A 57671-nucleotide genomic window follows, 5' to 3' on the forward strand; every position below is an offset into this window, starting at 1 on the left:
TTGGTGGGAAAATTTCTGCATCAGTTTTTCAGCGGTGATAAAGCTCAGCACTTCTTCTTTCGTGAACATAATAGGCGGAAGTTTATAGCCGTCCATCAGGGAATATCCGTTCCCGGCCTCTCCAATAATGGGAATTCCTGCATTCTCAAGCGTTTTCACATCACGGTAAATCGTCCGGATACTGACATCAAATTTAGCAGCAAGGTCCTGTGCCCTTACCGTAGGTTTCGACTGCAATTGAGTGAGAATAGCCGTTACTCTGTCCAGTTTTTTAAGATAGTGATCGTTCATATTGATACAGCAAATCTATCAATCTTTTTTCGTCTGGAAAATATAAATTAGCCTGCTTTTATGATATTTATCTTTTATAAATAGTATTTGGTTGGAATAAAACAGACTGATTGTGAGAAAAGTCGTTTAAATAGATAAGACTTGAAGTTGGAGTCACGCAAGGACGCAATTTTTTTAACAAATTCGAATGCTTTAAGGCGCAATGATTTTATCTCCGATAAAATTGAATACAGCTGTCATTGCGAGGAGTACAGCGACGAAGCAATCTAATCATCACCCTATAGCTGAAAATCTCTGATTTTCTTACGCCTTAAAATATTCTCATTTTTAATCACGCCTTGCGCCCTAGCGTTTAAAACCTTACCAAAAAGTAAATCAATTATCCTTAAAAGAATTCACCAGTTTATCCAGATTTAAACTTCTGGCAGAAGCATCAAAAATTTCACGGTAAGTTCCATTAAGCTGAACCAGATCATCATGAGTTCCGCTTTCCACTACCCTTCCTTTTTTCATCACGTAAATCGTATCCGAATCCAGAATCTGTGACAGCGAGTGGGAAATAATAACCACAGTACGGCCTTCTTTAATGGCATCCAGTGAATTTTTGATCTGCTCAGTAGCAATGGCGTCCAGACTGGCGGTTGGTTCATCAAGGAAAATAATCGGTGGATTTTTCAAGAATAATCTGGCAATGGCAATTCTCTGCTGCTGTCCTCCCGAAAGTTGAGTCGCATCGTGTTGATAACCATCCGGAAGATCCAGAATCTGATCGTGCAGATAAGCTTTTCTTGAAGCTTCCTGAATTTCTTCAAAACTGGCATTCATATCGCCGTAGCGGATATTGTCTTCAATGCTTCCCTGGAAAATATGGTTTCTCTGTAGTACCAAACCGAGATCGTTTCTCAGAAAAGTATTATTAAATTCATTTAAATTGACTCCATCCAACAGAATGTCTCCGGAATTTGGAAGATAGAATTTACAAAGCAGATTGATCACCGTTGATTTTCCAGCTCCGCTCAGTCCGACCAATGCTGTCGTTTTTCCGTTTTCAATCTTCATGGAAACATCGTGTAAGGCTTTTGTTCCGTTCGGATAACTGAAGTCTACGTTTTTTAATTCGAAATTTCCTTTGATCTGCTTTTCTACATAGTTTCCGTTCTGTTCTTTTTCATCATCAGCATTCAGGATCTCAAAATAGCCTTCTGCATAGATCATGGCATCATTCATATCATCATAAATTCTGTGAAGTTGGCGAATAGGCGCTGAAATATTATTGAACAGCATAATGTGAAGCATGATTGCCCCGATAGTCATCTGCTGGTCCAGTACCAAATACACCGTTAAAAGAATGATTAAAACCACTCCAAACTGCTCGATGAATGTTTTTAAACCATCATAAATAAAGTTGGTTTTTCTCGTGAACATCTGACTTTCCATCAACTCCATCTGCAGGTCATACTGTTTTTTACCTTCAAATTTTTCACGGACAAAACTCTTGATCACCATAATAGAATTGATCAGGTTCAATAGTCCGGAAGTTTTTCTCTCCCTTTGATTTCTGAGCTGACGGCGTACTCCACCAAGTTTTTTTGCCTGTAGCGAACTTATATAAAAATAAATCGGAACAATAATCGTGGAGACCATTCCGACATATACATTCTGCATATACATGATGATCAGGGCAATGATAGCATTGGAAAAAAGAGGTAGTATATCGATAAAGAAGTTTTGTACCAACTTGGTCAGGCTTTCAATACCACGGTCTATTCTGATTTGCAGCTTTCCCGACTCATGGTTCTCATCATTGAAATAAGCTACTCTGTACGATAGGATCTTGTCGATAGCAGATTGGGCCAGGACAGAACTTACGTTGATCCTTATTTTTTCTCCATAAAACTTCTGTCCGAAATTGATAAAAATATTGAGCAATTCTTTCCCGAGTAAAATAATCGAGATCACCACCAGGATATGAATCCCTTCTGACATCGGATGCGGAAGATGAGTAAGCGTAGTCACCTCATCCACCGTATATTTTAATACAAGGGGGTTAACCTGCGCAGCAAGGGCGCCTAAAAAAGTAAGAAACAGCGTCCCGTAAATCATTAAACGGTAAGGTCTGATAAATGGAACCAGCTGTTTATAGACTCCAAATAAAGTGACTGTTCTGTTAAAAGGTTTTGCCATGAGAATTCGTTAATCAAAATTTATGCATTTTTTGGGAGAAATGGCAGCCTTTTTCAAATAAATGTTTAAAATCATATTGTTGTATTTAAAATACAACAATTAAAAATCTTTTTGTAGTTTTGTCTCATTATTAAACAAAACGAGATGAATTCAAACCAAAAAAAATTAGTCACATCGACGGTGCCTGTTTTAAAAACGAATGGTACAGATCTTACCAAACACTTTTATGCAAGAATGTTTAAGCATCATCCTGAGCTGAAAAACATTTTCAACATGAGTCATCAGGCCAGTGGAAAACAGCAGCACGCTTTGGCTGGTGCCGTCCTAGCCTATGCAGAACACATTGAAAATCCGGAGGTTCTTATTAATGTTTTAAAGCCTATCGGCAATAAACATGTAAGTCTTAATATCAGCCCGGATCAGTACGATATCGTTGGACATCATTTAATTTCTTCCATTAAAGAAGTTCTGGGAGAAGCCGCCACCGATGAATTGATAGAAGCTTGGACACAGGCTTATAACGAACTTGCCCAGATTATGATTTCTATTGAAGATGACCTTTATCGGTCTACTCTTAAAAAAGAAGGAGGTTGGAAAGGCTGGAGAACCTTTGTGATTGAGGAAATCGTTGAGGAAAGCAGTGAGGTTAAATCTTTCTATTTAAAACCAAAAGATCAGGGCTCCATCGCAGATTATCTTCCCGGACAGTATCTTTCTGTGAAATTATTCATCCCCGGGCTGGGTCATGAACAGGTCAGACAGTACAGTCTTTCATCCGCTTTTAACCCGAAATACTACAGAATATCTGTAAAAAAAGAGGTTAACCCAAACGCTCCGGAAGGTGCAGTTTCCAATGTACTGCATCAGAAAAATACAGGTGATGAAATATGGGTAAGTGCTCCTTCAGGAGTATTCCATGCAGGTGTTGATGGTAATCAGCCATTGGTATTAATCAGTGGTGGTATCGGCGTAACTCCCCTTCTGAGCATGCTTGAAACCAATAAAAACAAGCTTCAGGAAAATACAACGGTATGGCTTCACAGCTGCCGGAATGAAAAAGCTCACGCCTTCAAGGATCAGATTGATCTTCTGAATCAGGACAGCGAGTGGTTAACTACCCATATTTTTTATGAAACGGTTTCAAAAAATGAAAATAATGCTATAAAAGAAGGAAGAATTGATTTAGCGGAACTCAAAGACGAGGTACTGATTGATGATGCAAAGTATTATATTTGTGGTCCGGAAGTCTTTATCAAAGTACAGTATAATTCCCTCATCAAACTTGGAATTGCACAAGAAAATATTTTATTTGAAGAGTTTGGACCTCAATTACTTCATTTTAATTAATTATCAATGAAACTGAACCACTTTACCGATTACAGCCTGCGTGTCTTAATCTATCTAAACAAAAAGGACAAAACCGCTTCATCTTCTTTGGATGAGCTGTCCGGGGAGTTGGATATATTGCGTAATCACCTCATTAAGGTGGTTCAGTTTTTATCTAAAGAGGAACTGGTTATTACGAAAAGAGGGAAAAATGGAGGCATTGTAATATCTGAAAAAGCCCTCAATACAGGACTCGGCACCTTAATTCATCTATTGGAACAGGATGATTCTCCTGTCATCAACTGCCACTCCAAACCGTGTGTTTTTATGCCTTTCAGCTGTCAACTGAAATTCTTTCTGGATACCGCTTATCAGGCGTTTATAGACAGTATGAACCAGCACAGACTGTCTGATATTGTTTTTAATAACTGGGAAAGTATCTTTGCGGGCCGTCAAAATGTTTGATTTTAGATATCAGATTTCAGACATCAGACGTGAGACATTAGGTTAAGAGATGTCAATGGTCAATTTGCTACGCAAGTGAAATGTGAATGCTGGCTTTGAGAAACAAGGGCCTACACTTTAGGTGTCAGATATTACTACTGGTAGCTTCGAGGGCCTCAGCTACCAGATATTTGTCGTTTATTCAACGGCACTCAAACCCGAATCTCGCACCTCGAAACTAGAATTCCGAAACTCTCAAACCCTAAAACTCTCCGACTCTCAAACGCCCTTACTCTCAAACTCACAAACCCGAATCTCGCACCTCGAAACTAGAATTCCGAAACTCTCAAACCCTAAAACTCTCAAACCCTAAAACTCTCCGACTCTCAAACCCTCTTACTCTCAAACTCGAATCCCGCACCATAAAACTCTCCGACTCTCAAACCCGAATTATCCTTCGTAGAAATAGGTTGTAAGGTAATGCAGTTCCGGTCTGCTGGCTGCTTTAGATTCTGCTTCTGCCTGCTCAAGTGTGTACTGAGAGGTCAGTTCTTTTCTTTGAAACACGAAAGAATTATTCGCATTTTTATCTACCACTTCATTGAAGATATGCTCAATTTCAGAATTGGCAAGTGATGCAAAACTGGCGTCCTCAAAACCGTACATCAGTCTCAGATCATCAAACTGCCCGAAGTTTTCATCTACAAATCCCTGAAGCTGTGATTTTGAATCAAAATTGCCTGCCCAGATGTTATAGATATATTTCTTCTTTTTCGGTTTGTCTAAAATACTCTGATACACAAAGTTTTCACCCAGATAAGCCTCTCTTACCTGCGGATCATTGGCAAGATCTTCCGGAAGTCCTTCTTTCAGGATCTTTCCTTCAAACATGATGTATGTTTTATTGGTAATCGCTAAAGTTTGTTGTACGTTGTGGTCGGTGATCAGGATCCCAATGTTTTTGTCTACCAAACTTCTTACAATCTTCTGGATATCTTCTACCGCAATCGGGTCTACTCCTGCGAAAGGCTCATCGAGAAGGATAAAGTTCGGGCTGGTAGCAAGACATCGTGCAATTTCGGTTCTACGTCTTTCTCCACCGGAAAGAAGATCCCCTCGGTTTTTACGAACATGCTGCAATGAAAATTCTTCAATAAGTTCATCACATTTGATCTGCTGCTCACGTCTTGAAAGCTTGGTCAACTGTAAAACACCCATGATGTTTTCTTCTACAGACAGCTTTCTGAAAATCGAAGCTTCCTGCGCCAGATAACCGATTCCTTTCTGAGCCCGGCGGTACATCGCATCCGTAGTGATTTCCTGTTTATCGAGGAAGATTTTTCCTGAAGTAGGCTTAACCAATCCTACAATCATATAAAACGAAGTGGTCTTTCCTGCTCCGTTAGGACCAAGCAAACCAACAATTTCTCCCTGTTGAACCTGTACAGAAACGCCTTTTACTACTTTTTTAGGACCGTATTCTTTGATTAAGTTTTCTCCTCGTAAAATCATAGGAGCAAAGATAAAGTTTTTTTGAATTCAAATTTTAGATTATAGACCGTATCCCCGGTTTTTTGATGGATTGGTTTTAATTTCATTGATCATTCGGGTCAAATCTAATGGAGTAAAATGTTGAGCACCTTAAAAAACTAAAGTATTTAGCTCACTTATTTAAAATTTTTGTTGGAAAAGCGCAAAGGGACGCAAGTTTTTTTTCTAATTCGAATGCTTTAAGGCGCGAGGATTTTATCTTCGATAAAATTGTAGACCGTTCAATAGACCAATTAAAAGTTTAAACAAATGTAACTCTCTCGATTTTTCTTCGACGTATTGGGAAATTATTTTATTCATCACCAAAAAAATTAACAATGGAAAATTACGGTTATACCAAAACAGACGGCACACAAAACCAGCAGCAAAGTAATGTTCCTTACCGCTCGGAAAAGAAAATTCCTGCAGCGATCTTAGGGATTCTTGTAGGCTGGCTGGCTTTAAATAAATTTTATCTGGGCTATACCAAAGAAGGCGTGATTCAGCTTGTTCTGAATATTGTCACTTTAGGGGCAGCTTCCATCATTCCTTTTATTGAGGGGATCTTATACCTGTTCATGAGCGATAAACAGTTTGATGATACTTATGTTCATGGGAAGAAAGGATGGCTTTAATGATTTGACGATTTGATGATGTGGTGATTTGACGATGAGATGATTCATTTTTGTTTTATTTCCTTATTTTTATACCACCAAATCAAGAATTAATTTACTATGGAAAATAATCAAGACCTGACAGATCTGCTTGCGCTGGACCTGGGTGTCAATATTGTAAACAGAAGGCCTTACGCCAAGGAAGTTTTCAAATGGCAGGATATGGACCTTCTTCCCCACTCATCGGCAGACACTTTGCTGTGCGAAATCTTTGAATGGAACGGAAGAAACTGGAGAACGACGGAAAACAACCTTATCGGGTTTCTTTTTTCAGGGGATGTTCTTAGTACGGTAAAAGAACAGCTGATCAATACACCGAAACATCCTGCTCTGATCCCGGATTTTGAATTCACGAAAGACAGCATGGTCGAATATGGTCTCTCGCTGCCTTCGCTTTTCAATATCGGAGTGAATGGAAATATAAAAAATGCGACCAGCTTTTCAGTGCGTGTCAACGGAGTGACCAAATCAAGGGTGACCAATATCGATTCTCCCGGAATTGAAATTCTGAAAAACTACTCCCAGTTTACCCAGGACAAATCCAAAACGTACCGAAAGAATATTAAGTTCAATTATCTGAGTACTTCCCTGTTTTATGCGGAAAGTGTAGAAATTTTTCTTGAAAAAGAATCAGGTGTGGGACTGGATGTCAGCTTCCAAACGACAGATGTGGAAGTGGATGCCAAAATAGATACCGATACGAAGAAACATTTTGTTTTAAAATATTCAGGAAATCAGGCTCCATTCGCGGCTAAATTTACGAAAGGGAAAGATTTTAACATCATGTGATCAATTTTTATTATCCTTATTATTAAAAAACATATTTTGTAAAAACAAAAAACACCTCAAATAAGAATGAGGTGTTTTTCCTTTATCATGATTGATTATTATTTATTTAAAATCATCGCTGCTTCTTTAGCAAAATAGGTAAAAATCAGATCCGCTCCGGCTCTCTTGAAACACGTAAGACTTTCAATGATCGTTTTATCATTATCCAGCCATCCGTTCTGTGCTGCCGCTTTTACCATCGCATATTCTCCGCTTACGTTGTAAACTGCTATCGGAAGATCAATGGCTTCACGTACTTTAGAAACGATGTCCAGATAAGGAAGTCCCGGTTTGATCATGATGATATCCGCGCCTTCATCAATATCTTTAAATACTTCGTTCAAAGCTTCGCGGGAATTATGATAATCCATCTGATAGGTCTTTTTATCTTTTGGAATTTCCATATTGTCTTTCGGTGCGCTGTCCAGAGCACTTCTGAAAGGTCCGTAGAAAGAACTTGCATATTTTGCGGAGTAGCTCAGAATGCCTACATCGGTAAATCCGCTTTCCTCCAACGCTTCACGAATCGCGAGAACTCTTCCGTCCATCATATCGCTTGGTGCCACAATGTCAGCTCCTGCTTCAGCGTGTGATACAGACATTCTTGCCAGTGCATCATTAGTCGCATCATTCACGATTTTTCCATTTTCAATAATTCCGTCGTGTCCGTAGATCGAATAAGGATCCAAAGCTACATCCGGCATTATGATCATTCCCGGAACAGCATCTTTGATCGCTTTGATTGTCTGCTGCATCAGTCCGTCTTTGTTCCATGCTTCTTTTCCGGTATTGTCTTTAAGATGTTCTGACACCTTCATGTACAGATTGACAGATTTTACTCCCAAAGAAAATAATTCCTTACATTCCTTTACGGTTAAATCTATGCTCCTCCTGAAAATTCCCGGCATCGACGGGATTGCTTCCTGCTTGTTTTCGCCCTCCATTACGAAGATAGGCATTACAAAATCATCAGTCGTAAGGATGTTTTCTCTTACTAAACTTCTGATAGATTCATTAACTCTAAGTCTTCTATTTCTTGAATGTATCATTTTGGAATACTTTTTGAATAAGTTTCTACAAATTTACTACAACTTATATAAAAAACTATTGTATAGAATTGTAGAATTGTTTATTTTTGTTTCAATACATTCGAGAAATTATAATTTGATGAAAAAACTTTTACTTTTATTTATATTTATAGGCGCTTTCGTTGGGTTTTCCAACAATATGCAAGCACAGCTGAGAGAGCCGGGTTCCCCTACACAGAAGTCTGATGACGGTGTATTGGTAGCTTACCCAAATCCTGCGAAAGATTTCCTTCTGATCAAAGCAAAAGATTCTGCTTTAAAGATCAAAAGTGTTACTTTCTATTCAATTTTGGGGACGCAGGTAGCCAATTATTCTGTCAACATGAATTCGGGAGAGATCAATATTGAAAAATTAAAACCCGGAAAATACTTGATTCGCTATATTTTAAGCGATAATACACAAAAGGTTACTCAAATCGTAAAACAATAAAAATTAAATCCTGATAATCATCAGGATTTTTTCTTTTACATCCATTCTCCCCTAATATTTCCGTAAATTTAGGGACTTTTTTATACTCATTATAAAAACAATTGAATGCTTAAAGCTGAACATATCAGAAAGACCTATAGTGCCGGGAAGAAAGTAGCATTGGATGATTTCAGCATCCATGTACCCCAGGGCAGTATTTACGGTCTTTTAGGCCCGAACGGAGCCGGAAAAACTTCTTTTATCCGTATCATCAACCAGATTACCCAGGCAGATTCCGGAGACGTATTCATCAACGGTAATAAGCTTAATCCAACGCACATCAGAGATATCGGCTATATGCCTGAAGAAAGAGGCTTGTACAAAAATATGAGCGTGGGCGATCAGATCCTTTATTTCGGGGAACTGAAAGGAATGACTAAAAATGATGCTTTGAATGAAGCCAAAAAATGGTTTGAGAAACTGAACATCGATCAATGGTGGAAAAAGAAACTGTCTGAGCTTTCAAAGGGGATGGCACAGAAGATCCAGTTCGTGGTAACTGTTCTTCACCGTCCGCACCTGCTGATCCTTGATGAACCTTTTTCAGGTTTTGACCCGGTAAACGCCAATTTAATTAAAGACCAGATCATCGATCTTAAAAATAACGGAACTACGATTATCCTTTCTACCCACAGAATGGAAAGTGTCGAGGAAATGTGTGATTATGTTGCACTGATCAACAATTCCAAAAAGATTATTGACGGGAGAGTTTTTGACGTAAGAGAAAAATTTAAGAAGAATATTTTCGGAGTTACTCTTTCTGAGGTGGATGAAACTCAGTTTAACAGTTTCAAAGGCAACCATGAGATTTTTAATTTCACCAATGAAAATAACCTTATTTCTTTTGATCTGAAAAATGAAAGCGGGCAGAACGATATCCTTCTGGATCTTGTGAACATAGGAAAAGTAAGATCATTCGACGAAAGAATTCCGAGCATGAATGAAGTGTTTATTAATGCTGTAAGTAACCATTCTTAATTTTATGAACAATATTTATTTAATTACAAAAAGGGAATTTCTTACGCAGGTTAAGAAAAAATCCTTCATTATATTAACGCTGCTGGCTCCTCTTTTACTGGTTGGTTTTGGAGCGGTAATCGGACTGATGTTTAAAGCCAATGAATCTCACAGCATCATTGAAGTTGTGGATAAAAGCGGACTTTTTAAAGATCAGCTGAAATCGAATGACAAACTGAATTATGTATTTGTTTCCGCAGCAGACGAGAAAGCAAAAATCAATAATCTTAAAGACAATGAATCTCTGGATGGTATTCTGATCCTTCCCGAACTTAAAGGTCAAGATTACACCAGCCTTGAAAACAGCACAAGACTTATTGTCAATGCCAAGATGGGCTTTGATACAAAACAGAAAATCGTTTCGGATATCACAGATGTCATCAAAAAGGAAAAGATCAAACAGCTTGGTATTGAAGAATCCCAACTGAACAGCCTTGATAAAAGCTTTACTCTAAAAACGATTAATGTTTCCGATAACAATAAGGAAGACTCCGACCTGGCTTTCGGCGTAAAGAGCGGCCTGAGCATCCTTCTGATGTATGTGACGTTTATGTTCATCATCATTTACGGAGTAAGGGTAATGAGAAGTGTTCTTGAAGAGAAAAACAACCGTGTAGTGGAGATTATTATTTCATCCGTTAAACCTTTTGAACTGATGATGGGGAAAATATTAGGGGTAACTCTGGTAGCTCTGACTCAGTTTTTGATCTGGATCTCAATGTCTGTAGTTGGTGCTTTGGTACTGAATACCGGATTTGCTTCTTTCCAGAAAAATATTCCCGGAGGTAATGAAGCACTGGCAAGCAAGCTGGACATTGCAAAGATTGCAACACAGATTTCGCACAGTCTTTTAGAACTGAATTTCCCGCTGATCATTTTTGTATTCATTGTATTCTTCCTTTTGGGGTATATTTTCTACAGCTCAATCTATGCAGCTATCGGGTCTGCAGTGGATAATGAAACAGAGACGCAGCAATTCACCTTATTTGCAATTTTACCGCTTACTTTAGGGATGTACGGGAGTTTTTCCCTGATGAACAATCCTGACGGTCCTTTGGGATTCTGGCTGTCCATCATTCCGTTTACTTCACCGGTGGCTATGATTGCGAGAATACCTTTCGGAGTTCCGGCATGGCAGATTGCTTTGTCTATTACCTTACTGCTGGGAACGACTATTTTCATGATATTCTTAGCCGGAAAGATCTACCGTGTAGGGATTTTGATGTATGGGAATAAGGCCACATTGAAGGAGATCTGGAAATGGATCAGAGGATAAATTTAAAAGTTCTTTTGCCTTGAAACAAAATGAACCAAAAGTTCAAGGCTGGAATCTTCCGCTAAAAATTAAAACTTGCTCCTAAAATTCCCAAAACTCGTGCGGATTTACTATTGCTTTTTCAGCTCAGTATTGTGCCCGCACTCAGACAGTGGTAATTTTTTAACGGATCAAGATTTAATTTTTTTAACGCTACAGCTTCCTAGGCCACTATATAGATTTACTGACAAGTTTTAGTCATATAAAACAAAAATCCCGGAAATTGATTTCCGGGATTTTTTATGTCTGAATAACTTATTATTCTATTTGAAGATATAGCTTAAGCTTAGACTGATCACCTGCTCAGACTTGCCTTTGTTGCTACCTCCTTTTTCTTTGGCAAGATCAGGATAAGTATCTGAAAGACCAAGATCATATTTAAGAGCTAATTCCAGCTGTCTTTTATAGCTATAACCTACTCCTAATCCAAGGGCGAAATTAAAGCTTGCTGCTTTTCCGCTAACTCCTGCTGGATATGTAGAGTCTGTAATAACATAATCCGGGTCATAATAAGGTCTTCCTACCGGTGCATTCTTAACATTCTGATTCATCAGGAAGTTAAATCTTGGTCCTATCATTCCAAAGAATTCTGAAGCTGCTTCAGAAAAATATCCTTTAAAATAGATGGGCACACTCAGGTAGTTGTTTCCATATACTGCATCATAACCGTCTTTTCCTTTAGCGTCCTTATCTTTCCCCGTTTCTCCTGCACCGTAGTACACGATTTCCGGCTGGATGTAGAACTGGTTGGCTTTCCCGATCGGGATAAGAGCCAAAGCTCCACCCTGAAAGGCAAATCTGGCACCAGAAGGATTATGGGCATTTCTTACTCTGGAATAGTTACCGCCTGCCGTGACACCAAATCTTGTACTTTTAAAGTCGATCTGGGCAAAAGACAGGGTTGAAAGGGTCAATGCTGAGGTTAATAAAAGTTTTTTCATATGTTTTGTTTTGTATAGCTATTATCCAAGAACTTTAGCAACGGTAACTCCGATATCAGCAGGAGAATCTACCACGTTGATTCCGTTCTCTCTCATGATCTGCATTTTTGCCTGAGCAGTATCTTCATCACCTCCTACGATAGCACCAGCGTGTCCCATAGTTCTTCCTTTAGGAGCTGTTTGTCCAGCGATAAATCCTACAACCGGCTTAGTAGATCCGCTAGCTTTGTACCATCTTGCAGCTTCAGCCTCAAGACCACCACCGATTTCACCGATCATTACTACTGCTTCAGTTTCAGGGTCGTTGATGAATAATTCAAGAGCTTCTCTTGTTGTTGTTCCAATGATTGGGTCACCACCGATACCGATTGCTGTAGAAACACCGAAACCGGCTTTTACTACCTGGTCAGCAGCTTCATAAGTAAGCGTACCTGATTTTGAAACGATACCTACTTTACCTTTTTTGAAAACGAATCCTGGCATGATACCAATTTTAGCTTCTTCAGAAGTAATGATTCCCGGACAGTTTGGACCGATTAATCTACAGTCTCTGTCAGCGATGTAAGATTTTACTTTCACCATATCCGCTACAGGAATACCTTCAGTAATACATACGATAACTTTGATCCCTGCTTCAGCAGCTTCCATGATCGCATCAGCAGCGAATGCAGGTGGTACGAAAATGATACTTACATTAGCTCCAGCTTTTTCAACAGCGTCAGCTACTGTATTAAATACAGGTTTTCCCAAGTGCTCAGATCCTCCTTTTCCTGGAGTTACTCCTCCTACTACGTTGGTTCCGTATTCAATCATCTGACCTGCGTGGAAAGTACCTTCGTTCCCTGTAAATCCTTGTACAATTACTTTAGAATCTTTGTTTACTAAAATTGACATTTTATTGATGTTTTAATTTATTTAAATATTTTATTAATGCTCACAAATTTACTTATTTTTCTTTGATTTTATACAAAACCAAGAGAATAGTTTATTTGAGATTTCTCAGCTTTACTTCTTTTTTCAGATAGCCTTTAAAATCTTCTGCAAACATCCCGATGTAGGTTCCTTTTTTAAGATCTCTGTTCACTCCTGTTTTACCCAGAAGGACAGATCCTGCTTCGATTTTGTTACCAGAAGCAATGCCCACCTGGCCCCAAAGCGTCACCTCATCTCCAATGACACAGCATCCTGCGATTCCCACCTGTGAAGCGATCAGGCATTTTTTCCCGATCACGGTGTCATGTCCGATCTGGATTTGATTATCCAAAACAGATCCTTCCCCGATGACCGTGGAATCTGTCACCCCTCTGTCGATGGTGCAGTTGTTTCCGATCTCTACATTGTTTTCAATAATGACATTTCCAACAGAGATCAGGCGGTCAAAATTTCCGTCCAGTTTTCTGTAGTAAAAAGCATCACCTCCCAATACGGTTCCGGACTGGATGATGACATTATCACCGATTTCGGTTCTGTCACCGATCACCACATTAGGGAAGATAAGGCTATTTTTCCCGATCTTCACATTGTTTCCAATGACTGCAGTAGAGTGGATTCTTGTTCCCTCTCCTATTTCAGCATCGTGAAGTTCTTCGGTGAAATTATATATTCTCGTAAAGTGAGTATTGATTTTATTAAAGTCTCTGAAAGGATCATCAGAAACCAAAAGGGCTTTTCCTTCCGGACATTCTACCTTTTTGTCGATCAAAATAATCGTAGCGGCGGAATTCAGCGCTTTATCGTAATATTTCGGATGGTTGACAAAAACGATTTCACCCGGTTTTATCATATGAATTTCATTGGTTCCTAATACTTCAAAGTCTTCGGGGCCAACAAATTCGGAGCCTATTAAATCGGCAATGGTTTTGAGCTTTTGCGGAGAATGGAATCTCATAACAATAGATTTTCTTATAAAAACAAAATTCGGACTGCTAGTGCAAACCGAATTTATGTAAATTTTATGATTATTTTACTCTTTCTAAGTAGCTACCGTCTTCCGTATTTACTTTGATTTTGTCACCTGGCTCGATGAATAATGGAACCATTACTCTTGCTCCGGTTTCAACGATCGCATTTTTAAGAGCGTTAGTTGCTGTATTTCCTTTGATTCCCGGATCAGCTTCGATTACTTCAAGATAAACCGACTGGGGAAGTTCAGCAGAAAGTGGAGTTTCGTCCACTTCTTTCAAGATAATCGTTACTTCTTCACCAGCTTTCATGAACTGAGAATTTTCGATCATTTCTTTATCCAAGTACAATTGAGAAAAGTCATCATTATTCATGAAGTGGAAACCATTCTCATCATCGTAAAGATACTGGAACTTTCTGGTGATCACTTTTACTTCTTCAATTTTGTGTCCTGCAGAAAAAGTATTATCAAGAACTTTTCCGTTCGTTACCGATTTTAGTTTTGTTCTTACGAAAGCAGGTCCTTTCCCTGGCTTTACGTGCATAAATTCAACTACTTTGAAAATATCATTGCTAAACTCGATGCAAAGTCCTTTTCTTATATCGTTACTTGTTGCCATTAATGTATGTTATCTTTTTTATTTTAGTTTTTATTGCGGTCAATAAATTTGACTTATTATCCGTCTTTTTTTTCGCTATTAGTTGCTATCCTTGGTAGTTCCGTATCCTTTCACAATACCTCTTGGAGAGTTCTGGATAAACTGAAGAATTTCATCTCTTTCAGCAGTGGGAAGCATCTCTTTTTCAATAAATGCCAAAGCCTGAGAAACGTTCATCTTCATCTGGAAGATTGCTCTGTAGATTTTCTGGATTTCAAAGATTTTCTCATTGGAATATCCTCTTCTTCTTAGTCCTACGGAATTGATCCCGGCATAAGAAATCGGGTCTCTTGCTACTTTTACGTAAGGCGGAATATCTTTTCTGATCAAAGATCCTCCGGAGATCATGGTATGTTTTCCGATCTTACCAAACTGTTGTACTGCAGATAATCCTCCCATTACGGTAAAATCACCTATTTCTACGTGTCCTGCAATACCACATCCGTTAGCGATGATCACATTGTCACCGATAATACAGTCATGTGCGATGTGAGAAGTTGCCATAATAAGGCAATTACTGCCGACTTTGGTAAATCCTAACGCTTTGGTTCCTCTGTTGACAGTGACACATTCTCTTAGAGTCGTATTATCTCCAATAATGGTCTGTGTATCTTCACCGTCAAATTTCAGATCCTGAGGGATCGCAGAAATTACAGTTCCCGGAAAAATTTTACAATCCTTTCCTATTCTTGCTCCATCCATGATGGTAACATTCGGTCCGATCCAGGTTCCTTCTCCTATTTCCACGTCCCCTGCAATTGTAGTAAAAGGTTCTACAATAACATTTTTGCTGATTTTTGCGCGTTTATCTACGGCGGCTAATTGATGAATCATTTAATCAACTTTATTTTTTGCAACTTGAGCCATTAACTCTGCTTCTACAACCACGGTACCTCCTACATATCCATATCCTTGCATATGTACGATACCTCTTCGGATAGGCTCTATCAATTCAATTTTGAAAATAATAGTATCACCGGGAACTACTTTTTTCTTGAATTTCACTTTATCGATTTTGATAAAATAAGTAGAATAATTTTCCGGATCCGGAACACTTGCCAATACAAGGATACCTCCTGTCTGGGCCAAAGCTTCTACCTGAAGAACTCCAGGCATCACAGGCTCCTTAGGGAAATGTCCTACGAAGAAAGGTTCGTTCATGGTTACATTTTTCAAACCCACGACATGAGAATCTGAAAGTTCAAGAATTTTATCGATCAATAAGAACGGAGGTCTGTGCGGCATAAGACGCATAATTCCGTTGATATCAAAAACAGGTTCTTTGGTAAGGTCAAAATCAGGCACGTTTTTCTTTTTCTGAAGTTTCCACTGACGGTTCAGTTTTTTTGCAAACTGGGTATTTACATAATGCCCAGGTTTGTTTGCAATGACTTTACCTTTTATTTTTACACCAGCCAAAGCCAGATCACCAATTACATCAAGTAATTTATGTCTTGCCGCTTCGTTCGGATAGTTTAATGTAAGATTGTCCAGAATACCATTCGGTCTGATAGAAACATTGTCCTTTCCGAAGGCTTTTTTCAATTTCTCTGTAGTTTCAGGAGTGAGATCCTTATCTACATAGACAATCGCATTAGAGATATCTCCTCCTCTGATCAATCCGTGATCCAACAACATTTCAAGCTCATGTAAAAAGCTGAATGTTCTTGCAGAAGAAATTTCGTCTTTAAATTCAGAAATATTTTTAAGGGTTGCATTTTGGGTTCCCAATACTTTGGTTCCAAAATCTACCATGGTAGTCACTTCATAAGTATCAGAAGGGATAATCGTAATTTCTGATCCTGATGCAGGGTCTGCATAGCTCAGAACTTCTTTGATCACCAGGTATTCTCTGGCTATATTCTGCTCCAGGATACCTACACTTTCAATAGCTTCAACAAAGAATTTTGAAGATCCATCTAAAATTGGAGGCTCTGAAGCATCCATTTCCAGAATAGCGTTATCTACATCACATCCTACCAACGCAGCCAAAAGGTGCTCACAGGTAGTAATTTTTACGCCCAGTTTTTCTAATGTTGTTCCTCTTTCTGTAGCTACTACATAATTAACGTCAGCTTCTACCTGAGGATGTCCCTCCAGGTCTGTTCTTACGAACACAAAACCGGTATTTTCTTTAGCAGGTTTAATGGTAAGTTTTACTTCTTTACCAGTATGAAGGCCAATTCCAGAAAGCGTTACTTCTTCCTGGAGTGTTTTTTGCATATCACTCATTAGTTTTATCTTTTGAGGTATCCTCAAGATTATTTATTCTTCGTACAATTTCAGTAAAATTTCTGAAATGTACATAGTTTCTAAGATAGTCGTTATAACTTATTGCCGGAGATCCATACAGCGTTTCTCTATCACTAACGCTTGAATTCACCCCACTCTGAGCCTGAATTTTAACCTGGTTGCCAATTTTGATATGGCCTACCACTCCTACCTGTCCTCCGATCTGGTTCCAGTCTCCGATGGTTGTAGAACCTGCGATTCCAGCCTGTGCTGCAATAACGTTGTTCTGACCGATCTTCACATTATGAGCGATCTGGATCAGGTTATCGATCTTCGTTCCTTTTCCGATGATGGTGGAACCGATTGTAGCTCTGTCGATGCTACAGTTTGAACCGATTTCTACGTCGTCTTCAATGATTACATTACCCAGCTGAGGAATTTTTTTGAATCCTTCAGCGGTAGGCTGAAAACCGAATCCGTCGCCACCTACAACCGTGTTGGAATGAATCACACAGTTGTCCCCGATAATACAGTAGTCATAGATTCTGGCACCACTGTCAATTTTACAGTTTTTACCGATCTTTACTCCTTTACCGATATACACATGCGGATAAATCTGCGCCCCTTCTCCGATCTTAGCTTTCTCCGAAACATAAGTAAATGCCCCGATGTAAGCCTTATCACCGATCACAGCAGTTTCATGAATAGAGGAACCGGTTTCGATTCCTTCTTTTCTTCCCTGCATTTCCTGATACAGATTCATTAAGATCTGGAAAGAAAGATATGCATCCTTTACAACAATTAAGGTAGGATTATAATTATTTTTGTCTATAAGTTTTTCCGAAACAATAATAACGGAGCATTTTGAGGTATCTAAAAAATGCGAAAATCGATCTTGTGCTATAAAAGAAAGATGCCCTGATTCACCATTCTCAATTGGTGAAACCCCAGTAATAACCGTACTTTCGTCGCCTATTATTTGTCCGTCAATAAAACTTGCAATTTGCGAAGCTGTAAATTCCATATTCTGCAAAGATAAGAAATTCTGTAATTCGCAAACATTTTTTGATTTTAGGAACGTGAATTTTAATATTATTTAAGAAATTATGTTGGAAATATCCCTTGGAAAAGTGAGAATATATCGGGCCGTCTTATGAACCATAAGGCCCGACAACAATTGGTCCTGGGACTCTTCCAGCCTTATCTTTTTGCCATCTTTCTGAAGAAGGTAAATCGGCTGCTTTTCGGTATCATACGGCAGTAATTTTCTTTTTATTTCATGCACAAGCTCCTTTCCATTATCGATTCCGAAAAATTCATTGGTCTTTTTTATTTTTTCTTCAATAAATTCCGGATCAAAAGGACGAGTAGAAATAACGGTTTTGGGAAGATTTCGCTGAATGACGCACCTACACCAATAAGAAAGGATAAAGTCATCAGAAGTCTGCCAGGATTTCATGGCATGAATTATATCATTATCATCAAGCTGGTTAAACCGATAAATATCCTCATCGGTCGCTGAACTTTTTGCACGGTGCAGAAAATATGTAAGATTCTCCCCTGCCGGCAGATCCATACCCTGCGAAACCAGATATTTTGCTCGCTCCAGGATCTTAACCAAAAGAAACTCAGCCAGTGCCGAGGTTTTATGATAATACACCTGCCAGTACATAAACATTCTGGCCGTCAGAAAATTTTCAATAGAATACACGCCTTTAGCATCAATGACCAATTCGCCTTCACTAGAGACATTCATCATCGAAATAATTCTCTGTGTATTAATATTTCCTTCTGAAACACCCGTAAAAAAGCTGTCTCTATTTAAATAATCCAGTCTGTCGACATCAAGCTGCGACGAAATAAGCTGGTTGAAAAATTTCCTATGGTATTTCCCCTGAAACATTTCGATTGCTACAGAAAGCTGGCCTCCAAACTCTTCATTTAATTTATTCATCAGCAACAGCGAAAGTTTTTCGTGGTGCCAGTCGTCCATCAGCATATTTTCCAGGGCGTGGGAAAACGGTCCGTGTCCGATATCGTGCATCAGAATCGCAAGCATCGCGCCTTTTTCTTCCTCTTCGGTGATCTTAATTCCTTTCTGACGCAGGGTTTCCAATGCTGTAAACATCAGATGCATTGCTCCCAGGGCGTGATGAAATCTTGTGTGCGTAGCTCCGGGAAAGATGAGATTCAACAGTCCGGTTTGCCCTATCCTCCGCAATCTTTGAAAGTAAGGATGTTCGATAACATCAAATAAAATTTCGTGTGGGATTCTGATGAAACCATGAACGGGGTCGTTGATGATCTTTAGCTTGTTCTGCATTGAAAGGTTGATATTAGTAAACAAAGTTAGGGATTTTAAATTTTAGCCTTATTTAATTTTCATTCATAATCATCTAAAAACGAACCGGAATCAAAAAAAACCCGGAATATGTCCGGCCATTTCATTAAATTTAAGTATATTAATTTTTAGAAATTATTCCTCCCATAAATTAATCAGCGCGAATAATTATTTTTCATCCAACACGCAAAACTATGAGTGACAAAAAATTTAATATTGCTATTCTTATTGATGGTGATAATGCTCAGGCCAAACTATTAAAAGAAACCATTGAAGAGGTTTCAAAATATGGCAAAGCTACGATCAGGAGGATTTATGGTGACTGGACTTCCCAAAGTATGAATTCCTGGAAAGATCTTGTTAATCTCTATTCCATCAATCCTATTCAAAAATTTTCATATACCAGCGGGAAAAACTCAACGGATGGAGCCATGATTATTGATGCTATGGATATTTTGCACGGGAAAAGTGTTGAAGGTTTCTGTATCGTGTCAAGTGACAGCGATTATACCGGCCTGGCCAAAAGGATCCGTGAGGAAGGACTTTTCGTCATGGGTATCGGAGAGAAAAAAACGCCTGAAGCTTTTGTGAAATCCTGCGATATATTTACTTATACTGAAAATATTACCCCAAAAATAAAAAAGGAGCCAAAAGCTGAAAACCACAAGATCAAAGAAAACAAAACTGAAGATCCGGTAAAAAAAGAAACTGTTATTTCTAAAATTCCTGACTTTCAAAGCTTTTTATCCCGGAAAGACGAGGAAACGATTTCAAAAGCATTTGAAATTTCAGCCAATGAAAATGACATGGCTTTTATTTCTACGCTTGGTACCAATATCAGAAAGATCGATCCCAGTTTTGACTCAAGAACGTATGGATATTCTACGTTATCGAAATTATTTGATGACCTTCCTCATTTTGAAGTGGTGAGAAATGAGACGAACCATCCTTTAGTGAAAAAAAAATAGTTTTTATCAGCAACTCTCATTAGAATTGAGACTAAAATCCACGAGACTATTTCTGTTTAAAAATATAAGATGTCCTTTCATAAGCTTTTACCATATTTTATGAATCTAACCTACGTTAAGCTTTGCGTGATATTGGTTTTACATTTACCTTTGATCGCTTTAATAAACTAGTATCCCTTCATGAAAAGCTTATTCATTTTCATCCTATCATTTTTAAGTATCCCTTTTTATGCACAAACTTTATCTGAGACCCAAAAACTGGAGTCACTTTGTAAAGTCTGGGGATTTTTAAAATATTACCATCCTCATGTGGCAAAAGGAAATTTTGAATGGGACCGGGAACTTTTAAAGAAAATTGATGAACTTGATCATATCCAGAACAAAGATCAATTGAATGAATTGTATTTTAAATGGATCAACAACCTGGGAAAAGTTGATGAATGTAAAAAATGTTCCACAGAGAATAAGGAGAAGGTTTATTTTTTGAGAAATTTTGATCTGAACTGGATGAATGATCAACATCTGTTCAATGAAAAAGTAAGCCGTCAGCTTTCGTTTATTCAAAACAACAGAAATCTTGGAAGTAATCATTATATCGGAAACGGTGGAAAAAAGGTTTATTTCAAAAATGAGAATTCATACGGTTCAAAATTTACGTCTAAACAGACGAGCCTTTTGGAACTTTTCAGATACTGGAATCTGGTAGAGTATTTTTTTCCTTATAAATATCAGACGGATCAGAACTGGAATGATGTTTTAACTGAGATGATCCCGAAATTCCTTAATGCCAATACTGACGAAAGCTATCATCTTACCCTTGCTGAACTGGTAACCAAAGTGGATGATTCCCATGCTTTTTTGTATTCCCCTTTGATCAATGCCCATCAGTATGGGAGAAGAAAAGTTCCTGTAGAATATACGTATGCGGAAGGAAAATTGGTGGTAACAAAGATTCTTAGCAATAAATTCAACGAAGAAATTCCGTTGAAAAAGGGTGATGTCATTTATGATGTAAATGGCCGGACGATCCCACAAATGGTGAACAGTTTTGGAAAATATGTTCCTGCCTCCAATTCATGGGGGAAAATTACAAAAGTGAAAAGTCTTTTTCTTTTCAGTAATACTGATTCTCTTACGATTAAAATTGAACGGGACGGCCAGAATCTGAGTTTGACAACCAAAACCTATCTTCTCAAAGATATCGTCTGGGAAAAGCCACCAGCTGTGCAAAAATGGAAGTTTCTGGATGCAGAGCAAAAGACAGGGTATGTGAATATGGGGATCATTGAAAAGAGCGATCTGGACGATATGTACAGGGAATTAAAATCCGCAAAGTCCATTATTTTTGATCTGAGAAATTATCCCAAACAGACCATTTTTCCCTTAAGCAAGATGATTCTGCCGGAAAAATCAATTTATTATCAATTTAATTTTCCGGAGACCAATTATTTGAGTAAATTTTATAGCGCAAAAAATACCATCGGCAGAAAGAATCCGGATTATTATAAAGGGAACGTAGTGGTTTTGGCAGATGAGAACACGCAGAGTCAGGCAGAAACTACCACGATGATGTTTAAACAGCATCCGAAAGCCAAAGTTATCGGGAGCAATACTTCAGGGGCAAATGGTGACATTATCAGGTTTAAGATTGCAGACCTGGACACGTGCTTTACAGGATTGGGTGCTTATTATCCGGACGGAAGAGAGACCCAGAGGATAGGAATCATTCCTGATATAATGGTAAAACCTACCGTAAAAGGCGTAAAGGAAGGAAAAGATGAAGTTCTGGAAAGAGCTTTAGAATATATAAAGACCGGTTTTTAAATAGATTAAATAGAAGTAATGATTCACCGGATTTTCATTTAACTAATATTTAACTATTATTCTCTCTAATTTGTGAGAATTTAAAAGGAATTGGTCAACATTTTGATACAATAACCATGTAAAAAATTAAATTATGTCGGAAAAGATATTATGGATAGATGATGAAATAGATTTACTCAAACCCCATATCGTATTTTTAGAAAAAAAAGGTTACCACGTAACCCCTGTTAATAATGTGAACGAGGCTCTGGAACTAATGGATTCAGAAAAGTTTGCATTAACGCTTATCGATGAAAATATGCCCGGCATTTCGGGACTGGAAGCCATTCCCATGATTAAAGAGAAAGACAACTCTTTAAAGATCGTGATGGTTACAAAAAGTGAGGAGGAACATATTATGGAAGAAGCCATCGGATCTCAGATCGCTGACTACATTCTTAAGCCTGTAAATCCTAACCAGATTTTACTCTCATTAAAAAAGAATCTGCAGGAGGACAATCTTGTGGAGCAAAAAACAATTCTTCAGTACCAGCAGGAATTCAGAAACCTGTCTATGGAACTTTCTTATCTGAGAACCTATCAGGAATGGGCAGAATATTATAAGAAAATCTTAAGCTGGGAAATCAAGTTTGATAAAGTAGCGGATAATGAATTTGCAGATCTGTTGCAGTCGCAAAAGGAGGAAGCTAATATTCAGTTCGCTAAATTCATTGAAAAAAATTATGAGGGCTGGCTTACGGATTCCGACAAACCGATGATGAGCCACACGCTTTTCAAAGAAAAAATCAAATCTGAAGTAGAAAAGGACAAAGTTCTTCTTTTGATGGTAGATAACCTTCGTTTTGACCAGTGGAAAGTGATCGAACCTTTATTCACAAAATACTACAATAAAGTTTCTGAAGATTATTATTACAGTATTCTTCCTACAGCTACACAGTACGCAAGAAATTCTTTCTTTGCCGGCCTTATGCCGTCTGAGATAGAAAAACGTTTTCCGGACAAATGGTTCAATGATAATGAAGAAGGAAATAAGAATGAATTTGAGCGTGACTTCCTTGAAGATCAGATGAAGAGAATCGGGCTTGGATCTAAATCAATGAAATATCTTAAAGTTCTGAATGCAGATTTTGAGCGTAAGATCTACGATGATTTTAATCAGCATAAAAACAATGATCTTTTAGTCATTGTTTACAACTTTATCGACATCCTTTCGCATGCCAAGACGGATAATCATATTGTAGATCAGCTGATCCGTGATGATAAAACGTTCAGATCTCTTACCTATAACTGGTTTGAAAATTCATCCATCTTAAAAATCATTAAGTTAGCAGCCGAAAGCGGTTACAAACTGGTGATCACTACAGACCACGGAACCGTGTATGTTAAAAGACCTAGTAAAGTAGTGGGTGACCGTGAAACATCAACGAATATCCGTTATAAAACAGGGAAAAGCTTGACGTATGATGACAGCGATGTATGGGCCATTACCAATCCTGAAAAGCTGTTCCTCCCAAAAGGAAATTTAAGTTCGAAATATATTTTTGCGAAAAACAATATTTTCCTGGCTTATCCTAAGAATTACAATCATTTTGTAAATTACTATAAAGAAACCTACCAGCATGGTGGAATCTCATTGGAGGAATGTATTATTCCTATCAGCATTTTAGAACCCAAGTAGTTTTTTTCATAGTTTATTTAAAATTTTGGGTTTAAGGCGGCAAAAATCATTCGATTTTTGCCGCTTCTTTTTTTCAGCCTCTTTTAAAAATCTCAAAGAGTTCCTATCTTAGCAAAAAAACAATGTTTATTATTTCGCTGACCTACAAAACTTCACTTGAGGATGTGGAACGTTTCATTCCAGAACACAATATTTTTTTAGATCAACAGTACAACGCCGGACATTTTATTGCTTATGGAAGGAAAGAGCCGAGGACGGGAGGAATTATTCTTTCCAATGCGGGTTCTAAGGATAAAGTTGAAGAAATCATCAGAAGAGATCCCTTTTATATTCATCAGGTAGCGGATTATGAAATCATTGAATTTATTCCATCAAAATACAACGAACACTTTAAATTTTTTATAACAAACTCATGAAGTTAATTACCTATAATGTCAACGGAATCAGGGCTGCTTTTACGAAAGATTTTTTAGGCTGGTTAAAGACTGCTGATCCGGACATCGTCTGCATCCAGGAAAGCAAAGCGGGAAACGACCAGATCGATATTGAAAGCCTTCAGAAAATCGGTTATCACAGTCATTGGCATTCTGCCGTAAGAAAAGGCTATAGCGGCGTCGGAATTGCGTCTAAAATCAAACCGAATCATATTGAATACGGATGTGGTATTGAAAGCTATGATAATGAAGGGAGGATCATCCGTGCGGATTTTGATGGATACTCTGTTATTTCCGTCTATGTACCGTCCGCCAGTAATATTGAAAGGCTGGAATTTAAGATGCAGTTTTGCCACGATTTCCTGATTTACATCAAGGAATTACGAAAAACGATCCCTAACCTTATTATTTCGGGAGATTTCAATATCTGTCACCAGGCGATCGATATTCACGATCCGGTCCGTTTAAAGAATGTTTCCGGCTTCCTGCCGATGGAAAGGGAATGGATGACCAGCTTTATCGAAGAATGTGAGCTGATCGACAGTTTCCGTTTTTTCAATAGTGAACCGGATAATTATACGTGGTGGAGCTACAGACAGAATTCAAGAGCGAAGAATAAAGGCTGGAGATTGGATTACAATTTTGCCACTTACCCTCTTAAAGATCAACTCTCAAGAGCGGTGATATTAAAAGAGGCCGTTCATTCCGACCACTGCCCTGCTTTATTGGAATTTAATATATAGAAAGACTATAAAAGTAAAAAGCCAGCTGAATCAGCTGGCTTTTTTAAATTTAAATCATAAATTTAGTCGACAATTTCATATTCAACCGGAATGGTACCATGACTGATATCTCCGATTTCATCGAACGCAGCTTTAGAAATATCTAATGCTCTTGATGCATGGAAAGGTCCTCTATCATTAATCTTCACTATCACCTGTTTTCCATTGTTCAGATTGGTAACTCTAATATTAGTTCCAAACGGAAGCGTTCTGTTTGCAGCGGTGAACTTTGAATTACTAAAGATCTCTCCGCTTGCTGTTTTTCTACCATTAAACTTATCGTGGTAGTACGATGCATAACTTGTTTTCTTCGCATCTAAGGTATTACCTGTAAAAGAATAAACACCTAAGGTTGAAATCATCATTATGATTACGAGAATGAATCTTTTCATCATCTTGAATTTTATTGGTTTTGACGGAGCAAAAGTATAAGGAATGTTGTAAAGTCCCTACTCCATATGTTAAAAACCGTTAACGAAAACAAAATAATATGTTAACAAGGCCTGTAAGTTCCTATTAACAGGGGTTTTAGACCACACTGTTAAAAAACGTTAAAAAAACAGGTCAAAAGTTAACATAATTAACTTATTAACGAAAAAATCCAAAATTCAAAAACAAAAACTAATTGATAATCAAATGATTATGTAATTTGTGAAAATTGAATAAAATCACTTCAGTGATTTTAAAATCTAAAAGTTTTAAGAACTTTAATCTACAGAACCACTTGATAGAAGTCTTTTAAGGCTGATATTGCAATCAGCAGTATTTATTTTAACAATGGTTTTTAACAAGTAAATGAATTATTCTCTAAAAATCATTTATTTAAACTCTTATATTTTGATCTTCTTTTTCAAGGTTCTCTTTTCATATTATCAAATTGGATACCAAATGGATTTTATAATCGACTGTAAATTATTATTCCATCCCAACTACCGAACGAAATCAGGCGCAAAATTCAGAGAGAAAAAGATTATTATCATTTAATCTAAAACGTCTGATTCTGATACCTTATATATAGTATAGAAGAAAATCAATCCGAACTCTTGAATGAAGTTAATTTATATAGTAGTTTGAAAGATAAAAACATTTGCCTGGTCTCCCTATTGAATACTAGCTAGTTTATCTCGCATTAAAGTCAATGAACATCTATACCTCTCCTTAAACAAAAAACCAATGATTGCTCATTGGTTCTATATTTTATACAGTATAAGGGTTAAATCTTATTTTAAATATTCTATTACATAGTCATATGTTCCCGAAGGGTAAACAACTGACATGCTTGGTGAACCTGTAATTGCATTTCCAGCACTTGTTGCCACTGTGAAAGAATACAAGCTTCTGTCATAAACAGTGTTTGTACCAGCTTTATAAATTGTGATACCATATAAAGTAGTCATCCCTGTAGGAGCAGGAATATCTACTGCAGTTGAAGTACCACTAGCGGTGAAAGTTCCTTTTTTAGCAAAAAGTTGTTTGTCAACGCCTACCCCTGTGTTTATAAGAGTATTTGTAGCTGTTTCAGCAGTACCGATAGTTACTTTAGGAGAAGCTCCCATTGCCAACCATCTACCAGATGCTATTGAAAAGTTTCCGGAAGTTGGACCTGCTGTTGGGTTTGAGAAATAATAAAACCCTGGAACGATAGCTTGTGCTCCAATACCAGAACCTGTTGCTGGTGTATTACCAGTACCAGTATTATAAACGATCATACCATCATATGCAGTAGGAAAGTTATCTTCATCACCTGTAGTCGTAGCAAATGTAAAATTCACTAGGTTCGTTCTTGGAAAAACCAAACCTTTTCCATCAGTAGTATTTGTATCTGCACTGAAACCATTTGTTGCACCAGAAGCATCCATAAACGCTGATTGTCCATTGATGTTTCCACTAGCAAAACCATTGGTTCTTAATTGTGCCTTTGAATATTGGGATATTGCCAGCGTAGCGGCAGCGATCAGTAAAAATTTTTTATTCATGACTTAAATGTGTATTAAAGTTATTAATTATTGTGCAGAATATGATTGCCAAGCGGTACCGTCGTATACAAACCCAAGCCCTCTACCATTAACCCCAAGAGAATTAACAGAAGTTGCACTCATACCGTTAACAGTAATCGATGCAGGACCACCCACTTTAACCAGTGTGATGGTTTTACCTTTTGTAGCTGCACTCACAGGTATTGTAGATAAATCAGCATTTGAACTAATAAATACATAACCATTTAAATCAGCTGCAGACAAATCTGTTCCACTTGCTGAAGTTCTAACCGGGATAACAGCATTAGGAGTACTACCACCACCTCCGAAAGGTTTCCATTCAGGAACCGTATTATCAAAGTAGTAGAATCCTGCTCCGGTAATTTTCACTTTTCTTGCACCGGAACCTGTGCCAGAAGTAATATAAACAAGAGCCCCGTTTTGCGGAGCACCATAAGTGCCAGCAGTATCATCTTTGGATGATAATTCTGTTGCTGTCATACGAGGGACTAGTAAGGCATCAGGTCTGGCATTATCTGTAGTATTGGCTACTACGTCTAATGTGGAGGAAGGTGCGGTCGTGTTAATCCCTACACGTCCCTGCTGAGCCTTGGAAACTGCCGAAAGGCCAACGAGCATCGTCGCTGTTAATAAAAATTTTTTCATAAGTTTTTAAAGATTTAAATTACATTATTTTTCATCAATATTTCCAAAATGGAAGATGCATCTCAACTTGTGCTTATCATTCTGGCTGTCTGTGTTTCAGCTTTTTTAAATAGGCAACTGCTTGAAGCATTTGATTTTAAAACATTGCTTATTGCGCAAATTTAAGACATAATTTTCAAATTTATTCATATAATATTAAAAAAATAGAATACTTTTATTTAACAAAACAATAAAGTATTGAAAATCAATATTATCTGAAATTAAGCAATCGTATAAATAGTGTTAAATTTTATTAATATTTTCAATAATATGTAGAAAAAATAAATTTGACATAATCGCTATAACTTGCAAGCTATCAGATCAGTTCACCATACAAGTCAAATTCTTCTGCAGATGTTATTTTGACCTCAGCAAACTCTCCGATGGAGATGTATGTTTCATCTGCCGAAACCAGAACTGTATTGTCTACATCTGGGGAATCATATTCTGTTCTTCCAACGAAATAATTCCCTTCTTTTCTATCAAATACACATCTGAAAATTTTTCCGATTTTTTCCTGATTCTTCTCCCATGAAATCTGCGATTGCAGTTCCATAATCTCTTCCACTCTTGCTTCTTTCACTTCCTGCGAGATATCATCTTCCAGTACATAAGCACCGGTATTTTCTTCGTGAGAATAGGTGAAACATCCTAATCTGTCAAACTTCTGCTCTCTTACCCAGTCTTTCAGCTCCTGGAATCTTTCTTCTGTTTCTCCCGGGTATCCTACGATCAAAGTAGTTCTCACCGCCATATCAGGAACTTTTTCTCTGAATTTGGCTAACAAGGCATTCGTCTTTTCATGTGTTGTTCCACGCTTCATAGATTTCAACAAATCGGAATTGATATGCTGAAGAGGAATATCGATATAATTACAAACTTTAGGTTCTTCACGGATGATATCCAGAACATCTTCAGGAAAACCACTAGGGAAAGCGTAATGAAGACGAATCCACTCGATCCCTTCTACTTTCACCAATTCTTTTAGGAGTTCTCCAAGCGCACGTTTTTTATAAATATCAAGACCGTAATACGTAAGATCCTGTGCGATAAGAATAATTTCTTTAGTTCCTTTTTTTGCTAATTTCTGAGTTTCCAAAACCAATTTTTCAATAGGAGTAGAAATGTGTCCTCCTCTCATTAAAGGGATTGCACAGAAAGAGCACGGCCTGTCACAGCCTTCTGAAATCTTAAGGTATGCGTAATGCTTGGGCGTAGTGGTCAATCTTTCTCCTACCAGCTCGTGCTTGTAATCTGCACCCAAATGCTTTAGCAGGATCGGAAGATCTCTGGTTCCAAAGTACTGATCTACATCCGGAATTTCTTTAATAAGATCCGGCTTGTATCTTTCTGAAAGACAACCGGTCACAAAAACTTTTTCGACCTCGCCTCTGTTTTTTGCTTCTACGTAATCCAAGATGGTATTGATAGATTCCTCCTTAGCATTATCAATAAAACCACATGTGTTGATCACTACGATATCTCCGCGGCCTTCATGAACCACTTCTTTTCCATTAGCTTTCAGCTGGCTCATTAATACTTCAGAATCATATACATTCTTGGAGCATCCCAGTGTAACCACATTGATTTTCTTCTTCCCTACAGATTTTGTGCGCATCGTTTTGATTTTGAGTGTGCAAAGATACGAAATAATAAAAGAGTAGTGATCAAAAAATAAAAACCACTTTAGCAAAGTGGTTTTCAAGGTTTTATTTAAAAATTTTTCTGTCCGAAACTTGGTGCATTCACATCCTTTTCAGAAAGTACCATATCTTTTTCAGTAATCTTCCAGTCTATCATGAGATCCGGATCATTGAATTTGACGCTCCCTTCTGATTCTTTGTTATAAAAATTGTCGCATTTGTAAGAAAAAACGGCTGTTTCACTCAGTACGGAAAATCCGTGACCGAATCCTCTGGGAACATACATCTGTATTTTATTCTCTGCTGTAAGCTCTATTCCGAACCATTTTCCGAAAGTCGGAGACTCTTCTCTAAGATCTACCGCCACATCCCAAACTTTTCCTTCCAGACAGGAAACCAGTTTTGCCTGAGCATGTTCTCCTTTCTGCAGGTGAAGCCCTCTGAGAACGCCATAGGAGGATTTTGAGATATTATCCTGAACAAAATGTCCGTTCATCCCGGTCAGTTCTTCAAATTTTTTCTCATTAAATTTTTCAAAAAAATAACCTCTCTCGTCTTCGAATATAGTGGGTTCTATGATATAACAATCCTTAAGCGGGGTTTCTTTTATTTTCATGGTTATATTTCTATAAATTATACTCCTTTTTCAGGTTCCATTTTAATGCTAAATAAATTCCGCCTGTGGGAATAAATATAATCAAAATAATAACCCAAACAGGAAGTTGCGAATGAATTAAAAATATGTTAATTAACAGTTGACAAATAGCATACACAGAACTTACCACTAAGTGTGAAACTTTTTTCTCGTTGGCAAAAAGCTGATATAAATGCCTTCTGTGTGCTTCAAAAATATTCTCTTTTAAAAGTAATCTTTCTGTGATGGTTAGCACAACCTCGATTCCATAAATTGAAAGAAGCAAAATATACTTGTATTCACTAGTCCTCATGATAAGAAGAGTAATGAGCCCTATCACCCAAAAGCCTATCCCCATACTTCCGACATCGCCGGCAAAACATTTCGCTTTTTTTCTAAAATTAAAAAAAAGAAATACAACACATGCTAAAATGGGATACACTATAAAATTTTCATCTGTAAACGAAATGATCTCTTTATTGATATAAGCTAAGGAACCAAGCGCTATAAGACTGTAGAGTCCCGTCATCCCATTAATACCATCCATAAAGTTGTAAGCATTCAGGGTGCCAATTATTATTACGAACAGTATTGGCCATGTCCAGAAAGGCATTAAAGCAAAAGCTCCGGTAAAATATAAAAGCAGAACAACCGAAACCAAATGAACAGAAAGTCTGATTTTATTCGATAAAGTTCTAACATCATCTACAAAGCTTATGGTACATATCGCCAAAAGCCCAAGTCCGAAAGCCCAGTAATTTTGTATCGCCTCATTAAGATTGAACAGACAAAAAATAATGAAAGCAACGGGAAAAATAATTCCACCACCTCTTAATGTAATCTGTGTATGTGCACTTCTGTGATTGGGCTTATCTATAATATTGTACTTATCAGCAATTCTGAAGTAAGCCAACATTGATATAAAAAGTAAAATTATTACAATTGCAAATTCCATAAATTATAGTTGAAATTTTTCCATTACGTTGGAAGGATTAAAATCTAATTCTCTTTTTATTTTTTCGTTAGAGAAAGTAAGAGAATCTGTAATTTTTCTTAATCTTAAAGAATTAATAGGAGCTTTATTTCCAAGCAAATCACCTACTCTTGCAAGCGATTTAGCTACAAAATAGGGAATACTTGCCGGTGACTTTTTATTTAAAATAGTTGAAATTGTATCCGAAATCTCTTTGAAACTAGGATTCGCATTATCGCAGACATTATAAACGCCTCCATCTCTGCCTATAATACGAGTCGTGATTTCAGCAAAATCTTCTACCCAAAATATACTTTTCTGGGCTGTACCGCCTGCAATATTAAAATATTTCCCATTCCTTACTGCATTAATCATATCTCCTAAATTACCGGGAGGATTAGGTCCAGCGATCAATGAGGGTCTTAGAATAAATAATTTAACATTATTCTTTTTGCACCAACCGGTAAGGAATTCCTCGGCCATAATTTTACTTTTTGCATAGGGAGTATGTCCGTCTAATGCTGTATTTTCATTTATATTTTCGCCAAAATCTCTTCCGTATACGGCAACTGTACTGATGAAGATAAAATAATCCGGCAAATTTTTCTCTAAAGCATTACAAAGATTTTTGGTTCCATCAAAATTTACAGTATAAAAAAGCTTTTCTTCTTCCTGATTTTGAGGGATGGAATGTGCTTTTCCCGCGGCATGAAAAACGATATCAAATTTTTCATCAAATGGAACTATGGTATTGGCAATATTAAATACATAATCTGCATTACTGGTTCCAAAAGTTTTTATCTGGAGATTTTTTTCTTTAAGCAAGGGAATTACATTCCTTCCTAAAAAACCGTTAGCCCCTGTGAATAGTACTTTCATTTAGATCGTATTATAAAATTTGTTCAATATTGTGTTTTCCGAAAATTTTTCTTCAGCGACTTTTCTTGCTTTTTCTTTTTTCAATTTCAAATCCAGAATTGATTTTTCATCAAATGAATTAAAAAAATCCACCAGTTTCTGTTGCTCGAAATGCTGAAATGAATATCCTACATTTTCTTCTTTTACAAGCAAATCGATCTCGCTGTTTTTTTCACCAATATATAAAATGGGTTTTCCTGCAGCCAAAATATTATATGTTTTGGAGGGAACTCCCAGGCCAAACATTTTAGGTGCCAAACTTACAAACGCTACATCTGCCTTGTTTAATACCGAAAGCTGGTCTTCTCTTGAATAGGCTCCGTCGAAATAAACGTTTTGAAGTTGGTTTTCCTGTACATATTCAAGCATCTTTTGTTTCACAGCGCCTTCTCCTACAAAATAAAAAGCAAGTTGGTCATTATTAACTTTTTTAATGACTTCCAATACTTCCAACAGGCCTTGAACCCTACCTATATTTCCTGCATACTGAAAAATAGTTTTATTTTTGAATGGAGAATCGTTATCAAAAACTTTTTCTTTTGAAAGTGGATAAATGTTTTCAACATCACCCCAGTTTTCAATGATCTCAATTTTTGAATTGCTATTGTACTTTCGAATCTTTTTCTCAATAACTTCCTGCATGTCTCGTCCCAATGTGATCAGCTGATCGGCATTTGAGTAAGCTTTATCAAATATCCTTCTCAGGATTTTGTATGCCAATGATTTTTCGGATTTGATAATTCCAGCCGGAATTGTATTTTCCGGAAAAACATCATGGACCAAAATAACCAATTCAATTTTTTTAAATTTCTTGAGTATTGAGATAAGCAGAATTAAAGGAGCCGGATTGGTTACAATAAAAACTTTTTCGCCTTTCTTCACTTTTCTCCAAAGATAGAAGAAGATCGAGAGACTTAAAAAAATAAATCTCAAAGATCTGCTTATCAGACTGTTTTTGTTACCTCCAAAACCTTTTATCCTATGAACAACAACAGCTGAGTTAAGTATAAAATTTTCACTTTTCTTTTGTTTATCGTATACAGGATCTCCACAAACAACTTTTACATTATATTTTTCTGAAAGTTTGTTTGCTATTTTGGTAAGAATGAAAGAGGTTGAAGTTTCCTCAGGATAAAAAAGCTCAGTTGCTATCCAAAGATTCTTCATTATTTTTTGCTCCAAACTACTCTGTTTATGTAATCGGTATAACTCAAAATGATACGTACCATTTTCTCAGAGACATTGGGCATGGAATAATCAGATACCGGTCTATAGTTTCTTTCCTTTCCTGTCTTTTGCTGTTGAAGCTGAGTCAATCCCTGTAAAATTCTCTCAGGAGAAAGTCCCACCATCATCACTGATGCTTCTTCCATGGCTTCAGGTCTTTCATGAGCATCTCTAATGTTAAGCGCTCTGAAGTTTAGAATCGATGATTCCTCTGAAATGGTTCCTGAATCGGATAATACTGCATAACTTCTCATTTGAAGCGCATTATAATCGTGGAAGCCCAATGGCTTTAAGAACTGAATTTCCGGTCTTACTGCGATCTGCATTTTATCGATCATATTTCTTGTTCTTGGGTGTGTAGAAACAATGATAGGATATCCAAATTTTTCTGCAATGGCATTAAGACTCTCCATTAATCCATTAAAATTCTTTTCTGAATTGATGTTTTCTTCTCTGTGTGATGATACCACAAAGTATTTCCCTTCTTCTAAGTCCAGTCTTTTTAAAACATCTGAACTTTCAATCTGTGGCAGATAATGTGTCAAAACCTCGAACATTGGAGAACCTGTTTTGATAATTCTATCAGCAGAAAGACCTTCTCTTAACAAATATTCGCGGGCAATGTCCGAATAGGTAAGATTGATATCTGAAGTATGGTCTACAATTTTACGGTTGGTCTCTTCCGGAACTCTCTGATCAAAGCATCTGTTTCCAGCTTCCATATGGAAAATAGGGATCTGTCTCTTCTTTGCAGGAATCGCACACAGACATGAATTGGTATCTCCCAAAACCAGAAAAGCATCAGGCTGAATCTCTTCAAGAAGAGGATCAATTTTAATCAATATATTCCCAACCGTTTCTGTAGCTGTTTTTCCTGCTGCTTCCAGAAAGTAGTCAGGCTTACGTAATCCCAGATCCTCAAAAAAGATCTGATTCAGTTCATAATCGTAGTTTTGTCCGGTGTGAACGATAATATGTTCTACAGCCTCGGAAGCATCCAAAGCTGATAATACTCTTGATAATCTAATGATCTCCGGTCGTGTTCCCACGACTGTCATAACTTTTAATTTTTTCATCATAACAAAATAAAATTATAGATATAATTACTGCTGAAAAGCACCAAAATTCAATATTGGCAAAGATACAGTAAGAAGTTTGAACAAGAACGAGATACTGAACGAAAAATAAAAAGTACGGTAAATAATAAACATTTTCTTTAATATACTTTAATTTAAATTTCGCGAGATCTTTAAAATATAAGCCAAGCAAAATAAAGCCCACTATTCCCATACTCATCAGTACCTCCACAAAAATATTATGAGGATACATTGCATCTTCAAATAAAGTAGTTCCTCCAAATAGTGGATTATTTTTAAAAACATCCCATCCTTTAGATAAATAATAAGATCTTCCATAGCCGTTACCTTCAAAAATAGCATCGTAAATTCTTACAATATATTCTGTAGAAAAAGCGCTATATCTCAGGTAATAGATACTTATTATAAAAACGATGATAAAAGCTGCCAATGCCAACCAATATTTAATCTTATTGATATAGAAAAACATGATAATAACAAGGACTGCACCCGCCAGCATAGGGCTTCTGGCAGAAGAAATCAGTAAGGTGAATAAACCTAATCCCAATCCTAATGCCGGTTTTATTTTGTTTTGCGGTGATATGAAATAATAAAAGACTGATAATACAATCAATGAAAGCCCATAGTGCCCAGTATTGATATAATAGCTGACGAACAAACCGCTTGATCTTGCAAAAATAGGGTTTACCAGAATAACATATAAAAAACTGCACCCCAGCATTATTAATAGAAAATTGAAAATAATATGGGTCAGCCTTTCAACCATTTCTTTTGAAAAATTAATGCTTAAAAGCGCTACAAAAGGAATCATATTCAGACATACAATCCTTATATAGATCTCATATTCTAGGCTCTGTGTCTGAGCGGAAAAAGTATAGTGATTAAAACTGTAAAAGGTTTTAAATAAATAAAGGAGCCAAAAAAGACAAATAAAAAATATTGTAGATTTTCTTTTTTTTATATTTTCAAAATTCTTATAAATAATATTTAAGGCTAAACAAAATATAATAAAGCGAAAAGGAACAATAAAAAAATGGTTGGATATACGGAAAGGAACAGCAAATGAATAAAAAAAAATATATCCAAATGTGATAAGGAAAACGAAAAAGAACTCTATATTATTCTTTCTTAGTAACTCCATCTTTAAACCTCCAAAAAGTAAGTATCTGCGTCTTCGGCATTAAACGGTTCGTTGATCCAAAAAATGGTGTACAATTCTTCGTCTCCAATATTTTTAATGTTATGGGTATACCAGATGGGCATATCTACATAAGCAGGCTCGTTTCCGTCCAGATAAAAGTCCAGTACTTCATCTGTGTCAATTTTTCTGAGCTGGATTAATGCTTTTCCTTTTATGACAGCAAATCTTTCTATTTTCCTAGTATGGAAATGATTTCCACGGGTGATTCCCGGAACTGTTGTAGAAAAAGAACACTGCCCACCAATTCCAAGTCTGATCACTTCCACAAAAGCTCCTCTTGGGTCAACGTGCTGAGTAAATTTTACAGGATAATGATCCTTGATTTCGAAATAACAACGGAAAGTATTGAAAAGATTTAAGTCAAATGTTGTTGCCAGTTCAGGAATTTCTCCATTTTCAAAATATAGGTTTCTATAATTTTCCAATTTACTTAGAACTTCTGAAACTTTGTTTTCGGATGTATGTGGAACTTCATATAAATCGTGGGTTTCAGCAGCTTCAATTTTACTGATGATTTCCTGAACAAGTTCTCCGACGTAAATAAGTTTTACCTCACCATCATTATCAATTACAGGGCTCTCACCATGCGTAAGTTTATAACAAAAGGTGGCAATAAATGAATTGTAATTAGGTTTTCCAAACGGTCCAAAAACATTGGGAATAATCAATCCGGTAAATTTTCCGCCGGATCTTTCTGCCCATTCTGCAAAAAGCTCTCTTCCTTCTTTTTTAGATTTTCCGTATAAGTTATCCTTTTCTTCCTGAGACGATGATGAAAATAGAATATGTGCTTGAGATCCTGTTCTTTCCAATGAACCCACCAATGTCTTTACAAGATCGATATTATTATTAAAAATCACTTCAGGATCAGGATGACGGTTCATAGCTGCCAGATGTACAATGACATCGCACTGTTTTACAAATTCATCCAGTTTCTCAGAATCTTCAAAAAATGATCTTTCAAAGTTGATTCTTTCAAACTGATCAGGTTTTAAACCTAAAGTATTATATAAATGTGAGCCTACAAACCCATTCTGTCCTGTAATTCCTATTCTTTTCATCTTATATATTTTCAAAATAATCTATAGGGAAACGATAATCATCATCTATCTCTCCTAAAGAGTAATCTGCCATTACCAATAGTTTTGAATTTTCTTTTTGGGCCTGAATTGCGCTTGCATATCCTCTTGGAATATGAAGAACATTTAAATTCTCTGAATCTATTTCAAATCTCAAAACACTTAATTCTTTTAACGGTTTTTCCCAATTGTCTATTTTGATCAATCTAATCAAAAAATGTCCCTGTAGAACCGAAAACCAACGTTGTTCTATCTTGTGCCCCGTCCAGCCTCTAATGAATTTTGTATCTGCATTTTCAATACAGTACATTCTTTTAATTTCAGAAGCATTGAAATTATTATTAAAAGTGAGGCTTCCTCTTTCATCAGAATATTTTCCACCTTCAAAGATTTCAGGGATATCCATGGGCAATAAAGCTACTACAAAAATAATAGTTCCAATTTTAGTTTTGTCCTATTATTTATTAATTATATTTTATTTTAAGTCTTTCAATTACACGGGGATTAATTAGCTGTATTCAGATAATTTTTATACCAATTTATAGTTAATTCAATTCCATTCTCCACATCTACGGCAGGTTCCCAGTTTAATTTCTGTTTAGCTTTTTCATAGCTGATACATCTTCTGGTAATATTATCTATATCTCTTTTGCTCAGTTTCTCAGTTTCCGTATCAGGGATCAAATTTTTAATGATTGACACTATTTTATTAATTGATGTTTCCCGGCCAGTACCTACATTAAATACCTCATTTAATGCATTGTCAGATGTAGACGCCAGAATTGTTGCATTTACAGCATCATCCACAAATGTATAATCTCTGGTTTGCTCTCCATCTCCAATAATTTTGAGATTAACTCCTTTTAAACCATTGTGTATAAACATTCCTAAAACTCCGCAAAAACGATTATCAAAAGACTGGCCATAGCCATAGACATTTGAATATCTAAGAATGGTAACCGGAATATTATTTTTTGTACTATACAGTAAAGCATAATGCTCGCTTAATAGTTTAGTCGCCGCATAATTATTTAAAATATCCGGAGGTGCGCTTTCATCAAACGGAGAATCATGATTGCCCATATTTCCATAAACAGAAGAAGAAGAAGCCGTAATAAACCTCACCAATTTTTCTGAATTATTTTGTTTTAAGTAATTCAGAATTCTCAATGTACTTAAAGCGTTGACATTAAGATCATGTTCCGGATTTTGAGTAGAAGCTGATATATGTGAACAAGCTAAATGAAAAATATAATCACTGTCAATTATATGATCCGAATAATCCTCAACATTTAAAACATCAGCCTGCAAAAATAAAAATCTATCTTTATATTCGTTCAGTACAGTAGGATTACTATTACTGCAGTTATCAATAACGACAACATTGCAGTTAAAACGGTCTATCAGAGCTTTTACGAGATTATGACCGATAAATCCCAATCCTCCAGTTACAATAACTTTTTTTTCATTTAAAAGAACCGACATACATTTGTGAATTTAATTATTTTGAAAAATTATGATCAGAGCCTTCCAGTGTTTTTTTTGCTAATATAGTATAATTAAGATGTTCTTTTGCAGCTTTTGCGGCTCCTTTTTTCATTTTTATAAGATCTTCAGGACTTGAAATAAGCTGATTCACTGCATCAGCAAATTTTATGGGCGTGATATTTTCTTTTTCAATTTTAATAATATTATCATAAAAATTAAGATAAGACATATCCTGCCAGCCTGAATCTCCAGCTATCAGAGGCAGATGCATACCTATTGCCTGCTGCCACAAAACCGATTGGCTAGACGGAAATACAGCGATATCCGAAATTGCCATATACTCATAGAAAGAATCGGGTGATAGCCATCCTGTAAAATGAATATTCACATTCTGTCCTATTTTTTTCAGATGCTCATAATATTCTTCAAATCCATTATCCGGAGTTCCAAAAATAATCAAATGCAGATCTGATTTTTTTAGCATATTAACTGCTTCTATAACAATTTCTGTTTTCTTCTTAGGATTAAGCTTTCCTCCTGTTATCAGGACATGATCTGAGTTATTTATACCCATTTTTTTTCTGAAAGCTACTCTGTCAAATGTATTTCTTACGTTTTCCGAAAGTTCATAGTCACACCCCAAAGGCAGTAATTCAGTCTCGTTATGAGAAATATTATATACATTTTTCAAAAAGTCTGAACTTGCAGGTGTTGCAAAAAATATTTTCGAAATATGTTTTTTATATTTATGAAAAATCGTTTTCCAAATAATTTTATGTAAAACGTTCAATGAGACCCAATTGTTTGCAGAGTTACTATAATCTGTTTCAGAATACAAAATGATATCACAGCCTGTTTCATTTTTATACTTTACAGCCTCTTTGATATCCGGCTGAATACTATTAAAAAAAATAACATCCGGTTTCTCAAGTGTTAGAATCTCATAAACTCCTTTGAATTTTTTTATTCTTTTCTTTATATTGATCTTATAGGGCAGTCTGTATACTTTTATCCCATTACTTATCTGTACAGATTTTTTTTTATGGCTATGGTAGGTGTCATTAAAAAAATCAAAGGGATTATCTGTAAGTGAACAGATAACAAAGACTTCAAGGCCAAATTTCACATATTGTTTAGCCAACTCGTTTTCGATGTAAGTCAAATCGTTTCCAAAAAAATCGGTTACTATTAATACTTTCATTTTATTAAGACAAGTTATGATTTCAAATGACTCCTTTGACTAACTGCTCTGTGTAACCTTTATTCTTTTATAAATTTTATCTGAAAATATGATCGCTTTATTTTGCAATCTTACTCCGGATACTGTAACACATCTTCGCCCAATACTTCTTTTCTTATCAGGGGAAGCTTTAATAGAAGCTGTTTCATTCCTTCAACACCCTGTTGTTCTGTATTATGTGAATGGTAATCTTCTATTTTAGAGATATCTTTTACTCCTTCAGAGAAATACTGCGCATAATTCAGATCTCTGTTATCAGCCGGAATTCTGTAGAAATTATCCATGTCCTCCGCTTTGATCATTTCTTCACGGGTGCATAAAGTCTCATACAGCTTTTCACCGTGTCTGGTTCCAATGATCTTTATAGGATTATCCGCTTTAAACATTTCTTTTAATGCCTGAGCTAAGTCACCTATGGTACCTGCAGGAGCTTTATTAACAAACAAATCTCCAGGATTTCCGTGTTCAAATGCAAACAATACTAAATCTACAGCTTCCTCTAACGACATTAAGAATCGGGTCATATTCGGGTCTGTGATGGTAATCTCATCCCCATTTTTGATTTGTTTGATAAACAAAGGTATTACAGATCCTCTGGAAGCCATTACGTTTCCATATCTGGTAAGGCAAACTACTGTTTCATCTAAATTTCTGGAAGCAGCTACAGCCACTTTTTCCATCATAGCTTTAGAAATACCCATTGCATTGATAGGATAAGCTGCTTTATCTGTGCTTAAACAGATTACTTTTTTAACCTTATTATTAGCTGCTGCATCAATAACATTTTGTGTTCCCTCAACATTGGTTTTTACAGCCTGCATAGGAAAAAACTCACAAGAAGGAACTTGTTTCAATGCTGCTGCATGAAAAACATAATCTACGTTTTTCATTGCTGGTTCAATACTTTTATAGTCTCTCACATCCCCTATATAAAATTTCAGTTTATCATTTCTAAACTGATTTCTCATATCATCCTGCTTCTTCTCATCCCGGGAAAAAATACGAATCTCTTTGAAATGATCTGTATTTATAAATTTTCTCAAGACTGCAGTTCCAAATGAACCTGTTCCTCCTGTAATAAGAAGTATTTTATCTTTAATCTGCATATGCGTTTTTATTATTCTATTTTCATATTATACAATCTTTCCCAGACTGCAATATTGTAAAGTCTCCATTCCAGATCGCGATCTGCAATAAAGGTAAATTTCTTTTTTGAGATTTCCTTTATAATTTTAGAGTTATTAATAACATCCAAAATTTGTTCAGATCTTGGCCACCACTGATCAACGGGAGCTTCGAATCCGATTTTTCGTCTATTATAAGTAATCTGATCCGGTAAATGCTTCTCCATATTTTTCCTTAACAGATATTTGGACCATCCCTTTCTGATTTTATAATGATTATTAATGGAAAGACATGTCTCTACAAAATTATAATCCAAATAAGGAAGTCTGGTCTCAACGGAATAGCTCATTGAATTTTTGTCTTCCCATTTTAGAAGTTCAGGTAACTGGCACCAAAAAATTTCATTTTTCTGGAGTTCAAATATTTTTTTGTAAGATTTTGTCAATCTTTTGGTATTTGAAAAATCAATGATCTTAAAGTATTGATCTTTTAAAATCTGACCTCGTTTTTTTAGCCAGAATTTTCTGACAAAAAAATTGGAAAAATAATAGTAAATCTTTAATCCCTGTAATATGGAAATATCATAGTGACTTTTCACATTACTCAAAAATCTGATATTACTGAAAACACCATGATTTCTCAAATAAGCGGCAGTATATCTATTATAACCCAGCAAAATTTCATCAGCGCCCTGCCCATCAAGTAAAACTTTGATTCCGAGCTTGTTGGTCTCTTTCATCAGGAACTTTTGCATATAAATAGCAATTCCCCCAAAAGGCTCCTCATGTTTAAAAATTACTTCTTCAAAAGTATCTTTAAATTCATCTTGCTTAGGCATGATAATATCATGATTGATTCCTAAAGTTTTAGCTGTAAGTGAAGACAGGCTGCTTTCATCTGTTTTCTCATCAATGGATCCAACTGTGATTGCTGTAAATTTCTCTATTTCATTAGATTCTGTCAAGAATTTTGAAGCTACTGAAACAATATAAGAACTATCTGTTCCACCGCTTAAAGCTGAACCAACTTTCACATCAGAACGGAGTCTTATTTTGATTGAGTTATCAAATTCTTTCTCAAAAATATCAATTGATTCCTGAAGGTTTAATTTATTGATCTCATCTTTAAATTGAATATCATAGTATTTATAGATTTGGTATTTATGAGTATTTAAATCGTAAACAAGATTGTGAGAGCCCGGTAGTTTTAAAATATTCTCAAAAAAACTTTCGTTGGTTTGATCAGAGATATTGATAATGAGGTATTGAAGGAGGACCTGAAGGTTTACTTTTTCAACTTTTTCTATTTCAAGAATTGGCTTTATTTCTGAAGCAAAAATAAATTTATCTTTATCTGTATAATAATAAAATGGTTTTACACCAAATCTGTCTCTTGAGCAAAATAGTTTATTTTTCTCAATATCAAAAATAGCGAAGGACCACATTCCGTTGAATTTATTCACACATTCTTCACCCCAAAAATCATAAGAAATAATCAAAACTTCTGTATCCGAATTGGTTTTAAAAGAATAACCATTTTGTTCTAATTCTTTTCTAATTTCGATATAATTGTATATAGCTCCATTAAAAGCCATCACGTATTTATCTTCTAAAAAAAAAGGTTGATTTGCGGATTCACTGATATCAATAATGGACAATCTTCTATGTCCAAGTCCCAAATTTTGAGACAAATAAAAACCTTCTGCATCAGGGCCCCTGTGTGACATTTTATCTGTCATCTTTTTCAGGTCTTCCTGCTTTACAACATTAGAATTTTTATTTATAATACCAGCAATACCACACATTACTTAAAAGTATTTTTTGATAAGATTTTCCTTATCTGAAAAATTGGGATAATTAATTAACACTGCCTTTAATTTTCCTTTAAAAACAAATAAACTTCCAGCCGCAGCTCCGATTATTCCAAACTTACTGATAAGTTCGCCAACATCTTCTAATTTACCTGCGCCTCCTATTGCTGTAAGCGGCAAAGTTGTTTCATTTCTTGAAGCTTCAATAAGTTTTACATCATACCCTTTCATCTCCCCATCTTTGTCAATAGAATTAATTACTATTTCTCCAGCACCAAGCTGTTCAAACTTTTTAATCAATTCAAATGGTGATTTCCCGGTTGCTTTTTTTCCATTATGGGTATACACCTCATAGCCACCGAATATTTTCTTCTTCACATCCAAAACCACAACAACACTCTGGCTTCCAACTTTTTCAGATATTTCTCTTATAATATCAGGATTATTAATTGCTCCCGCACTAAAAGCTATTTTTTCTACACCTAATGAAAAGATTCTCTGTGCTTGTTCTACAGTTGTTACACCTCCTCCATAACATAAAGGCATTCTGCATTCTTCAGCCCAATGCTCAATCATTCTAAAATCCGGACCTCTTCCTTCTACAGTAGCGTCTATATCTAGAATAATAAGCTCATCAACTTCCTTTTCGTTAAAAATTCTAACCGCATTCATGGGATCACCCAAATATCTTGGATTTTTGAAATGTTCGGTTTTTACCAATCCTTTATCATGAACCAAAAGGCAGGGTATAATTCTTGGTCTTAACATCTTTCAGCAAAGTTCTTTAATAGTTGAATTCCAAAATGGTGACTTTTTTCAGGGTGAAACTGTGCTCCAAAAATGTTGTCGTGATTGACAGCACTTGTAAAGTTTATTCCATATTTTGTTTCTGCAATAGAATCATTCTGATCATTACACTTAAAGTAATAACTGTGAAGGAAATAGTATCTTGGGTCTACCTCCAAATCTTTAAGTAATGGTGTATCTTTTACAATGTCAATATCATTCCATCCCATATGTGGCAATGGTAGTTTGGCAGAAACCTGTGATGCATCAAATTTATGAACATATGCGTCTATCCATCCCAGTCCGGGAAGGGTTCCTTCGTCGCTTCCTTTTGCCATCATCTGCATACCGACACATACACCTACTACAGGTGTTTTTTGATTAACAACAAGGTCGTTTACTTTATCTTTCATTCCTGAATCTGTAAATCTCTGCATGGCATAATCAAAATGCCCTACCCCCGGAAGAATAAGTTTTGTTGCACCATCCAGTCCCTCAACAGTTTTTGCTGTAGTAGCTGGAATATTAAGCTGTTTATATATATTCAGGAAAGCGTTGATATTACCAACGCCATAATCAATAATTGTAACCATATTATTTAAACGCTCTTTTTTCAAGACCTAACAACTGCATCACCTTAGTTCCCAATTGTATTAATTTATAATTATTTTTATAGTCTTTGAAACTTTTATTAGGTCCATTGAAATATCCCCAAAGTTCATCCACTGTAAAATCAAGTTTTTTAGCTACATATTCAAATTCTTTCATTAATTCATCTTCCGGAAGCTCTGACCTTGAAACTCTGTCTAAAGCAGCTTCTCTAGTCAACTGACCTGTAAGAACTAAACTTGACAAATGGTTTTTCCTTTTATCAAATCCAAATTTTCTTGGTAACCAGAAAGCTTCATAGAATCTTGTAAACCTTGATTCGTGGTGCTTGTGCTGGTATCTCTGCCATCCGAACTTTTCTTCTAAAAGATCTTCAGCTTCTTTTTTGATAAATCTTGTATGGTCAAGAGGTTTTACCACTCTTACTCCATTCACCAATCTATATTGAATTTTATATTTAAAAATATCACATCTTGGGAAAGTTTTCAATTTTCTTTCCCCAAACTTTTTATGAATATCATTGACGTACTTCATATCAGTTTGATAATAAGCTCCCCAATGAAGAGGCTCTCTTACACATTCCGTAGAGAAGTTTCCTCCTGTTAAGATATATTTAATTCCGTTTTTCGCACAATAGTTATAAAGTGAAGAGAAGAATACCAAATCCTGAGGTGTATCGATATCAGGAACCTGAGATTTTATAAAAGCTCTTTGAAGATCTTTCATCTCTTCCCAATTGATAACATCTGTATATAGGTCTAAACCTAAACCGTCTACAAGGTTTTTGATGTTATTGGTAGAAACATCTGAATTCCAACCTGCATCTACGTGGTAAAGCATTGGTCTTAAGCCCCATTTTTCCACAGCCAGATACACTAAGTACGAGCTATCCAAGCCACCTGAAATACCTATGATACAATCATAATCTTTTCCTTTTCCTTCGGCTTTAATTTTATCGATAACTTTTTGAATTTCCTGCTCTCCTTCTTCATTAGGATGCCAGTTGGGAAGAATATTGTTATAATAATTTCCACAATAATCGCACACTCCTTTTTCGTCGAATATGATAGTTTCATCCGTAGTGTCCATAATACAATTAACACACACCTGAACAGATTTTTCCGAATTTTTCATCTTTTAATTTTTAATTTGCAAAGATATAATAATATAAGCTATATAAAATTTGAATTTCCTAATTTTTGTCAATACCCTGATATACAAAAACCGTGCTAGTAAAAAATTCCAACTGTTTTCTATATCCTCTTCTGTTTTTATATTAAACGTTATTTCGTAATTTTATTTTTTTGAACTAAATTACTTCCCGTATTTTCTTCTTTAAAGGAAACAATTTCTTCCTGTTTTTTTGTATTTCCAATAATTTCATTACTTTCAAAGACATTTCGTTTTACCTTATTGCCAATATATTTTTTAGCTTTATCTGCTCCTGTACCTGAAAAACAAAGTACATTTCCTTTAGTGTAAAACTTATTATTTTTAATAATAAAATTGTTTCCAGTGTCTAAATTCAAGTATTTATCCGTTTGCATCTGGTCTTTGATGTATTGTAATGATGTGTTTTCAAAATATCCTTTTATAACAACCTCACCTATATTTTGAAAGGTATTTCCCATAACATCAACATCATTCATATTGATAAAATAAGCTCCTGACTTTCGAACATCTCTAATCTGGTTATTAATGAATTTTGAATTAAAACTATAATCACTTACAATTCCATACATATATGAATTTTCAATAACATTATCTGAGATGATTGTCTCAGGAGAAAGGCTTACCGATATTGCTCCCGGACCCAGGGTTTCTTTTTCGTCAGAGCTTTTTAAAACATTATAAATTTTGTTTCCAATAATCTTTGAATTACGGGATTTCATTAAATAAATCCCCATTCCTTTATAAGTTTTAGCACCTTCCCAATTTCCAATATTCTCTACAGTATTATTGGTAATTACAGTACCGGACAAAGACTTGTCAGTATACACAGATTCGTATGCGATAATACCATAATGCCTGAAACCACTTATTTTATTGTTGTTAATGATATTATCTCTTCCGTGGCCAATAATTCCAATTCCAATTTTAGGAATATTATTTCCTTCCAATTGATTATTTTCTATAATGTTATTGGAATTGAAATACCCATCTCCTGAATAGCCCATCAATATGACCGCATCATCTCCTTCATTTTTCGATGTTTCTATTTTGGGATTTGTAAAGACATTATTTCTTATTATATTATCCTGACAACCGATATTTTTATTGGGCACCATCATAATATTCACTCCTGAGATATTATCAAAACGGTTATTTCTAATGATACATTTGGAAGCCCCAAGCATCAGAATACCATACCCGTCATAAAAAGACCGGGTGCTTTTTCCAGTTCCCGAAAAAAATCCGTTTTCAATAATACATGAATTTTTATTGATCAATATCCCGGATGTTTCGTTCACAAAGGAAAGTTTTGATTTTTTGTCAAAAGAAAGAATGGTATTGTCACTAATGGTTGTAACAACTGAACTGATTTGAAAGTTTCCTTTCAAGTATATTTTTAAATAACCCGCTTTAATTTTGGTATTTAGAGCAATCTGCAAATTTTTGGTATCTGTCCCTGAATTGTTGGTTCCCTGCAGTACTACTTTCACAGTATCTGCTGAAAAATTTAGTCCCAAATCTTTTTCTACTGAAACTTTTCCAAATGAAAAATTTGCACAAAATAGCAAAAGTAAAACCAGGTATTTATTCATTGATCTTTTTTATAAATAATTCAACATTATTAAAGTACGGAGCATATTTTTTGATCTTATTATCATCCCAGTTGTACCAATCTGTTTGTAATAACTGGTTCACTTTTTCATCATCAAATCTCTTTCTAATCAGTTTTGCCGGATTGCCTGCCCATATTTCATAAGGTCCAATATCTTTTACTACAACGCTTCCCATCCCGATAACGGCTCCGTTACCAACTTTAACGCCTGCTTTTATTTGCACATTATTAGCAATCCATACGTCATGCCCAATATTTGTTTCTAAATACAAATCAAATTTATGATGGGAAAATTTTTGTTTTAAATGATCTATATTCTCATTAAACACAGGAGAGGTGGAAACCCAATCTATACTGTGGGATAATCCTCCAATAACAATATTGGCTCCCAACGAACAAAACGAACCGATATGGGTATTGATGATCGTACAGTCATACCCTATGTCGGAATGCTTTCCCATAACCACATTTACCAGTTGTGAACCAGAACATACTTTCGAGGTTGAGTGAATTTTACTGTCTACAATCGCTCTAAGTCTGATTTTCTTCAGAATCTTATTCCAGATATATTCTATTTTCTGTAACATATTTTTTAGCTTATTGCCCTTTTTGCTATATTGTTGTATGAAAATTTTTCCAATCCTTTATTTCTGGCATTTTCCAGCATTTTCATATATTCAGACTTATCATTAACCAGTACATTTTTAAACTCCTTATATATTTCATCTGCCGAGTCTTTATATAAAAATCTGCAATTTCCTCCTACATCCACATGAGTCATCCCATCCCAATGTTTGAAAAAGCTTGGTGTTCCGGATCCTACTGCCTGCTCCCACAATACGGAATGTGTACCAGGAAACAAAATAAGATCTGCTAGGATGAAATAATCTAAAATATCTTCCGCCGAAAGCCAATTTACAAAAATAATACCTCCTTTGGATTCTTCCAAAAGCTTTTCAAATACCTCTTTAATTTCGGGATTAACTGTTCCAAAAACAATTAGTTTTATGTTGGGAATTTCTTTATTTAACTGATTAAAAGCCTCCATAACCAAATGAATGTTTTTCAGGAAATCAATTTTCCCACCTGTAACCATTACAAAGTCGTCACCTAAGTTATATTTTGATCTGAGTTTCTCACCAATATTTTCTTTCATTTTTGTTTCAAAAACGACATCATCGATTCCCATTTCCAACAGCTCTATCTTTTCCGGGCTAATTTTATAAGCATCTCTTAAAAAGTCACAACGTAAAGGAGTCACTCCATAAAACTTCGTTACAAAGGGAGACAAAACCTTGCCATAGTATCTCCAGATGATATGGTGGAATATATTTTTAGACAACCAGGTCTTTGCACTGTTGATATAATCTGTATGGCAATCCACATAAACTTTTACGTTTTTATGTTTTTTCAAATATTTCAGGACAACGGTTATATCCAAAAACGAATAATCATGAATAAATAATAAATCAGGTTTTTCCTCATATAAATATTTATTCAGATCTTTATAAATACGTAGAAAGCGGTTAAATTTATAGAAAGGTTTTTTATAGTCTATCCTTACTACTTTATAATTATCCTTACATATTTTAGAAGACTCCTCAGTAAGGAAATCCTGCTGCCCGTTGGAATTAAAGGTAACCAATGAAGCAAGTACAGTGACGTCATGCCCCTGTAAAGTATGGTATTTGGGAAGCATATTCTCCTGATAAGAATAATCATCAATATAAAAACTGGATAGGCACAGGTGGACTATTTTCATCTTATTTACTTGATTTAAAAAATATAAAATATAAATTTAGAAAAATAAAACCTCCACTCAAAAGAGAGGTAAATAACCCTACGTTTAATATAATAAAACAGAAGGGAATAAACAAAAGCCCCAACAGCAATCCATTGCTTGAAGAAATTTGTGACTTTGTAAATGCAAAATACAAGCCTAATATTATACAGATAAAGATAACTCCCGGTAATCCAAAACTGGCAATACCATCTGTAGCAATAAAGTTGGCATTTGCATTGGTTACTCCATCACCTACGAAATATTCTGAAACTTCAATACCTAGACTGTTCTTATATTTGTACCCTCCCGTAATGGCATTGACAATGTTGATGTGAGAAAAATATGTTTTGTCATGTATTTTGAAAAATTCATTGTACTGATAGGTTAGCAAACCTGCGATACCAAAAGTTCTCATCAGTATAACTGCTGAAAGCAGAAAGAAGCTTTTTGAAATTGCCATAAAGAGCAAACAAAGACCACTAAAAGCAAGTCCCAATGCATTAACAATTGAAGTACCCGGATGCTTTTTATATAAATAGTAAATAAGATAAATTACCAGAGGAATGAAAAGTGTGATTTTACTTGCACTTACTCCATATATAAATACCACTGAGAAGAAGCCATATATGATCTGTGCTTTGTTTGATTTTATTAACCCAATAATAAAAATAAGTGGTCCGATAAAATAACTGATCCAGAGAATCAGATACCCACTGAGCACTGATGATTCTTTTGCCACATCTCTCTGATCATATACTTTATCAAAGCTCACAATAGAATATACATCTCTGAACTCAAATAAAATATAAAGAATGATAAAGAACGAGAAGAAGTATAAAACCCTTAGCTTCGGCGCGGGAAATTTTACAGAGGAAGTTACCTTTGGGAAATTAAGGCCTGAAAGTGTAAATATAAGCATAAAGCCTATAAACACAGGTAACTGATTAATCAATCTATCATACCAATCTCCATAATGAAACATAAAGGTAATCATGATTGGAATATACAAAAGGTAATAAAATATAGTAAAAGAGACTTCTATAAATAGATATTTTCTTTTATTGATTAAGGCAATCGGCAGAATAATCATCACATAAGTAATGATTAAGCTGAAAGTATCCACATCCTTCTTCATGTAACCTAAATAGTCAAAATACTTATACAGATAATCGGTGTGGATATACTGATAAATAAAACTAAAAAGGAGTATTGAAAAAAATTCTTTATACCGTTTGAACATTTTTTACTTTTACAATTTTTATAAAACAATAACATGAAATGGCCGAAAAAATCATCATAACTACTGATAAAACGACCAAAAAGGTTTCAAATTGCCATTTAAGCAGATAAGCTCCCAAATATATCATTAATGTTAGAAACAATTGTATAACATTAAGTTTCAAAAGAAGTTTTTTCTTATCAAAAACCAGTGGAATATTGCTTAAAGGAATAAAGAAAAATTGTGATACTGCATAAAAAATAATTAAAACAGAGATGTTCTCTATTCCGCTCCATCTGGAAATATCTACAAAATTTTTAAGCTGGAATACAAAAAACTCCAAAATTGGGAAACAAATCAAGCAGCTTATTAAAAGCCACAAAAGAATTTTATTCACTTCCTTTTTTATGGCCGTATAATCTCCACTAAAATATAATTTCGATAAACTATTCCTTAATAATGCTCCTGTAACAGTTCCAATAATGATAGAGGGTAGCAATAGAATTCTCAACGCAAAAGAAAATAATCCTACGTTTGCACTGTTATAAAGATAAGAAAGTAGTATAGGATGGAAATACATGATGAGAATCGTAGCAATAGAACTCGGAAATATATATTTTACAAAAGATCTATTTTCATGAAAAATTTTCTTTAAAGATGGCAGGGAAAAAACGAAATATTCCTTTCCTTTCTTTAACATCCAAAATATATAAAATAGAGTTACAAGCCAGGAAGAAATGGTGTATGCGAATATAAGTGCATGATCTCCTTTTATCAGTAAAAGAAAAATTAAATTCAGTAAAGCTGTCAAAACCGGTAAAATACCGTTCAGCAAATGGTTTTCTTCAAACAAAATAAATTGCTGAATACTACCATTCATAGCTATGGTTATAGACATTGCAATCAATATAAAAAGATCTATATTGGGTTCAAATGCAAAGTAAAGTACCGACATAATAATATTTGTCAGAAGACTTACAAATATGGTCAGACTCAGTTTTTCAATAGCCGATTTTGAATCTTTTGATATAGCTACAGAAAGCTCAAACTTTAAAGTAGACAATGAGCCAATGATGGAGGTTACTGAAAGAACAAGACTAAAATACCCAAAGCTGTCCGGTGAAAAATGATATAAAATATAAAGCGTAGTAAGCAATGTAATAACCTGAGACAATGCTGTTCCCAAATAATAAACTAAATTGTCCTTATTAATCATTACTAAATTTTTTATTAAAAAACGCTTCGTTCTTTAAAATTTCTGTTTTATCCCATTCCCACCATTTCGAAGCTTCAAGTTCACTGATAGATTCGCTGCTGAATCTTTCTCTTATTTTTTTTGCCGGATTTCCTGCAACAATTGCGTAGGGTTCAACATCTTTTGTGACAACCGATCCTGCGCCAATTATAGCTCCTCTTCCTATTTTAACTCCTGATAATATCACAGAATTCGATCCAATCCAAACGTCATCTTCAATAATGATACTGCCTTTGGAAATTAAATCGCTTTCATGGGAACGAAAAAAATGCGCCTGCATATTGTAAGTTGTTGCCAAGTCATAATTATGGTAAAACTCCTGTATCACAACATTGGATGCGATAGAACAGAATGAACCGATAATTACCTGATTCACTTCGGCACAAATTCTTGTGGATGGACCACTGATACTTGTATATTTTCCAATAATAACCTTTCCAAAAACCTCAGGCTTATTAAAAAAGGTGACACCATCATTTAATGCAACGCCTGTTCCCAGCAAAGCATCTCTAAGGTTCACATCTTTTAATTTGCTTTTAATCAGATAAAAAAATACATTATGAGACATACTCACATTAAAGCTGCACTTTATCCTTTTAAAAATATTAATAAATAATGCAAAAAAAAGGTTGGCAATAAATCTTTTCATACTAATTATTTCTTGAGTGCATATATCCTTTCGATAATATCTACTATCTTCAGTCCCTCAAGGGCATTCGTAGTAATCGCACTTCTATTTTTCAAAACATCTACCACATTATCTATCACATAATGATGATTTGCAGCAGCTCCTTTATAAGCTCCAAAGCTTCGCATTGAATTTACATCAGCCAGTTCCGGCATTACATAGTCCTTTACATTACAAATCTCTACTTTATCCATATACTGACCTCCAATTTTCACAGATCCATTTTCAGCTATTATAGTCATGGAACTTTCCAGGTTTTGGTTCCATACTGAAGTAGAATAATTTAATGTTCCCATTCCACCATCTACAAAATCAAAATTGATAAAACCAGAATCTTCAAAATCTGTTAAATTTTTATGATTAAAATCTGCAAATTTCGCATGAATATTAGTAATATCTCCAAATAGCCAATACAAGATATCAATAAAATGGGAGAACTGTGTAAACAAAGTTCCTCCGTCTAATTTTTCTTTACCATGCCATGATTCTGTTTTGTAATATCTTTCATCCCTGTTCCAGAAACAATTGAGTTGAACCATATATATTTCACCCAATTTTCCACTGTCAATCATTTCTTTGATCCAAGTGGAAGGAGGAGAATATCGATTTTGCATGACAACAAAAATCTGTCTGTGTCTGTTAAGTGATTTAAAGACCAGTTTTTCAGCATCCTGTCTATTAAGAGCCATCGGCTTTTCTATAACTACATGTTTCCCTTCATCCAGAGCATTTGATGCGTGTTCAAAATGCAGCCCGTTTGGTGAAGCAACCACAATAACATCTGATTCAATATTTGAATCTAAAAAATCTTCCCATGATGAAAAAAAAGGAACATTATAGTTTTCTACATCTAATGAGTTACTTTCTTTAAAATCTATCAATGCTACCAATTCACATTCAGGATTTATAGAAATCATATCCGCATGTTTCTTCCCAATGTAACCACACCCTATAATGGCGAATTTAACCTTATCTTTCATATAAAGTAATTTAACTGTACTATTCTGCGGCCTGCAAAACTTCTCAAATAAAGCTTACGCTAGTCAATACCGTTATTTTTTTTCGGTACGATCAAACCAGGATCCTTGAAACTATATTATCTATAAGTTGGTATTTCTGTCCACTTTCCTCACATACTGCTGTTCCTTTTTCATCGAAAATAAGTTGGTGTCCATATTCACTCATCCATCCAATCTGTCTTGCGGGGTTTCCCATTACCAAAGCATAATCGGGTACCTCTTTTGTTACTACAGCACCGGCTCCAATAAAAGCATATCTTCCGATGGTATTTCCGCAAATAATTGTTGCATTGGCACCAATGGTTGCCCCTTTACCTACATGAGTTTTCATGTATTCTTTCTTTCTGCTTACAGCACTCCTGGGATTAATCAAATTGGTAAAAACCATTGAGGGCCCCAAGAAGACATCATCGTCACATGTTACTCCTTCATAGATGGAAACGTTATTTTGAACTTTGACATTATTACCTAAAACTACTTTAGGAGAAATCACCACATTTTGTCCAATATTACATCTTTCACCTAAAATACAGTTGAGCATAATATGAGAAAAAGCCCAAATTTTTGTTCCTTTTCCAATTGTACATTCACCGTCTATAATGGCTGTTTCATGTACAAAAAAATCAGTTTGGTCCATATTACACTTTAAAATATATCAAGAAGGAATTATACAATTGAAGCTTATAACAATGATATTTCGTTTCAACAATAAAGTATTTCGGGGCTTATCTTTCTATAGCCTTCCGTCTACCAAGTTTCTGTCCAGACATGCCTTGGTGTCAAAAACCACTGCATTGTCTTTCTTCAGCTCGTTAAGGTCCATAGTAAGAAATTCATTATGAGAAACAGCTATAATGATGGATTCATACTTTTTGTTTTTCTGAAGAGTATCAAGAATATCAATTCCATATTCATGTTTTACTTCTTCCGTACTTGCCCATGGATCATAGATATCTACATTGATTCCGTAATCTGTAAGTTCTTTATAAATATCAACCACCTTTGTGTTTCTTACGTCAGGACAGTTCTCTTTAAAGGTAACTCCCAAGATCAGTGCATTTGAATCTTTGATTACACCTCCTTTTGCAATAAGAAGTTTTACCACTTTAGAAGCAACAAATTTTGCAATAGAGTCATTGACACGTCTTCCTGACAATATAACATCGGGATGATATCCTAACTGTTCGGCTTTATGAGCCAGATAGTATGGGTCTACCGAGATACAGTGCCCTCCTACTAAACCAGGTTTATACTTAAGAAAGTTATATTTTGTTCCTGCAGCTTCCAATACATCATTGGTATCAATGCCAATTCTGTCAAAAATTAAAGCAAGTTCATTCACAAAAGAAATGTTAACATCACGCTGTGCATTTTCTATTGCCTTTGATGCTTCTGCTACTTTAAGACTTGGTGCTTTATGCGTTCCTGCAGTAATAATTTTTTTATATAGCTGGTCTACTTCTTCAGCAATATCTTCAGTAGATCCTGAAGTTACTTTTTTCACACTGGTAAGGGTGTTTACTTTATCACCCGGATTGATTCTTTCCGGAGAATAGCCTACAAAAAAGTCTTCGTTGAATTTAAGTCCTGAATGTTTTTCCAGAACCGGTACACATTCTTCTTCTGTACAGCCAGGGAAAACCGTAGATTCATAAATAATAATGTCATCTTTCTTAATAATCCCTCCAAGCATTTTAGATGCAGAAATAAGAGGGTTTAAGTCTGGAGCATTATATCTGTCAATAGGTGTTGGAACTGTTACGATAAAAACATTAGCATCCGCAATTTCAGACAATTGGCTGGTTGCTTTATATCCTAAACTCCCGTTGGACTCTTTATATTTTTTTAAACCTTCATTGAGTTTTTCAATTTCAGCTTCAAGTGTTATATCTAACCCATCATTAAGCTGATCCACTCTTAGTACATTAATATCAAATCCTAAAACAGGATAATGACTGGCAAATTCTAAAGATAAAGGCAGCCCTACATAGCCTTGCCCAATAACCGCTATTTTATATGTTTTTATCATTAGCTAAATTTATTTTTAATTTTTTCAAACCATGTCTGTTCTTTGTGGTTATTATATCCATAACCATACTTATTATTGTATCCTAAGTTTTCGCTGCTTACATCATTTAGAACAAATCCAACATTTTTAATCTTACTGGCATCAATATTATTATTGGCGAATTCCAGAAGTGCTTTCTCAGTATATTTAGATCTTGAAACATAAATAGTTACATCAGCAAGCTCAGCAATCAGGAATGTATCTGTTACCAGAAGAAGCGGTGCAGTATCCAAGATAATATATTCGTATTTTTCCTTCAACTCATTTAAAAGTGCTTCATATCGGCCATTAGACAGTAATTCAGTCGGGTTTGGCGGAATCATTCCAGAATAGATAACATCTAAATGAGGATTGAAAGATGATACATGAATAATTTCTTCCAACTTGGTCTGATCACTGTAAAGATACTCAGTAAGCCCAGTAAGCCCTTTTCTAGCAGGATTATATCTCTGAAGCTGTGGGTTTCTAATATCTGAACCTATAATAATGGCTTTTTTCTTAGGATTAGCTAATGTTAAAGCTAAATTCACTGAGGCAAACGTTTTCCCTTCTCCCTTTACCGTTGATGTAACAAATACAACTTTGCTTTTCTTTTCTTTAGGAAGCATAAAGTTCATATTTGTAATAAGAATTCTGAAAGCTTCTGCCATAGGATTAATATCATTCATCTGAACAATATCTGAATCTCCTTTTTCAAGACTTGGCAATTCTGCAATGACAGGGGCATGAACTAATTTCTCCAGGTCATGTTTAGTAACTACCTTATTATTAAGAAGCAGTCTCAGGTAAATAATGATAAAAGGAAGCAATAATCCAAGGGCTAAAGCAGCCATAAGAACTGCACTGCTTTTAGGAGAGACAGGAGCAGGAGATGCATATGCTGCGTCAACTACTTTTGCCTTAGGTGCTACAATAGATTGTGCAATGGCAGTTTCTTCTCTTTTTTGAAGGAGTAAAAGATATAAATTTTCTTTTATCTGCTGTTGTCTTTCTATGCTTCTAAACATTTTTTCGATTGAAGGAAGCTTTGAAATCTTTCCGGAAACGTTATTCTGTTCACCTAAGTATTCGTTTCTTGCAAGTTCAAGACCAACTTTATTTCTCTGAAGGCTTTGCGTAATTGAGCTTCGCACAGAATTGATCTGTTTCGTAACATCCACTACCGTAGGGTTTTCATCAGTAGCAGATTCAAGAAGTCTGTTTCTTTGTAAAATAAGCTGGTTATATGTAGAAATACCATTGGTAGCTTCGGGGTTGTTTAATCCTACATTAGCCGGAAGAATCTGGTATTGTCCTTGTTTTGACACATAACCTATAAGAGCATTTGTAAGCTCCAATTGAGCATCTACATCCAGCTGTTTTGCTCTTGCAGCAGCAGAACTTTCTAAATTAATTTTAGCTTCAGTTTCTAAATCGGTAAGATTATTTTTCGCTTTAAAACTTTCTTTTTGATTCTCAACTTCACCAAGTTCACCTGACAGCTTTTTAATTCTATCTTCAATAAAGTTAAGAGTCTTTCCTGATTCTGAATTTTTATCAGAAATAGCATCGTTATTATAAGCTATTACCAGAGTATTAAGAACATCTTTGGCTTTTGAAATCTGAGGATATTTCAGTCCCAGTTTAACGATAGTTGCATCTTTGGTGGCAAGGGTCACATCAAGAGCACCTTGAAGACTGTTTACTTTTGCTTCCAACGTAGAAATTTGAAGTAACAGGTTTTTTGTGTCTACTCCTTTAATTTCAGCCGGATTAAATTTTGGATTCTTTGTTATAATGATATTAGCAAACGGAAGACCAATTGTTTTTCCATAAGTAGTAACAATTTCCTTATCTAATTTTTCAGAACTAATAATCAGCTTTTCATTATCGATTGTTAATTTTACAGTATTAGTGGGACCTTTACCTTGTTTTTCAGAAATCACCTTTATATCAACAGGAGAAGTTTCTTTATATAATTCTAAAGTAGTAACTCTGCCTTTTGCAATAATATTTGTCTGAAGATTCTGATTGATAACCACCTCCCGCATCATCTTTTTAGACTTTAGTATCTCTACTTCATTGGCGATACTGTTGGTTTTTAATCCACCTAGACCGGATAGGTCGGGCAAAATTCCAAGATCATTAGGTACTGGTGAAGAAGAATTTTTGGCATCTTTTATCAGTATTGTAGACTGTACGTCATATACCGGCACCATGAACTTTAGTGAAATATATCCTATAATAAGTGCTGCAAATGCACTTAGAAAAAACCAAGGCCACTTCCGGAGAAACGGTTTTATGATTTCGTTAATATTAATATTGCTTGAACTGCTTTCTGCTTCTGAAAATTGTGAAGGCTGCTGGTTATCCATCAATTTTTTATTTCTTATTAAATAAACTTACTACTACTGCTACAGCCGTAACTGCAATCGAAACACCTGTTAAGATAAGTCCTGTATTTGGGTTTTGTTTTGCTAAAACGTCTTTTGTATTGTTGGAAGAGATAATAATGGCATCCCCTTGTTTTAGATTATAGTATGGTGAGTTGATTAAATTACCATCACGAAGATTCACACGTCCATGGGAAACAACTCCATTTTCCGTTCTGATCACCAGTACGTCTTCTCTTTTTCCATATGATGTCAAATCACCAGCAAGTCCTAAGGCATTTAATATGGTTGCCTGCCCGTTTGTTATGGTATAGTCTCCTTGTCTGTTAACTTCTCCTAATACAGTTACTTTGAAATTAGCAAGTCTCACATTTAAAGTAGGATTAATCACGTATTTTTCCATTCGCGTTCTAAGTTCCTCTTTAAAATCTACTAAGCTCTTATTGGATGTGTTTATCTTACCTAAAATGGGGAAATCTACGTTTCCATCAGCATCTACAATATACGTAGGGCCTGAAAGAATTGTAGCACCTTGATTAGGTGTATTACTACCCGCGAAACTATTACTCTGTACCAATTCAGAAGAAGAATAATTTTGATTGAACGGTTTTACCACATCCATATCTTTCGCTGTGATCAGAATAATAAGCTGATCCCCTACCTGTATTGTGGGTTTAGAATTTTTTTCCGATGCTTCTATAGCAACCTTCTCTATATTCTGCATATAGTTCAAGTCATTTGGCTTACTTTGGTTTACCTTGCAGGAAACCAGCATCAATGCAAGAGATATTGCTAATATTTTTCCCTTCATATTTTAAAAATTGTACAAATATACATTTATATTTTTGCTATTTATCTAATACTTCGTAGATCGAATTATTACTCTTAAATTCCGGAACAATAATCTTCAGCATCTTTACTACGTCCACTTTTTCTTCCATTACTGAAGCATCTGTAATCAAATTTATCAGGCTTTCTATTTCAGAGAATGATTTCATAGGATCTTTAGAAATCATAATTTTTTCGTTATGAGTAGGAAGTGTT

At 35.5% G+C, this 57671-nt stretch carries 54 protein-coding genes and 1 pseudogene (2 of these 55 cut by a window edge); 12 read left to right on the forward strand and 43 right to left on the reverse strand.

Translation table 11 applies throughout. The features are described from left to right. A protein-coding gene (locus N0B48_RS22175; RefSeq protein ID WP_259841635.1) for a helix-turn-helix transcriptional regulator crosses the window boundary here: on the reverse strand, window positions 1-291 show its 5' end (the start). Its footprint begins 663 nt before the window's first position; 291 of the gene's 954 nt are visible here — the first part of the coding sequence; its start codon is at window positions 289-291; its stop codon lies off the left edge, out of view. A 375-nt stretch (window positions 292-666) separates the two neighbouring features. Further along, window positions 667-2394: an ABC transporter ATP-binding protein gene (locus N0B48_RS22180; protein ID WP_259841806.1), complete on the reverse strand. Its 1728-nt coding sequence runs from the start codon at window positions 2392-2394 to the stop codon at window positions 667-669. Window positions 2395-2619: 225 nt separating this feature from the next. On the opposite strand from N0B48_RS22180, the gene hmpA reads away from it, so the two are divergent. Beyond that, a complete protein-coding gene (gene hmpA / locus N0B48_RS22185) occupies window positions 2620-3822 on the forward strand; it encodes an NO-inducible flavohemoprotein (RefSeq protein ID WP_259841636.1) in 1203 nt (400 codons plus the stop codon). A 6-nt stretch (window positions 3823-3828) separates the two neighbouring features. Continuing rightward, the gene (locus N0B48_RS22190) at window positions 3829-4266 is read left to right on the forward strand and encodes an Rrf2 family transcriptional regulator (protein WP_259841637.1); all 438 of its coding nucleotides are present in this window, start codon (window positions 3829-3831) and stop codon (window positions 4264-4266) included. A gap of 765 nt (window positions 4267-5031) precedes the next feature. Here the strand turns inward: N0B48_RS22190 and lptB are convergent. Further along, window positions 5032-5757 (reverse strand): annotated as a pseudogene (gene lptB / locus N0B48_RS22195) (LPS export ABC transporter ATP-binding protein); the annotation flags it as partial. Between the two features lie 356 nt (window positions 5758-6113). Here lptB and N0B48_RS22200 point away from each other — a divergent pair. Further along, window positions 6114-6410: a TM2 domain-containing protein gene (locus N0B48_RS22200; RefSeq protein ID WP_259841639.1), complete on the forward strand. Its 297-nt coding sequence runs from the start codon at window positions 6114-6116 to the stop codon at window positions 6408-6410. 99 nt (window positions 6411-6509) lie between these two features. Beyond that, on the forward strand, window positions 6510-7238 hold the full coding sequence (locus tag N0B48_RS22205) for a hypothetical protein (RefSeq protein ID WP_259841640.1): 729 nt from the start codon (window positions 6510-6512) through the stop codon (window positions 7236-7238). A gap of 98 nt (window positions 7239-7336) precedes the next feature. Here N0B48_RS22205 and hemB read toward each other — a convergent pair whose 3' ends face one another. Continuing rightward, window positions 7337-8326: a porphobilinogen synthase gene (gene hemB / locus N0B48_RS22210; protein ID WP_259841641.1), complete on the reverse strand. Its 990-nt coding sequence runs from the start codon at window positions 8324-8326 to the stop codon at window positions 7337-7339. A gap of 118 nt (window positions 8327-8444) precedes the next feature. Between hemB and N0B48_RS22215 the strand changes: the two genes are divergently transcribed. The 3 genes from N0B48_RS22215 to N0B48_RS22225 all read left to right on the forward strand — a co-directional run bounded on the left by N0B48_RS22215 (window position 8445) and on the right by N0B48_RS22225 (window position 11127). Beyond that, a complete protein-coding gene (locus tag N0B48_RS22215) occupies window positions 8445-8795 on the forward strand; it encodes a T9SS type A sorting domain-containing protein (protein WP_259841642.1) in 351 nt (116 codons plus the stop codon). Window positions 8796-8900: 105 nt separating this feature from the next. Beyond that, complete coding sequence (locus N0B48_RS22220) at window positions 8901-9812, forward strand: ABC transporter ATP-binding protein (RefSeq protein WP_259841643.1); 912 nt, start codon at window positions 8901-8903, stop codon at window positions 9810-9812. 4 nt (window positions 9813-9816) lie between these two features. After that, window positions 9817-11127, forward strand: coding sequence for an ABC transporter permease (locus tag N0B48_RS22225; RefSeq protein WP_259841644.1), 1311 nt, complete (start codon window positions 9817-9819; stop codon window positions 11125-11127). Window positions 11128-11429: 302 nt separating this feature from the next. Here N0B48_RS22225 and N0B48_RS22230 read toward each other — a convergent pair whose 3' ends face one another. The 8 genes from N0B48_RS22230 to N0B48_RS22265 form a co-directional block, all read right to left on the reverse strand. Then, window positions 11430-12107 carry a porin family protein gene (locus N0B48_RS22230; protein WP_259841645.1) on the reverse strand — a complete coding sequence of 226 codons (678 nt, stop codon included), beginning with the start codon at window positions 12105-12107 and terminating at the stop codon, window positions 11430-11432. Window positions 12108-12128: 21 nt separating this feature from the next. Continuing rightward, window positions 12129-13001, reverse strand: a complete 873-nt coding sequence (sucD, locus tag N0B48_RS22235) for a succinate--CoA ligase subunit alpha (RefSeq protein ID WP_259841646.1) — start codon at window positions 12999-13001, stop codon at window positions 12129-12131. A gap of 91 nt (window positions 13002-13092) precedes the next feature. Then, window positions 13093-13995: a UDP-3-O-(3-hydroxymyristoyl)glucosamine N-acyltransferase gene (locus tag N0B48_RS22240; RefSeq protein ID WP_259841647.1), complete on the reverse strand. Its 903-nt coding sequence runs from the start codon at window positions 13993-13995 to the stop codon at window positions 13093-13095. A 70-nt stretch (window positions 13996-14065) separates the two neighbouring features. After that, window positions 14066-14629, reverse strand: a complete 564-nt coding sequence (gene efp / locus N0B48_RS22245; RefSeq protein ID WP_259841648.1) for an elongation factor P — start codon at window positions 14627-14629, stop codon at window positions 14066-14068. A 78-nt stretch (window positions 14630-14707) separates the two neighbouring features. Continuing rightward, complete coding sequence (lpxA, locus tag N0B48_RS22250) at window positions 14708-15502, reverse strand: acyl-ACP--UDP-N-acetylglucosamine O-acyltransferase (protein WP_259841649.1); 795 nt, start codon at window positions 15500-15502, stop codon at window positions 14708-14710. Beyond that, complete coding sequence (locus N0B48_RS22255) at window positions 15503-16900, reverse strand: bifunctional UDP-3-O-[3-hydroxymyristoyl] N-acetylglucosamine deacetylase/3-hydroxyacyl-ACP dehydratase (protein WP_259841650.1); 1398 nt, start codon at window positions 16898-16900, stop codon at window positions 15503-15505. Beyond that, the gene (gene lpxD, locus N0B48_RS22260) at window positions 16893-17924 is read right to left on the reverse strand and encodes a UDP-3-O-(3-hydroxymyristoyl)glucosamine N-acyltransferase (RefSeq protein ID WP_259841651.1); all 1032 of its coding nucleotides are present in this window, start codon (window positions 17922-17924) and stop codon (window positions 16893-16895) included. Before lpxD ends, N0B48_RS22255 begins: the two co-directional genes overlap by 8 nt. 72 nt (window positions 17925-17996) lie before the next feature. Continuing rightward, entirely contained in the window at window positions 17997-19223 is a 1227-nt protein-coding gene (locus N0B48_RS22265; RefSeq protein WP_259841652.1) for an HD domain-containing protein, read from the reverse strand. A 212-nt stretch (window positions 19224-19435) separates the two neighbouring features. Here N0B48_RS22265 and N0B48_RS22270 point away from each other — a divergent pair, with 212 nt between their 5' ends. From N0B48_RS22270 to N0B48_RS22290, 5 genes are all read left to right on the forward strand, one after another. Further along, the gene (locus N0B48_RS22270) at window positions 19436-20209 is read left to right on the forward strand and encodes an NYN domain-containing protein (protein WP_259841653.1); all 774 of its coding nucleotides are present in this window, start codon (window positions 19436-19438) and stop codon (window positions 20207-20209) included. 180 nt (window positions 20210-20389) lie between these two features. Further along, complete coding sequence (locus N0B48_RS22275) at window positions 20390-22033, forward strand: S41 family peptidase (RefSeq protein WP_259841654.1); 1644 nt, start codon at window positions 20390-20392, stop codon at window positions 22031-22033. Between the two features lie 133 nt (window positions 22034-22166). After that, the gene (gene porX / locus N0B48_RS22280; RefSeq protein WP_259841655.1) at window positions 22167-23711 is read left to right on the forward strand and encodes a T9SS response regulator signal transducer PorX; all 1545 of its coding nucleotides are present in this window, start codon (window positions 22167-22169) and stop codon (window positions 23709-23711) included. 122 nt (window positions 23712-23833) lie between these two features. Continuing rightward, window positions 23834-24127, forward strand: a complete 294-nt coding sequence (locus N0B48_RS22285) for a YciI family protein (RefSeq protein ID WP_259841657.1) — start codon at window positions 23834-23836, stop codon at window positions 24125-24127. Then, window positions 24124-24888, forward strand: coding sequence for an exodeoxyribonuclease III (locus N0B48_RS22290; protein WP_259841658.1), 765 nt, complete (start codon window positions 24124-24126; stop codon window positions 24886-24888). Before N0B48_RS22285 ends, N0B48_RS22290 begins: the two co-directional genes overlap by 4 nt. A gap of 62 nt (window positions 24889-24950) precedes the next feature. Here N0B48_RS22290 and N0B48_RS22295 read toward each other — a convergent pair whose 3' ends face one another. The 31 genes from N0B48_RS22295 to N0B48_RS22445 form a co-directional block, all read right to left on the reverse strand. Further along, window positions 24951-25322 carry a septal ring lytic transglycosylase RlpA family protein gene (locus tag N0B48_RS22295; protein ID WP_034729183.1) on the reverse strand — a complete coding sequence of 124 codons (372 nt, stop codon included), beginning with the start codon at window positions 25320-25322 and terminating at the stop codon, window positions 24951-24953. A gap of 825 nt (window positions 25323-26147) precedes the next feature. Next, window positions 26148-26903 carry a hypothetical protein gene (locus N0B48_RS22300; RefSeq protein ID WP_259841659.1) on the reverse strand — a complete coding sequence of 252 codons (756 nt, stop codon included), beginning with the start codon at window positions 26901-26903 and terminating at the stop codon, window positions 26148-26150. Between the two features lie 27 nt (window positions 26904-26930). Beyond that, window positions 26931-27542 carry a phage tail-like protein gene (locus N0B48_RS22305; RefSeq protein ID WP_259841660.1) on the reverse strand — a complete coding sequence of 204 codons (612 nt, stop codon included), beginning with the start codon at window positions 27540-27542 and terminating at the stop codon, window positions 26931-26933. Window positions 27543-27924: 382 nt separating this feature from the next. Beyond that, window positions 27925-29226 (reverse strand): 30S ribosomal protein S12 methylthiotransferase RimO, encoded by a 1302-nt coding sequence (rimO, locus tag N0B48_RS22310; protein WP_259841662.1) that lies wholly within the window; start codon window positions 29224-29226, stop codon window positions 27925-27927. 95 nt (window positions 29227-29321) lie between these two features. Next, on the reverse strand, window positions 29322-29867 hold the full coding sequence (gene rfbC / locus N0B48_RS22315) for a dTDP-4-dehydrorhamnose 3,5-epimerase (RefSeq protein WP_259841664.1): 546 nt from the start codon (window positions 29865-29867) through the stop codon (window positions 29322-29324). A gap of 10 nt (window positions 29868-29877) precedes the next feature. Further along, on the reverse strand, window positions 29878-30840 hold the full coding sequence (locus N0B48_RS22320) for an MraY family glycosyltransferase (protein ID WP_259841666.1): 963 nt from the start codon (window positions 30838-30840) through the stop codon (window positions 29878-29880). Window positions 30841-30843: 3 nt separating this feature from the next. Continuing rightward, complete coding sequence (locus N0B48_RS22325; RefSeq protein ID WP_259841668.1) at window positions 30844-31737, reverse strand: NAD-dependent epimerase/dehydratase family protein; 894 nt, start codon at window positions 31735-31737, stop codon at window positions 30844-30846. Beyond that, window positions 31738-32943, reverse strand: coding sequence for a glycosyltransferase family 4 protein (locus N0B48_RS22330; protein WP_259841669.1), 1206 nt, complete (start codon window positions 32941-32943; stop codon window positions 31738-31740). Further along, a complete protein-coding gene (gene wecB, locus N0B48_RS22335) occupies window positions 32943-34079 on the reverse strand; it encodes a non-hydrolyzing UDP-N-acetylglucosamine 2-epimerase (RefSeq protein WP_259841807.1) in 1137 nt (378 codons plus the stop codon). Before wecB ends, N0B48_RS22330 begins: the two co-directional genes overlap by 1 nt. Further along, window positions 34027-34911 carry an O-antigen ligase family protein gene (locus N0B48_RS22340; RefSeq protein ID WP_259841671.1) on the reverse strand — a complete coding sequence of 295 codons (885 nt, stop codon included), beginning with the start codon at window positions 34909-34911 and terminating at the stop codon, window positions 34027-34029. The genes wecB and N0B48_RS22340 overlap by 53 nt, the downstream gene beginning before the upstream one ends. Before the next feature lie 332 nt (window positions 34912-35243). After that, window positions 35244-36362: a polysaccharide biosynthesis C-terminal domain-containing protein gene (locus N0B48_RS22345; protein ID WP_259841673.1), complete on the reverse strand. Its 1119-nt coding sequence runs from the start codon at window positions 36360-36362 to the stop codon at window positions 35244-35246. A gap of 1 nt (window position 36363) precedes the next feature. Beyond that, window positions 36364-36786 carry a WxcM-like domain-containing protein gene (locus N0B48_RS22350; protein WP_259841675.1) on the reverse strand — a complete coding sequence of 141 codons (423 nt, stop codon included), beginning with the start codon at window positions 36784-36786 and terminating at the stop codon, window positions 36364-36366. 98 nt (window positions 36787-36884) lie between these two features. Continuing rightward, the gene (locus N0B48_RS22355) at window positions 36885-37865 is read right to left on the reverse strand and encodes an NAD-dependent epimerase/dehydratase family protein (protein ID WP_259841677.1); all 981 of its coding nucleotides are present in this window, start codon (window positions 37863-37865) and stop codon (window positions 36885-36887) included. Between the two features lie 16 nt (window positions 37866-37881). Next, a complete protein-coding gene (locus tag N0B48_RS22360) occupies window positions 37882-39069 on the reverse strand; it encodes a glycosyltransferase family 4 protein (protein ID WP_259841678.1) in 1188 nt (395 codons plus the stop codon). Between the two features lie 110 nt (window positions 39070-39179). Further along, on the reverse strand, window positions 39180-40214 hold the full coding sequence (locus N0B48_RS22365) for a polysaccharide biosynthesis protein (protein WP_259841679.1): 1035 nt from the start codon (window positions 40212-40214) through the stop codon (window positions 39180-39182). A gap of 11 nt (window positions 40215-40225) precedes the next feature. Further along, window positions 40226-42037 carry an asparagine synthase (glutamine-hydrolyzing) gene (gene asnB, locus N0B48_RS22370; RefSeq protein ID WP_259841680.1) on the reverse strand — a complete coding sequence of 604 codons (1812 nt, stop codon included), beginning with the start codon at window positions 42035-42037 and terminating at the stop codon, window positions 40226-40228. A gap of 3 nt (window positions 42038-42040) precedes the next feature. Further along, a complete protein-coding gene (locus N0B48_RS22375) occupies window positions 42041-42811 on the reverse strand; it encodes an AglZ/HisF2 family acetamidino modification protein (protein WP_259841681.1) in 771 nt (256 codons plus the stop codon). Continuing rightward, on the reverse strand, window positions 42805-43422 hold the full coding sequence (gene hisH, locus N0B48_RS22380) for an imidazole glycerol phosphate synthase subunit HisH (protein WP_259841682.1): 618 nt from the start codon (window positions 43420-43422) through the stop codon (window positions 42805-42807). The genes N0B48_RS22375 and hisH overlap by 7 nt, the downstream gene beginning before the upstream one ends. Before the next feature lies 1 nt (window position 43423). After that, window positions 43424-44572 carry an N-acetyl sugar amidotransferase gene (locus N0B48_RS22385; RefSeq protein ID WP_259841683.1) on the reverse strand — a complete coding sequence of 383 codons (1149 nt, stop codon included), beginning with the start codon at window positions 44570-44572 and terminating at the stop codon, window positions 43424-43426. Window positions 44573-44721: 149 nt separating this feature from the next. Beyond that, window positions 44722-45888, reverse strand: a complete 1167-nt coding sequence (locus N0B48_RS22390; RefSeq protein WP_349644563.1) for a right-handed parallel beta-helix repeat-containing protein — start codon at window positions 45886-45888, stop codon at window positions 44722-44724. Window positions 45889-46195: 307 nt separating this feature from the next. After that, window positions 46196-46810, reverse strand: a complete 615-nt coding sequence (locus tag N0B48_RS22395) for a CatB-related O-acetyltransferase (RefSeq protein ID WP_259841685.1) — start codon at window positions 46808-46810, stop codon at window positions 46196-46198. Window positions 46811-46815: 5 nt separating this feature from the next. Next, window positions 46816-47985: a glycosyltransferase family 4 protein gene (locus N0B48_RS22400; protein ID WP_259841686.1), complete on the reverse strand. Its 1170-nt coding sequence runs from the start codon at window positions 47983-47985 to the stop codon at window positions 46816-46818. A gap of 1 nt (window position 47986) precedes the next feature. After that, on the reverse strand, window positions 47987-49246 hold the full coding sequence (locus tag N0B48_RS22405) for a hypothetical protein (protein ID WP_259841687.1): 1260 nt from the start codon (window positions 49244-49246) through the stop codon (window positions 47987-47989). Next, window positions 49230-50441 carry an oligosaccharide flippase family protein gene (locus tag N0B48_RS22410; RefSeq protein ID WP_259841688.1) on the reverse strand — a complete coding sequence of 404 codons (1212 nt, stop codon included), beginning with the start codon at window positions 50439-50441 and terminating at the stop codon, window positions 49230-49232. Before N0B48_RS22410 ends, N0B48_RS22405 begins: the two co-directional genes overlap by 17 nt. Beyond that, window positions 50434-51129 carry a CatB-related O-acetyltransferase gene (locus N0B48_RS22900; protein WP_283950737.1) on the reverse strand — a complete coding sequence of 232 codons (696 nt, stop codon included), beginning with the start codon at window positions 51127-51129 and terminating at the stop codon, window positions 50434-50436. The genes N0B48_RS22410 and N0B48_RS22900 overlap by 8 nt, the downstream gene beginning before the upstream one ends. 5 nt (window positions 51130-51134) lie before the next feature. Further along, on the reverse strand, window positions 51135-52148 hold the full coding sequence (locus N0B48_RS22420; protein ID WP_259841689.1) for a Gfo/Idh/MocA family protein: 1014 nt from the start codon (window positions 52146-52148) through the stop codon (window positions 51135-51137). 91 nt (window positions 52149-52239) lie between these two features. Then, entirely contained in the window at window positions 52240-52824 is a 585-nt protein-coding gene (locus tag N0B48_RS22425) for an acyltransferase (RefSeq protein WP_259841690.1), read from the reverse strand. Between the two features lie 96 nt (window positions 52825-52920). Then, window positions 52921-54216 carry a nucleotide sugar dehydrogenase gene (locus N0B48_RS22430; RefSeq protein WP_259841691.1) on the reverse strand — a complete coding sequence of 432 codons (1296 nt, stop codon included), beginning with the start codon at window positions 54214-54216 and terminating at the stop codon, window positions 52921-52923. Then, on the reverse strand, window positions 54216-56609 hold the full coding sequence (locus N0B48_RS22435) for a GumC family protein (RefSeq protein WP_259841692.1): 2394 nt from the start codon (window positions 56607-56609) through the stop codon (window positions 54216-54218). Before N0B48_RS22435 ends, N0B48_RS22430 begins: the two co-directional genes overlap by 1 nt. A 7-nt stretch (window positions 56610-56616) precedes the next feature. After that, a complete protein-coding gene (locus tag N0B48_RS22440) occupies window positions 56617-57438 on the reverse strand; it encodes a polysaccharide biosynthesis/export family protein (RefSeq protein ID WP_259841693.1) in 822 nt (273 codons plus the stop codon). A gap of 37 nt (window positions 57439-57475) precedes the next feature. Then, window positions 57476-57671, reverse strand: partial view of a polysaccharide biosynthesis protein gene (locus N0B48_RS22445; protein ID WP_259841695.1) — the end only. Its footprint extends 1733 nt past the window's final position; the window shows 196 of its 1929 coding nt (coding positions 1734-1929); its start codon lies off the right edge, out of view; the stop codon is at window positions 57476-57478.

This window comes from Chryseobacterium herbae, from assembly GCF_025154075.1.
Taxonomy (GTDB): Bacteria; Bacteroidota; Bacteroidia; order Flavobacteriales; family Weeksellaceae; genus Chryseobacterium; species Chryseobacterium herbae.

Excerpts from the sequence above, each read along its gene's own strand:
- N0B48_RS22345 (WP_259841673.1), bottom strand. The coding sequence starts at position 36,362 with ATGAAAAGAATAGGAATTACAGGACAGAATGGGTTTGTAGGCTCACAT.
- efp (WP_259841648.1), bottom strand. The coding sequence starts at position 14,629 with ATGGCAACAAGTAACGATATAAGAAAAGGACTTTGCATCGAGTTTAGC.
- N0B48_RS22255 (WP_259841650.1), bottom strand. The coding sequence starts at position 16,900 with ATGAGTGATATGCAAAAAACACTCCAGGAAGAAGTAACGCTTTCTGGA.
- N0B48_RS22435 (WP_259841692.1), bottom strand. The coding sequence starts at position 56,609 with ATGGATAACCAGCAGCCTTCACAATTTTCAGAAGCAGAAAGCAGTTCA.
- N0B48_RS22430 (WP_259841691.1), bottom strand. The coding sequence starts at position 54,216 with ATGATAAAAACATATAAAATAGCGGTTATTGGGCAAGGCTATGTAGGG.
- asnB (WP_259841680.1), bottom strand. The coding sequence starts at position 42,037 with ATGTGTGGTATTGCTGGTATTATAAATAAAAATTCTAATGTTGTAAAG.
- N0B48_RS22240 (WP_259841647.1), bottom strand. The coding sequence starts at position 13,995 with ATGAGATTCCATTCTCCGCAAAAGCTCAAAACCATTGCCGATTTAATA.
- N0B48_RS22400 (WP_259841686.1), bottom strand. The coding sequence starts at position 47,985 with ATGAAAATAGTCCACCTGTGCCTATCCAGTTTTTATATTGATGATTAT.
- N0B48_RS22385 (WP_259841683.1), bottom strand. The coding sequence starts at position 44,572 with ATGAAAAATTCGGAAAAATCTGTTCAGGTGTGTGTTAATTGTATTATG.
- N0B48_RS22300 (WP_259841659.1), bottom strand. The coding sequence starts at position 26,903 with ATGAATAAAAAATTTTTACTGATCGCTGCCGCTACGCTGGCAATATCC.
- N0B48_RS22205 (WP_259841640.1), top strand. The coding sequence starts at position 6,510 with ATGGAAAATAATCAAGACCTGACAGATCTGCTTGCGCTGGACCTGGGT.
- N0B48_RS22180 (WP_259841806.1), bottom strand. The coding sequence starts at position 2,394 with ATGATTTACGGGACGCTGTTTCTTACTTTTTTAGGCGCCCTTGCTGCG.
- sucD (WP_259841646.1), bottom strand. The coding sequence starts at position 13,001 with ATGTCAATTTTAGTAAACAAAGATTCTAAAGTAATTGTACAAGGATTT.
- N0B48_RS22275 (WP_259841654.1), top strand. The coding sequence starts at position 20,390 with ATGAAAAGCTTATTCATTTTCATCCTATCATTTTTAAGTATCCCTTTT.
- N0B48_RS22405 (WP_259841687.1), bottom strand. The coding sequence starts at position 49,246 with ATGTTCAAACGGTATAAAGAATTTTTTTCAATACTCCTTTTTAGTTTT.
- N0B48_RS22420 (WP_259841689.1), bottom strand. The coding sequence starts at position 52,148 with ATGAAAGATAAGGTTAAATTCGCCATTATAGGGTGTGGTTACATTGGG.
- N0B48_RS22305 (WP_259841660.1), bottom strand. The coding sequence starts at position 27,542 with ATGCTCGTTGGCCTTTCGGCAGTTTCCAAGGCTCAGCAGGGACGTGTA.
- N0B48_RS22215 (WP_259841642.1), top strand. The coding sequence starts at position 8,445 with ATGAAAAAACTTTTACTTTTATTTATATTTATAGGCGCTTTCGTTGGG.
- porX (WP_259841655.1), top strand. The coding sequence starts at position 22,167 with ATGTCGGAAAAGATATTATGGATAGATGATGAAATAGATTTACTCAAA.
- hmpA (WP_259841636.1), top strand. The coding sequence starts at position 2,620 with ATGAATTCAAACCAAAAAAAATTAGTCACATCGACGGTGCCTGTTTTA.
- N0B48_RS22350 (WP_259841675.1), bottom strand. The coding sequence starts at position 36,786 with ATGGATATCCCTGAAATCTTTGAAGGTGGAAAATATTCTGATGAAAGA.
- N0B48_RS22375 (WP_259841681.1), bottom strand. The coding sequence starts at position 42,811 with ATGTTAAGACCAAGAATTATACCCTGCCTTTTGGTTCATGATAAAGGA.
- N0B48_RS22365 (WP_259841679.1), bottom strand. The coding sequence starts at position 40,214 with ATGCAGATTAAAGATAAAATACTTCTTATTACAGGAGGAACAGGTTCA.
- N0B48_RS22410 (WP_259841688.1), bottom strand. The coding sequence starts at position 50,441 with ATGATTAATAAGGACAATTTAGTTTATTATTTGGGAACAGCATTGTCT.
- rfbC (WP_259841664.1), bottom strand. The coding sequence starts at position 29,867 with ATGAAAATAAAAGAAACCCCGCTTAAGGATTGTTATATCATAGAACCC.
- N0B48_RS22290 (WP_259841658.1), top strand. The coding sequence starts at position 24,124 with ATGAAGTTAATTACCTATAATGTCAACGGAATCAGGGCTGCTTTTACG.
- N0B48_RS22285 (WP_259841657.1), top strand. The coding sequence starts at position 23,834 with ATGTTTATTATTTCGCTGACCTACAAAACTTCACTTGAGGATGTGGAA.
- N0B48_RS22320 (WP_259841666.1), bottom strand. The coding sequence starts at position 30,840 with ATGGAATTTGCAATTGTAATAATTTTACTTTTTATATCAATGTTGGCT.
- N0B48_RS22395 (WP_259841685.1), bottom strand. The coding sequence starts at position 46,810 with ATGTTACAGAAAATAGAATATATCTGGAATAAGATTCTGAAGAAAATC.
- N0B48_RS22295 (WP_034729183.1), bottom strand. The coding sequence starts at position 25,322 with ATGATGAAAAGATTCATTCTCGTAATCATAATGATGATTTCAACCTTA.
- N0B48_RS22220 (WP_259841643.1), top strand. The coding sequence starts at position 8,901 with ATGCTTAAAGCTGAACATATCAGAAAGACCTATAGTGCCGGGAAGAAA.
- N0B48_RS22190 (WP_259841637.1), top strand. The coding sequence starts at position 3,829 with ATGAAACTGAACCACTTTACCGATTACAGCCTGCGTGTCTTAATCTAT.
- N0B48_RS22340 (WP_259841671.1), bottom strand. The coding sequence starts at position 34,911 with ATGATTCCTTTTGTAGCGCTTTTAAGCATTAATTTTTCAAAAGAAATG.
- N0B48_RS22270 (WP_259841653.1), top strand. The coding sequence starts at position 19,436 with ATGAGTGACAAAAAATTTAATATTGCTATTCTTATTGATGGTGATAAT.
- N0B48_RS22265 (WP_259841652.1), bottom strand. The coding sequence starts at position 19,223 with ATGCAGAACAAGCTAAAGATCATCAACGACCCCGTTCATGGTTTCATC.
- N0B48_RS22440 (WP_259841693.1), bottom strand. The coding sequence starts at position 57,438 with ATGAAGGGAAAAATATTAGCAATATCTCTTGCATTGATGCTGGTTTCC.
- N0B48_RS22900 (WP_283950737.1), bottom strand. The coding sequence starts at position 51,129 with ATGAAAAGATTTATTGCCAACCTTTTTTTTGCATTATTTATTAATATT.
- rimO (WP_259841662.1), bottom strand. The coding sequence starts at position 29,226 with ATGCGCACAAAATCTGTAGGGAAGAAGAAAATCAATGTGGTTACACTG.
- N0B48_RS22360 (WP_259841678.1), bottom strand. The coding sequence starts at position 39,069 with ATGAAAGTATTAATAGTAACCGATTTTTTTGGAAACGATTTGACTTAC.
- N0B48_RS22425 (WP_259841690.1), bottom strand. The coding sequence starts at position 52,824 with ATGGACCAAACTGATTTTTTTGTACATGAAACAGCCATTATAGACGGT.
- N0B48_RS22355 (WP_259841677.1), bottom strand. The coding sequence starts at position 37,865 with ATGTCGGTTCTTTTAAATGAAAAAAAAGTTATTGTAACTGGAGGATTG.
- N0B48_RS22325 (WP_259841668.1), bottom strand. The coding sequence starts at position 31,737 with ATGAAAGTACTATTCACAGGGGCTAACGGTTTTTTAGGAAGGAATGTA.
- N0B48_RS22225 (WP_259841644.1), top strand. The coding sequence starts at position 9,817 with ATGAACAATATTTATTTAATTACAAAAAGGGAATTTCTTACGCAGGTT.
- hemB (WP_259841641.1), bottom strand. The coding sequence starts at position 8,326 with ATGATACATTCAAGAAATAGAAGACTTAGAGTTAATGAATCTATCAGA.
- hisH (WP_259841682.1), bottom strand. The coding sequence starts at position 43,422 with ATGGTTACAATTATTGATTATGGCGTTGGTAATATCAACGCTTTCCTG.
- N0B48_RS22330 (WP_259841669.1), bottom strand. The coding sequence starts at position 32,943 with ATGAAGAATCTTTGGATAGCAACTGAGCTTTTTTATCCTGAGGAAACT.
- lpxA (WP_259841649.1), bottom strand. The coding sequence starts at position 15,502 with ATGATTCATCAATTAGCCGCCGTAGATAAACGCGCAAAAATCAGCAAA.
- wecB (WP_259841807.1), bottom strand. The coding sequence starts at position 34,079 with ATGAAAAAATTAAAAGTTATGACAGTCGTGGGAACACGACCGGAGATC.
- lpxD (WP_259841651.1), bottom strand. The coding sequence starts at position 17,924 with ATGGAATTTACAGCTTCGCAAATTGCAAGTTTTATTGACGGACAAATA.
- N0B48_RS22230 (WP_259841645.1), bottom strand. The coding sequence starts at position 12,107 with ATGAAAAAACTTTTATTAACCTCAGCATTGACCCTTTCAACCCTGTCT.
- N0B48_RS22200 (WP_259841639.1), top strand. The coding sequence starts at position 6,114 with ATGGAAAATTACGGTTATACCAAAACAGACGGCACACAAAACCAGCAG.